The 55,153-nt window shown below is 67.3% G+C and carries 59 protein-coding genes, 1 tRNA gene and 2 pseudogenes; 44 read left to right on the forward strand and 18 right to left on the reverse strand.

Annotation, left to right across the window (positions count from 1 at the left end):
* The first annotated feature begins 37 nt into the window (after positions 1-37).
* From ACXKR8_RS16965 to ACXKR8_RS16975, 3 genes are all read left to right on the forward strand, one after another.
* Complete coding sequence (locus tag ACXKR8_RS16965; protein WP_458273747.1) at positions 38-1,711, forward strand: class I adenylate-forming enzyme family protein; 1,674 nt, start codon at positions 38-40, stop codon at positions 1,709-1,711.
* A gap of 132 nt (positions 1,712-1,843) precedes the next feature.
* Positions 1,844-2,770, forward strand: coding sequence for a TolB family protein (locus ACXKR8_RS16970; RefSeq protein ID WP_458273748.1), 927 nt, complete (start codon positions 1,844-1,846; stop codon positions 2,768-2,770).
* Between the two features lie 116 nt (positions 2,771-2,886).
* The gene (locus ACXKR8_RS16975) at positions 2,887-3,381 is read left to right on the forward strand and encodes an FBP domain-containing protein (RefSeq protein ID WP_458273749.1); all 495 of its coding nucleotides are present in this window, start codon (positions 2,887-2,889) and stop codon (positions 3,379-3,381) included.
* A gap of 78 nt (positions 3,382-3,459) precedes the next feature.
* Here ACXKR8_RS16975 and ACXKR8_RS16980 read toward each other — a convergent pair whose 3' ends face one another.
* Positions 3,460-3,762 (reverse strand): GlsB/YeaQ/YmgE family stress response membrane protein, encoded by a 303-nt coding sequence (locus ACXKR8_RS16980; protein WP_458273750.1) that lies wholly within the window; start codon positions 3,760-3,762, stop codon positions 3,460-3,462.
* Positions 3,763-3,879: 117 nt separating this feature from the next.
* Here ACXKR8_RS16980 and ACXKR8_RS16985 point away from each other — a divergent pair.
* A pseudogene (locus ACXKR8_RS16985) lies at positions 3,880-3,966 on the forward strand (hypothetical protein); the annotation flags it as partial.
* Positions 3,967-4,105: 139 nt separating this feature from the next.
* Here ACXKR8_RS16985 and ACXKR8_RS16990 read toward each other — a convergent pair.
* Positions 4,106-4,918, reverse strand: coding sequence for an alpha/beta fold hydrolase (locus ACXKR8_RS16990; protein ID WP_458273751.1), 813 nt, complete (start codon positions 4,916-4,918; stop codon positions 4,106-4,108).
* 170 nt (positions 4,919-5,088) lie between these two features.
* Here ACXKR8_RS16990 and ACXKR8_RS16995 point away from each other — a divergent pair, with 170 nt between their 5' ends.
* The 8 genes from ACXKR8_RS16995 (at position 5,089) to ACXKR8_RS17030 (ending at position 13,865) form a co-directional block, all read left to right on the forward strand.
* Positions 5,089-5,952 carry a helix-turn-helix transcriptional regulator gene (locus tag ACXKR8_RS16995; protein ID WP_458273752.1) on the forward strand — a complete coding sequence of 288 codons (864 nt, stop codon included), beginning with the start codon at positions 5,089-5,091 and terminating at the stop codon, positions 5,950-5,952.
* A gap of 134 nt (positions 5,953-6,086) precedes the next feature.
* Positions 6,087-7,580, forward strand: a complete 1,494-nt coding sequence (locus ACXKR8_RS17000) for a hypothetical protein (RefSeq protein WP_458273753.1) — start codon at positions 6,087-6,089, stop codon at positions 7,578-7,580.
* Between the two features lie 52 nt (positions 7,581-7,632).
* Positions 7,633-8,934 carry an AAA family ATPase gene (locus tag ACXKR8_RS17005; protein ID WP_458273754.1) on the forward strand — a complete coding sequence of 434 codons (1,302 nt, stop codon included), beginning with the start codon at positions 7,633-7,635 and terminating at the stop codon, positions 8,932-8,934.
* Complete coding sequence (locus tag ACXKR8_RS17010; RefSeq protein ID WP_458273755.1) at positions 8,931-10,241, forward strand: vWA domain-containing protein; 1,311 nt, start codon at positions 8,931-8,933, stop codon at positions 10,239-10,241. The genes ACXKR8_RS17005 and ACXKR8_RS17010 overlap by 4 nt, the downstream gene beginning before the upstream one ends.
* 128 nt (positions 10,242-10,369) lie before the next feature.
* Positions 10,370-11,785: an IS1380 family transposase gene (locus tag ACXKR8_RS17015; protein WP_458267506.1), complete on the forward strand. Its 1,416-nt coding sequence runs from the start codon at positions 10,370-10,372 to the stop codon at positions 11,783-11,785.
* Positions 11,786-12,163: 378 nt separating this feature from the next.
* A complete protein-coding gene (locus ACXKR8_RS17020; RefSeq protein ID WP_458273756.1) occupies positions 12,164-12,787 on the forward strand; it encodes a hypothetical protein in 624 nt (207 codons plus the stop codon).
* A gap of 151 nt (positions 12,788-12,938) precedes the next feature.
* The gene (locus ACXKR8_RS17025; RefSeq protein WP_458273757.1) at positions 12,939-13,127 is read left to right on the forward strand and encodes a hypothetical protein; all 189 of its coding nucleotides are present in this window, start codon (positions 12,939-12,941) and stop codon (positions 13,125-13,127) included.
* Between the two features lie 51 nt (positions 13,128-13,178).
* Positions 13,179-13,865 carry a hypothetical protein gene (locus ACXKR8_RS17030; protein WP_458273758.1) on the forward strand — a complete coding sequence of 229 codons (687 nt, stop codon included), beginning with the start codon at positions 13,179-13,181 and terminating at the stop codon, positions 13,863-13,865.
* 9 nt (positions 13,866-13,874) lie between these two features.
* Here ACXKR8_RS17030 and ACXKR8_RS17035 read toward each other — a convergent pair whose 3' ends face one another.
* From ACXKR8_RS17035 to ACXKR8_RS17045, 3 genes are all read right to left on the reverse strand, one after another.
* Positions 13,875-14,750 carry a hypothetical protein gene (locus ACXKR8_RS17035; RefSeq protein WP_458273759.1) on the reverse strand — a complete coding sequence of 292 codons (876 nt, stop codon included), beginning with the start codon at positions 14,748-14,750 and terminating at the stop codon, positions 13,875-13,877.
* A gap of 239 nt (positions 14,751-14,989) precedes the next feature.
* Positions 14,990-15,853, reverse strand: a complete 864-nt coding sequence (locus tag ACXKR8_RS17040; RefSeq protein WP_458273760.1) for a DUF485 domain-containing protein — start codon at positions 15,851-15,853, stop codon at positions 14,990-14,992.
* Between the two features lie 110 nt (positions 15,854-15,963).
* Positions 15,964-17,085, reverse strand: coding sequence for a hypothetical protein (locus ACXKR8_RS17045; RefSeq protein WP_458273761.1), 1,122 nt, complete (start codon positions 17,083-17,085; stop codon positions 15,964-15,966).
* 194 nt (positions 17,086-17,279) lie between these two features.
* Here ACXKR8_RS17045 and ACXKR8_RS17050 point away from each other — a divergent pair, with 194 nt between their 5' ends.
* The 6 genes from ACXKR8_RS17050 (at position 17,280) to ACXKR8_RS17075 (ending at position 21,339) form a co-directional block, all read left to right on the forward strand.
* Positions 17,280-17,990 carry a WXG100-like domain-containing protein gene (locus ACXKR8_RS17050; protein WP_462100548.1) on the forward strand — a complete coding sequence of 237 codons (711 nt, stop codon included), beginning with the start codon at positions 17,280-17,282 and terminating at the stop codon, positions 17,988-17,990.
* 16 nt (positions 17,991-18,006) lie between these two features.
* Complete coding sequence (locus ACXKR8_RS17055; protein WP_458273763.1) at positions 18,007-19,029, forward strand: hypothetical protein; 1,023 nt, start codon at positions 18,007-18,009, stop codon at positions 19,027-19,029.
* 79 nt (positions 19,030-19,108) lie between these two features.
* Complete coding sequence (locus ACXKR8_RS17060) at positions 19,109-19,453, forward strand: hypothetical protein (RefSeq protein WP_458273764.1); 345 nt, start codon at positions 19,109-19,111, stop codon at positions 19,451-19,453.
* Positions 19,450-20,478: a hypothetical protein gene (locus tag ACXKR8_RS17065; protein ID WP_458273765.1), complete on the forward strand. Its 1,029-nt coding sequence runs from the start codon at positions 19,450-19,452 to the stop codon at positions 20,476-20,478. Before ACXKR8_RS17060 ends, ACXKR8_RS17065 begins: the two co-directional genes overlap by 4 nt.
* A 78-nt stretch (positions 20,479-20,556) precedes the next feature.
* Positions 20,557-20,865 (forward strand): DUF6980 family protein, encoded by a 309-nt coding sequence (locus tag ACXKR8_RS17070; RefSeq protein ID WP_458273766.1) that lies wholly within the window; start codon positions 20,557-20,559, stop codon positions 20,863-20,865.
* 216 nt (positions 20,866-21,081) lie between these two features.
* On the forward strand, positions 21,082-21,339 hold the full coding sequence (locus ACXKR8_RS17075) for a hypothetical protein (protein WP_458273767.1): 258 nt from the start codon (positions 21,082-21,084) through the stop codon (positions 21,337-21,339).
* An 83-nt stretch (positions 21,340-21,422) separates the two neighbouring features.
* On the opposite strand, the gene ACXKR8_RS17080 is transcribed toward ACXKR8_RS17075, so the two are convergent.
* The 3 genes from ACXKR8_RS17080 to ACXKR8_RS17090 are packed head-to-tail and all read right to left on the reverse strand — an operon-like array spanning position 21,423 to position 23,557.
* Entirely contained in the window at positions 21,423-22,040 is a 618-nt protein-coding gene (locus tag ACXKR8_RS17080) for a hypothetical protein (RefSeq protein WP_458273768.1), read from the reverse strand.
* Positions 22,037-22,297 (reverse strand): hypothetical protein, encoded by a 261-nt coding sequence (locus ACXKR8_RS17085; RefSeq protein ID WP_458273769.1) that lies wholly within the window; start codon positions 22,295-22,297, stop codon positions 22,037-22,039. Before ACXKR8_RS17085 ends, ACXKR8_RS17080 begins: the two co-directional genes overlap by 4 nt.
* A 42-nt stretch (positions 22,298-22,339) precedes the next feature.
* Entirely contained in the window at positions 22,340-23,557 is a 1,218-nt protein-coding gene (locus ACXKR8_RS17090) for a hypothetical protein (RefSeq protein ID WP_458273770.1), read from the reverse strand.
* Between the two features lie 304 nt (positions 23,558-23,861).
* Here ACXKR8_RS17090 and ACXKR8_RS17095 point away from each other — a divergent pair, with 304 nt between their 5' ends.
* Complete coding sequence (locus tag ACXKR8_RS17095; protein WP_458273771.1) at positions 23,862-24,098, forward strand: transposase family protein; 237 nt, start codon at positions 23,862-23,864, stop codon at positions 24,096-24,098.
* 526 nt (positions 24,099-24,624) lie between these two features.
* Here the strand turns inward: ACXKR8_RS17095 and ACXKR8_RS17100 are convergent.
* Complete coding sequence (locus ACXKR8_RS17100) at positions 24,625-25,224, reverse strand: hypothetical protein (RefSeq protein WP_458273772.1); 600 nt, start codon at positions 25,222-25,224, stop codon at positions 24,625-24,627.
* Positions 25,225-25,365: 141 nt separating this feature from the next.
* On the opposite strand from ACXKR8_RS17100, the gene ACXKR8_RS17105 reads away from it, so the two are divergent.
* The 3 genes from ACXKR8_RS17105 to ACXKR8_RS17115 all read left to right on the forward strand — a co-directional run bounded on the left by ACXKR8_RS17105 (position 25,366) and on the right by ACXKR8_RS17115 (position 28,653).
* On the forward strand, positions 25,366-25,518 hold the full coding sequence (locus ACXKR8_RS17105) for a hypothetical protein (protein WP_458273773.1): 153 nt from the start codon (positions 25,366-25,368) through the stop codon (positions 25,516-25,518).
* 588 nt (positions 25,519-26,106) lie between these two features.
* Positions 26,107-27,507, forward strand: coding sequence for an IS1380 family transposase (locus tag ACXKR8_RS17110; RefSeq protein ID WP_458266600.1), 1,401 nt, complete (start codon positions 26,107-26,109; stop codon positions 27,505-27,507).
* A 267-nt stretch (positions 27,508-27,774) separates the two neighbouring features.
* On the forward strand, positions 27,775-28,653 hold the full coding sequence (locus tag ACXKR8_RS17115; protein WP_458273774.1) for a restriction endonuclease: 879 nt from the start codon (positions 27,775-27,777) through the stop codon (positions 28,651-28,653).
* Positions 28,654-28,710: 57 nt separating this feature from the next.
* On the opposite strand, the gene ACXKR8_RS17120 is transcribed toward ACXKR8_RS17115, so the two are convergent.
* Both ACXKR8_RS17120 and ACXKR8_RS17125 read right to left on the reverse strand, forming a co-directional pair.
* A complete protein-coding gene (locus ACXKR8_RS17120; RefSeq protein WP_458273775.1) occupies positions 28,711-30,675 on the reverse strand; it encodes an AAA family ATPase in 1,965 nt (654 codons plus the stop codon).
* A gap of 195 nt (positions 30,676-30,870) precedes the next feature.
* Entirely contained in the window at positions 30,871-31,977 is a 1,107-nt protein-coding gene (locus tag ACXKR8_RS17125) for a hypothetical protein (RefSeq protein WP_458273776.1), read from the reverse strand.
* A 420-nt stretch (positions 31,978-32,397) separates the two neighbouring features.
* On the opposite strand from ACXKR8_RS17125, the gene ACXKR8_RS17130 reads away from it, so the two are divergent.
* Positions 32,398-32,658: a helix-turn-helix domain-containing protein gene (locus tag ACXKR8_RS17130; RefSeq protein WP_458273777.1), complete on the forward strand. Its 261-nt coding sequence runs from the start codon at positions 32,398-32,400 to the stop codon at positions 32,656-32,658.
* Positions 32,659-32,931: 273 nt separating this feature from the next.
* Here the strand turns inward: ACXKR8_RS17130 and ACXKR8_RS17135 are convergent, their stop codons facing one another.
* Both ACXKR8_RS17135 and ACXKR8_RS17140 read right to left on the reverse strand, forming a co-directional pair.
* The gene (locus tag ACXKR8_RS17135) at positions 32,932-33,165 is read right to left on the reverse strand and encodes a DUF7848 domain-containing protein (protein ID WP_458273778.1); all 234 of its coding nucleotides are present in this window, start codon (positions 33,163-33,165) and stop codon (positions 32,932-32,934) included.
* Between the two features lie 354 nt (positions 33,166-33,519).
* Positions 33,520-34,029 carry an ATP-binding protein gene (locus ACXKR8_RS17140; RefSeq protein WP_458273779.1) on the reverse strand — a complete coding sequence of 170 codons (510 nt, stop codon included), beginning with the start codon at positions 34,027-34,029 and terminating at the stop codon, positions 33,520-33,522.
* Between the two features lie 285 nt (positions 34,030-34,314).
* On the opposite strand from ACXKR8_RS17140, the gene ACXKR8_RS17145 reads away from it, so the two are divergent.
* The 6 genes from ACXKR8_RS17145 (at position 34,315) to ACXKR8_RS17170 (ending at position 37,737) form a co-directional block, all read left to right on the forward strand.
* Positions 34,315-34,503, forward strand: coding sequence for a hypothetical protein (locus tag ACXKR8_RS17145; protein ID WP_462100020.1), 189 nt, complete (start codon positions 34,315-34,317; stop codon positions 34,501-34,503).
* Between the two features lie 295 nt (positions 34,504-34,798).
* Entirely contained in the window at positions 34,799-35,116 is a 318-nt protein-coding gene (locus ACXKR8_RS17150) for a DDE-type integrase/transposase/recombinase (protein WP_462100684.1), read from the forward strand.
* Complete coding sequence (locus ACXKR8_RS17155; RefSeq protein WP_462100549.1) at positions 35,113-35,535, forward strand: integrase core domain-containing protein; 423 nt, start codon at positions 35,113-35,115, stop codon at positions 35,533-35,535. Before ACXKR8_RS17150 ends, ACXKR8_RS17155 begins: the two co-directional genes overlap by 4 nt.
* A 311-nt stretch (positions 35,536-35,846) precedes the next feature.
* On the forward strand, positions 35,847-36,689 hold the full coding sequence (locus tag ACXKR8_RS17160; protein WP_458273780.1) for a helix-turn-helix domain-containing protein: 843 nt from the start codon (positions 35,847-35,849) through the stop codon (positions 36,687-36,689).
* A 23-nt stretch (positions 36,690-36,712) separates the two neighbouring features.
* Positions 36,713-36,916 (forward strand): DUF397 domain-containing protein, encoded by a 204-nt coding sequence (locus tag ACXKR8_RS17165; protein WP_458273781.1) that lies wholly within the window; start codon positions 36,713-36,715, stop codon positions 36,914-36,916.
* Between the two features lie 128 nt (positions 36,917-37,044).
* Positions 37,045-37,737 (forward strand): hypothetical protein, encoded by a 693-nt coding sequence (locus tag ACXKR8_RS17170; RefSeq protein ID WP_458273782.1) that lies wholly within the window; start codon positions 37,045-37,047, stop codon positions 37,735-37,737.
* Here the strand turns inward: ACXKR8_RS17170 and ACXKR8_RS17175 are convergent.
* Both ACXKR8_RS17175 and ACXKR8_RS17180 read right to left on the reverse strand, forming a co-directional pair.
* A complete protein-coding gene (locus tag ACXKR8_RS17175) occupies positions 37,734-38,195 on the reverse strand; it encodes a hypothetical protein (protein WP_458273783.1) in 462 nt (153 codons plus the stop codon). The genes ACXKR8_RS17170 and ACXKR8_RS17175 overlap by 4 nt on opposite strands.
* A gap of 123 nt (positions 38,196-38,318) precedes the next feature.
* On the reverse strand, positions 38,319-39,605 hold the full coding sequence (locus ACXKR8_RS17180) for an ISL3 family transposase (protein ID WP_458267408.1): 1,287 nt from the start codon (positions 39,603-39,605) through the stop codon (positions 38,319-38,321).
* Between the two features lie 321 nt (positions 39,606-39,926).
* On the opposite strand from ACXKR8_RS17180, the gene ACXKR8_RS17185 reads away from it, so the two are divergent.
* From ACXKR8_RS17185 to ACXKR8_RS17245, 13 genes and pseudogenes are all read left to right on the forward strand, one after another.
* A complete protein-coding gene (locus ACXKR8_RS17185) occupies positions 39,927-40,220 on the forward strand; it encodes a hypothetical protein (RefSeq protein ID WP_458273784.1) in 294 nt (97 codons plus the stop codon).
* Positions 40,221-40,418: 198 nt separating this feature from the next.
* Positions 40,419-40,577, forward strand: coding sequence for a hypothetical protein (locus tag ACXKR8_RS17190; RefSeq protein WP_458273785.1), 159 nt, complete (start codon positions 40,419-40,421; stop codon positions 40,575-40,577).
* Entirely contained in the window at positions 40,574-40,774 is a 201-nt protein-coding gene (locus tag ACXKR8_RS17195; RefSeq protein WP_458273786.1) for a hypothetical protein, read from the forward strand. Before ACXKR8_RS17190 ends, ACXKR8_RS17195 begins: the two co-directional genes overlap by 4 nt.
* 523 nt (positions 40,775-41,297) lie before the next feature.
* Positions 41,298-41,768 carry an MT-A70 family methyltransferase gene (locus ACXKR8_RS17200; RefSeq protein WP_462100550.1) on the forward strand — a complete coding sequence of 157 codons (471 nt, stop codon included), beginning with the start codon at positions 41,298-41,300 and terminating at the stop codon, positions 41,766-41,768.
* A gap of 15 nt (positions 41,769-41,783) precedes the next feature.
* Positions 41,784-41,957 (forward strand): hypothetical protein, encoded by a 174-nt coding sequence (locus tag ACXKR8_RS17205; RefSeq protein WP_458273788.1) that lies wholly within the window; start codon positions 41,784-41,786, stop codon positions 41,955-41,957.
* Positions 41,958-42,533: 576 nt separating this feature from the next.
* The gene (locus tag ACXKR8_RS17210; protein WP_458266979.1) at positions 42,534-42,932 is read left to right on the forward strand and encodes a transposase; all 399 of its coding nucleotides are present in this window, start codon (positions 42,534-42,536) and stop codon (positions 42,930-42,932) included.
* A complete protein-coding gene (locus tag ACXKR8_RS17215) occupies positions 42,929-43,963 on the forward strand; it encodes an IS3 family transposase (RefSeq protein ID WP_458274906.1) in 1,035 nt (344 codons plus the stop codon). The genes ACXKR8_RS17210 and ACXKR8_RS17215 overlap by 4 nt, the downstream gene beginning before the upstream one ends.
* 272 nt (positions 43,964-44,235) lie before the next feature.
* A complete protein-coding gene (locus tag ACXKR8_RS17220) occupies positions 44,236-45,678 on the forward strand; it encodes a type IV secretory system conjugative DNA transfer family protein (protein ID WP_458273789.1) in 1,443 nt (480 codons plus the stop codon).
* 281 nt (positions 45,679-45,959) lie between these two features.
* A complete protein-coding gene (locus tag ACXKR8_RS17225) occupies positions 45,960-46,697 on the forward strand; it encodes a replication-relaxation family protein (RefSeq protein WP_462100551.1) in 738 nt (245 codons plus the stop codon).
* A complete protein-coding gene (locus ACXKR8_RS17230; protein WP_458266979.1) occupies positions 46,591-46,989 on the forward strand; it encodes a transposase in 399 nt (132 codons plus the stop codon). Before ACXKR8_RS17225 ends, ACXKR8_RS17230 begins: the two co-directional genes overlap by 107 nt.
* Positions 46,986-48,020, forward strand: a complete 1,035-nt coding sequence (locus ACXKR8_RS17235) for an IS3 family transposase (RefSeq protein WP_458274906.1) — start codon at positions 46,986-46,988, stop codon at positions 48,018-48,020. Before ACXKR8_RS17230 ends, ACXKR8_RS17235 begins: the two co-directional genes overlap by 4 nt.
* A 62-nt stretch (positions 48,021-48,082) precedes the next feature.
* Complete coding sequence (locus tag ACXKR8_RS17240; RefSeq protein ID WP_458275005.1) at positions 48,083-48,361, forward strand: replication-relaxation family protein; 279 nt, start codon at positions 48,083-48,085, stop codon at positions 48,359-48,361.
* A 101-nt stretch (positions 48,362-48,462) separates the two neighbouring features.
* A pseudogene (locus ACXKR8_RS17245) lies at positions 48,463-49,272 on the forward strand (recombinase family protein); the annotation flags it as partial.
* Positions 49,273-50,215: 943 nt separating this feature from the next.
* On the opposite strand, the gene ACXKR8_RS17250 reads toward ACXKR8_RS17245, so the two are convergent.
* Positions 50,216-50,291 (reverse strand) — tRNA-Arg (locus ACXKR8_RS17250).
* Between the two features lie 478 nt (positions 50,292-50,769).
* Between ACXKR8_RS17250 and ACXKR8_RS17255 the strand changes: the two genes are divergently transcribed.
* Positions 50,770-51,012, forward strand: coding sequence for a single-stranded DNA-binding protein (locus ACXKR8_RS17255; RefSeq protein WP_458273791.1), 243 nt, complete (start codon positions 50,770-50,772; stop codon positions 51,010-51,012).
* Positions 50,976-52,691, forward strand: a complete 1,716-nt coding sequence (locus ACXKR8_RS17260; protein WP_458273792.1) for a recombinase family protein — start codon at positions 50,976-50,978, stop codon at positions 52,689-52,691. The genes ACXKR8_RS17255 and ACXKR8_RS17260 overlap by 37 nt, the downstream gene beginning before the upstream one ends.
* A gap of 3 nt (positions 52,692-52,694) precedes the next feature.
* Here the strand turns inward: ACXKR8_RS17260 and ACXKR8_RS17265 are convergent, their stop codons facing one another.
* Both ACXKR8_RS17265 and ACXKR8_RS17270 read right to left on the reverse strand, forming a co-directional pair.
* A complete protein-coding gene (locus tag ACXKR8_RS17265; protein ID WP_458273793.1) occupies positions 52,695-53,696 on the reverse strand; it encodes a tyrosine-type recombinase/integrase in 1,002 nt (333 codons plus the stop codon).
* Positions 53,697-54,235: 539 nt separating this feature from the next.
* Positions 54,236-55,120 carry a helix-turn-helix domain-containing protein gene (locus ACXKR8_RS17270; RefSeq protein ID WP_458273794.1) on the reverse strand — a complete coding sequence of 295 codons (885 nt, stop codon included), beginning with the start codon at positions 55,118-55,120 and terminating at the stop codon, positions 54,236-54,238.
* Positions 55,121-55,153 lie beyond the last annotated feature (33 nt).

Raw genomic sequence — 55,153 nt, forward strand, 5'->3', positions numbered from 1 at the left:
CTCGGGTGACGCCCCTTCAGCTGAAAGGTCGATCCACATGACGCTGCTGCCCCCGGGAATGCCCGCCACCCTGGACTACCCCGACTGCGCCGTCGGCGACATCCTCGCCGGCGCGGCCCGCCGCTACCCGGACCGGATCGCGATCCGGGACGGCGAGGAGTCCTTGACCTACGCGGAGCTCTACGACCAGGCGCTGCGCACCGCGCGGGGCCTGCGGGCCCGGGGCGTCCGGCCGGGCGAGGTGGTGGCGCTGCACCAGCCCAACTCGCTGCGCTACACCCTGACCTACTACGGCGTGCTGCTGGCCGGGGCGGTGGTCTCCCCGCTCAGCCCGATGCTGCCCGCCGAACTGCTGGCCGAACAGCTCACCGAGGTACGGGCGGTCGCCGCGATCACCCACCCCGCCGTGGCCCCGCTGCTGGTCGCCTCGGGTGCGGTGCTGCGCTTCACCGCCGAGGTACCGGCCACGCACGCGGCGCCGGGCGCGCCGACCGCCCTGCCGGGGCACGTCACCTTCGCCGAGCTGATCGACGCGGGCGAAGGGGCAGACCGGGCCTCCCTGACCCGCCCCGCGCCCACCGACCGGGCCCATCTCTCCTTCACCGGCGGCACCACCGGCCGTTCCAAGGCCGTCGGCGTCACCCACCGCAGCGTCGTCGTCAACGCGCTGCAGATGGGCTGCTGGCGGGCGGCCGCGCTGCCGCGGCTCGACGAGCTGGGCGGGCTGTACCTGGAGCAGGTCCCGGCGGCGATGGACCCGTCCACCGTCCCGCTCGGCGCGGCGGTGGTGCTGGCGATCGCCCCGATGTTCCACGCCATGGGCCTGATCAGCCAGAACATCTCTACCCAGTCCGGCGCGACCGTGGTGATCGCCGGGCGCTTCGACCCGGCCCGCTACCTCGGCGACCTCCAGCGCTGGGGGACGACCCACGTCGGCGGCTCCCCCGCGCTGTTCCACGCGCTGCTGGCCGCCCCCGAGATCCACAAGGCCGACCTTTCCTCGGTCCGGCAGGTCAGCTCCGGCGCGGCCCCGCTGGACTCGGCGACCATGTCCCGGCTGCGGGAACTGTTCCCGCAGGCGTCCATCAGCGAGGGATACGGCCTGACCGAGGCCACCATGGGCCTCACCGCCCACCCGCCGACCCCCGACGCCCCGGCCCCGATCGGCAGCGTGGGCGTCCCGGTCTACGACACCAGGATCGAGATCCGCGACCCGGTCACCCGCGCCCCGCTCCCGCAGGGGGAGGTCGGCGAGGTCTGGGCCAGTGGACCGCAGCTCGCCGAGGGCTATCCGAACCACCCCGAGCTGACCGCCGAGCAGTTCGTCGACGGCTGGCTGCGCACCGGCGACCTGGGCCGCACCGACCGCGACGGCTGGCTGTTCCTGGTCGGCCGGGTCAAGGACATGCTGATCCACAATGGCTACAACGTCTACCCGGGCCCGCTGGAGGACCTGCTGCACCAGCACCCGGCCGTGGCCGTCGCGGCGGTGGTCGGCGTGCCCGACGCCCTGGCCGGGGAGAACCCGGTGGCCTACGTGGTGCTCCGGGCCGGCTACGAGCCCACGCCGGAACTGGGCGACGAGCTGATCACCCATGTCGCCACCCGGGTCACCCCGTACCAGCGGGTCCGCGCGGTGCACTTCCGCGCCGCGCTGCCGCTCTCGGCGGCCGGGAAGGTGCTCAAGAGCGAGCTGCGCAGGACTCCTTGAGCCAGCTGGACCCACTGGTTCCGCTCGCTGTTGCGCGCCCGTGACAGGAGGCCGACAGATCCACGATCTTCGGCTGACAGTCTTCTCTCATCGCACAGCGCAGCAGTTGAGTCCCAGGGGGGAACCACCACCATGTCAGTCCGCATCCGCGCCACCCGCCGCACCGCCATCGCCGCCGCCATCGCCGTCACCGCCGCCGTCACCGCCCTGCTGCCGACAGCGGCCAACGCGGCCTCGCACGGCGTGCTGAACGGGACCAAGGGCAACGGGCTGACCATCAGCAACGGCACCAAGTACGTGGTGATGAACGGCACCCGGGTCAACTTCGGGGTCGTCGTCCGCGACCTGGCCTGGTCCCCGGACGGCAAGAAGGCCGCCTTCATCGACGGCAAGGGCAACCTGGAGGTCGCCAACGCCAACGCCACGGGCCGCCACATCGTCGCCGTCAACCCCGGCCACCAGACCTGGTCCCACCCGACCTGGCAGGTCTCCAAGGGCGACGTCCGCGACCAGATCGCAGCCAAGAACAACATCATCTTTGTGGCGAACAAGAGCGGGACGACCCGTCTGGAGGGCATCTCCGGCACCGCCTACCACGGCACCCCCCACGCCATCACGCTCGGCCGCTACTTCGACCCCAACGTCGCGTACAACCCCACCACCGGCAACAACTGGCCCAGCGCGGCCGGCGGCTACGGCAGCTCCGTCTACGACAACACCCGCACCGGCGAGATCTACATCCGTGACGACTACACCCGCCAGCAGGGCGGCCCGATCACCCGCGGCTCCGAGCCGGCGCTGTCGCCCAACGGCGAGGAGATCGTGTTCGTCCGCTCGGTCAAGGGCCACGACCACCTCTTCGTCAGCGACACCAACGGCAAGCACGTCAAGGACCTCACTCCGCACGCCACCACCAACTACACCGAGCCCACCTGGTCCGCGAACGGCAAGACCATCGCCTTCCGCACCCCCACCGGCACCGACATCATCCCGGCCAACGGCTCCAAGGGCCCGGTGAAGATCTCCTCCTACACCGGCCTCGCCGCCTACCGCGCCTGAACGCCGACCACCGCGGGCCGGGCCGGGTCTGACCCGGCCCGGCCCGGCCCGCGGATCGCATCCTAGGACCCCTAGGAATTTGCCTACTGTAACTAGGCACTGTTAGCGTCCAGAGCATGAAGGCAGCAACCGAACCGGACATCCGGGCATCATTCGTCAACTGCTCCAAGGGCGAGGCCAAACGCCTGCCGGTACCGCGCGACCTGGCCCAGCGGCCCTGGGCGGACCTGGACTTCCTGGGCTGGCACGACCTGTCGGCGCCGGACCGCAGCTACCTGGTCGCCGAACGTGACGGCGGGCTGGTCGGCGTGGCCCTCCGCTTCGCCTCGCAGCGGCGCGGCTCGTTCCGCCGCAGCATGTGCTCGCTCTGCCTGACCACGCACTCGGGGACCGGCGTCTCGCTGATGACGGCCCGCCGGGCGGGCCAGTCCGGACGGCAGGGCAACTCGGTCGGCGAGTACATGTGCACCGACCTCGCCTGCTCGCTCTACCTGCGCGGCCTGAAGAGCCCCGAGCCCGGCGGCCGGCTGAACGAGACCCTCGGCCTGGACGAACTGATCGCCCGCACCCGGGCCAATCTGTTCGCCTTCCTGGACAAGATCGCCGAGTAGTCCGCCTGGGCGGGAGCGGGGACGGGGGTCCTGGTCACCGTCGGTGGACGGTCGTGACCAGGGCCCCCGGCAGCAGGGTCAGGCTCGGGCGTGGCCGTGCGGCGTGGACCCGCCGCGATGCAGCGAGATCTGCCCCCACAGCGGGGCGACGAGCGCCACCAGCCCCACTGCACAGCCGATCTGCAGCAGGTGGCGGATCCAGTCGATCCCGGAGGTGTGCGAGACACCGATCCACCCGGCCGCGGCATTGCCCAGCAGGGCGCCGCCGATGCCCAGCAGGACGGTGAGCCAGATCGGAATCGCCTGCTTCCCGGGCAGGATGAACTTGGCCAGTACTCCGAGGATCACGCCGACGACCACGATCCACAGGATCTGAAACATGAAGGCCTCCTTCAGCTCGTCACGTACTACCTGTATGGTCCCCCCGCCAGGGCCGCGGCGCATTTTCCGACCCGGGCCCGGCGCCACGCTGTCCGCTCGCCGGTCTCGCCGAGACCGGTGACGAACTGCGCCGGCAGGGGCAACAGCTGGTGGAATCGCAGCGGACGCCAGGGCGAGGCCCTGGTCGGCTATGAACGGGTCCGGGCCCGGCTCCGTCAGGAGTTGGGGGGTCGACCCGGGCCCACAGCTCCGCGCCCTGCACGGGCAACTGCTCGCCGCGGACCCGGCGCTGCTGCGGACACCCGAGCCCACGCCCACGCCCACGATCCGGTGCCGTTGACCGTCACGCATGGGCGACCTGGGCGACGGTCCGGGGCCGGGGCGCTTCGCCGAGGAACTCCTCGACCAGCTCGGCCAGTTCGGCCGGTCGCTCGACCCGCGCCGCATGGCCGCTCTCCAGCTCGGCGTAGCGGCTGTGCGGGATGCCCGCCGCGAGCTCGCGCGAGTTCTGGACCGGGATCAGCGCGTCCAGCGTGCACCCGATGACCAGGGTCGGGGCCTGGATCCGCGGGAGCGCGGCGCGGATGTCCACCTTCAGGTCGGCGTCGATCTGACGGAACAGGTTCACACTCGGACGCATCCCGGTCGCCAGCACCTCCACGGTCTCGCGGTCGAGCGAGTTGAGGTAGGGGCGACCGAAAGCGGTCAGCATGGCGTAGCGCGCGAAGGCCGTCGGGTTGTCGGCCAGCGTGCGCCAGACGGCGAAGCCGTTCTGGATGTATGGGTCCTCCGGGCCGCACCAGCCGGAGAGCGTGATCAGCCGACGCACCAGCTCGGGCCGCTGCGCGGCGAGCAGGGCGGCGACAGGCGCGCCCAGCGAGTAGCCCAGGACGTCCACCGGGCCGCGCCCCAGGTCCGTCAGCACAGCGGCCAGTTGGTCGGCGAGCAGCTCGACGGTCAATTCGCCGCCGTCGTCCTCGGCCGCCTCGCTGCCGGACAGGTCCGGGAGCACGACGGTGTGCCGGCCGGTGAAGTAGCCGAGGGCCGACTCCCAGGTCACCGACCCGGCGCCGGTGCCGTGCACCAGTACGAGGACCGGCCCCGAGCCCTCCAGGCGGTAGGGGATGCGGGCGCCGTTGACGGTCACTGCAGGCATGGTTCCTCTTTCCGTGGCAGGTGGGGCAGGCGTGGAAGGTGGCACTGTCCGTGTTCCGCTGCCAACGATGCGGTGCGCCGACCCGGATGAGGAGCGGAGCGCTCTCCCTAGGACCAGCGGTCCCAGGGTCCGGCGTCCGAAACGGCCCGGCGATGCCGGACCATGGAGGCATGCGGACCCAACTGAACCGCCATGAACTCGCCGACTTCCTCCGCCGGTCGCGGGAGCGGCTGCGCCCGCACGACGTCGGGCTGGCCTCCGGGCCCCGGCGCCGGACGCCCGGGCTGCGCCGCGAGGAGGTGGCCCTGTTGGCCGGGATGTCCGCCGACTACCTGATGCGGCTGGAGCAGGCGCGCAGCCCGCAGCCGTCCACCCAGATGCTCGGCGCCCTGGCCCGTGCGCTGCGGCTCACCGAGGACGAGCGCGACCACCTGTTCGTGCTGGCCGGGCACCGCCCGCCGGAGGGCCGCCGGGCGGGCAGCCATGTGCGTCCCGGGCTGCTGTACCTGCTCGACCAACTGGCGCACACCCCGGCGCAGATCCTCGGCGACCTGGGCGACCTGCTGGCGCAGAACGCCGTGTCCGAGGCGTTGTTCGGCTGTGTCTGCACGGTGCAGGAGCCGGACCGCAATGTGGTGTGGCGATGGTTCACCGACCCGTTCGTCCGCGAGGCGTACCCGGAGGAGGAGCACGAGCGGCAGGGCCGGCTGGCCGTCGCCGACCTCCGTACGGCGGTGGCCCGCCGCGGTCCCGGCGACGCCGAGGCGGCGGCGCTGGTCACCCGGCTGCGGGAGGCCAGCGACGAGTTCGGTGCGATGTGGGACCGCCACGAGGCGGCCGTCCGGCGGCAGAACCGGCTGCGGGTGCGGCACCCGGAGGTCGGGCTGATCGAGTTCGACTGCGAGGCCCTGCTCAGCCCGGCCGAGGACCAGCGGCTGCTGGTCTTCACACCCCCGCCCGGCACCCCGAGCGCCGAGGCCCTCGACCTGCTGCGCGTGGTCGGCCCCGAAACGGCCCACCGCAGCCACCGGTAGCCGGGAGCCCGCGGGTTGACCGGCGCGGCCCGGGGCGGCTCTGGTCAGATCGTCGCGGAACGCGGTACGCTCCCGCCGATGACAACTCCTTCTGTTCACGGATCGGGGGTCCCATCCACGCAAGGTGAGTGCTGATGCTCACTCGGACCGTGCATGAGGATGCCCGTCTTTCCCTGTGGCTGCGCGTGCGTGAGTTCGCCGTGCCGCCCTCCATGATCGAGACTGCGACCGCTCGCCGTTCTGTCGGCGACTGGGGTGGGGCATGCGCCGCCGCAGGCATCGACATCGATCTCAACCTGCGTGCCGTGGCGCGCGTCCACGGTCGGGAAACCGCCGCCCGAATCCGGGCCGATCTCCGCCGACTGGCCCCTGACCTGCTGCGTTGGCACATGCCGAGGATCGCTCCCGACGGGCTGCTACGACCGGGCCTGACCATCACCCTGGCCCGCTACGACACGGCGGAGCGGGACGGCGCGGGGCAGCGGGACGGCGCGGGGCATGACGGCACAGGCCCGGTGCACCTCGTGGTCCGGACTCCGCCGGCCTGGGCGGACGCCGGTCAGCGGATCAGCCTCGCGCTGTGGGACGGATCCCTCGGTGCGCCCGACGCCCGCCGTCACCCACATCCCCACCCCCACCCACGGTTCCGCCTCGACCTGCACCGCCACCTGTGGGACGCGCGCAGGGCCGATGAGCTGCGGATCCGCTCCGGGGCCGACCGGCTGCCCGCCGACGGCCGTCCGGCGCACGACCCGGACCCGCTGGGGCCGGACCCGCTGGGGATGGTGCCGCTGGGGCCGGTGCCGCTGGGGATGGTGCCGCTGGGGATGGTGCCGCAGCAACTCCGTTGCGCCGTGGACCGGTGGGCGGCCGAGGCGGGGATCGTGCTCCAGGCCGAGGGGCGGCCCGCCAGCGGTGGCGTCACCGTCCGTCTGGGGGCCCGACATCGGCTGGTCCTGCACCCGGCCCCGGACGCGCACCCACACCCGTACCCGGCCACGGACGGCGGCGGCCGCCCGCTGCCGGTCCTGCCAGACGCCGCGACCTGGGTGCTGCCCGACCTGGACCTGCTCCGCGCCGGTGCGATCGAGGTCGACCGGCTGCACCCGCTGGTCGCCTCGGCCCTGGCGCCGGACCACTCGTCGCCCGGTTCGTCCCTGAGCCCGGACCGGGCCGGACAACCGCGGCTGGTGGAGTGCCGGGGAGCGCAGCACCGAATCGGCCTGGTCGACGGGGTCCTGGTCCCGCTGGACCACGACCCGGTGGAGATCCGCCGGGAGGAGTTGCTGGTCGCCTTGACCGGAACTCCCCTTCCCTGCCTGCAAGTCATCGATATGACACACCGTCACCCCGACGCCATCGATGGTGTCCGCGAACGCCTGGACCACGGCGACACCGCCGGTGCGCTGGCCGTCGTCGAGGGCCTGCTGGGCCCCGACACACTGCTGCGCAGCGGCGATCTGCGGGACGAGCTGGAGGCGGCCACACTGCGGCGGATCAGCTACGGACTGTTCCGGACCGGACTCCTCGGACCCGAACCGGACCCGGTTCGCCCGGATCGCCGCCGCTCCCGTGGCCACCGCTCGCGTGGCCACCGCTCCCGCCCACGCCCTGGAAGCCCCCGCTGACCTGCGGCTTCCGTCCCTTCCCCGCACCACCACACACCCAAGGTGATCAAACATGCCCGCATACACCCTGTCCGACCCGACCCACGTCACCCACGTCGACCATGTCGCCCCCGCCCACAACACCAACACCCACACCCACACCCACACCGCCGAACTCGACGTCGCCGGCGAACTGCTGGCCCTGCTGCGCGACACCACCACCGAACCGCGTCCCGACACCCAACTGGAGGCGCTGACCCTGGCCGTGGCGGCCGACCTGCCCGTGCTGCTGTGGGGTGAGCCGGGGATCGGCAAGACCGCGGCCCTGACCCAGCTCGCCGCGGCCCTGGACCTGCCGCTGACCACGGTGATCGCCAGTGTGCACGAGCCGTCCGACTTCTCGGGGCTGCCCATCGTCGGCGACGACCCCGCCGAACACGGTGTCCCGATGGCCCCGCCGGACTGGGCCGTGCGCCTGGTGCGGGCCGGCCGCGGGCTGCTGTTCCTGGACGAGCTGTCCACCGCGCCTCCGGCCGTGCAGGCCGCCCTGCTCCGCCTGGTGCTCGAGCGGCGGATCGGCTCGCTGCAACTGCCGCCCGGGGTAAGGATCGTGGCCGCCGCCAATCCACGGTCCTCGGCCGCCGACGGCTGGGAGCTGAGCCCGCCGCTGGCCAACCGGTTCGTCCATCTGCAGTGGGCCCACGACCACGAGGTCGTGGTCCGCGGCCTCGGCGGGACCTGGCCCCGGGCGACCCTGCCCCGGCTCGACCCGCGGAGGTTGTCGGAGGCCGTGGTCTTCGCCCGCCGCGCGGTGTGCGGGCTGCTCGCCGCGCGACCGGCGCTGGTGCACCGGCTGCCCAGCAGTGAGACGCGGCGGGGCGGGCCCTGGCCGTCCCCCCGGAGCTGGGAGATGAGCCTGTGCCTGATCGCCTTCGCGACTGCGGCCGGCGCCTCCCGTGACGTCCTGTCCATGCTGGTCAGGGGCACTGTCGGGGACGGTCCCGGGCTGGAACTGCTGGCGAGCATGGACCGGATGGACCTCCCGGACCCGGAGGCGCTGCTGGCCGACCCGGCGGGTGCCACACTGCCCGGGCGGGGGGATCTCCGCCAGGCCGTGCTCGACGGTGTGGTGGCCGCGGTCCGCAACCGCCCGGAGAAGTCCCGCTGGGACGCGGCCTGGACGCTGCTGATCCTGGCCATGGAGACCGGGGCGCCGGACCTGGTGGTCGTCCCGGCGACCACCCTCGCCTCACTGCGCCAACAGGACTGGGACGTCCCGGCGTCGATCGAGCGGCTGGCCGGGGCGGTGTCCCTGTCCCAGCGCGCGGACCGGGCGGCAGCCCGGGCCGCGACCGTGGCGAAGGCCGGTCGATGACGATTACCTCGAACCCACCCGACGTATCGGGGGCGCTGGACCTCGACAAACTCTTCGCCGCCCGCCTGCACGCCGCCCGGGCCCGGCCCTACCTGGCGACCGCGCTGTTCGCCCTGCACACCGTGGAGTCGCGGCAGGTGCCGACCATGGCCGTGGACCGGCACTGGCGCTGCTACGTCTCGCCGGTGTTCGTGGATCGCACACCGGAGGAGGAACTGGCCGCGGTATGGGTGCACGAGGTGTCGCACCTGCTGCGGGACCACCACGGCCGCAGCGACCGGTTCGCCCGGAAGCACGGGCTCACCGGCCCGGCGGAACGGCTGCGGATGAACATCGCCGCGGACTGCGAGATCAACGACGATGTGTTCGGCGACGGGCTGGTGCGCCCCGAGGGCGCCGTCCAACCGACGCTCCTGGGACTGCCCGAGGGGGAGCTCATGGAGGACTACCTGCGCCGGTTCCGGCTCGGGCCGCACACGCAGAGCCTGGCCTGGCTGGACTGCGGCAGCGGCGCCGACGGGCTGGAACGGGGGTGGGACCTGGGCGAGGAAGGCGCGTACGGCCTCAGCGAGCAGGAACGGGACGCGGTGCGGTTCCGGGTGGCGCAGGGCATCACCGGCCGTCCTGGCAACGCATCGAAGGGGTGGCAGCGGTGGGCCGAGGACGCGTTCCATCCGCCGCAGGCCTGGCGGGAGTTGCTGGGAGTGGCGGTCCGCTCGGCGGCGTCCGGCCCCGGCGTGGGCGAGGACTACACCTACGGCCGTCCGTCGCGGCGCTCGGCCGGGGTGCCCGGCGTGCTGCTGCCGAGCCTCCGACGCCGGCCGCCCCGGGTAGCCGTGGTCATCGACACCTCCGGGTCGGTCAGCGACAGCGAACTGGGCAGCGCGCTGCTCGAGGTCGCCGCCATCTCCCGTGCCGTGGGCGGCCGTCGGGACCTGATCACCGTGCTGCCGTGCGACGCCGCGGCCCGGATCGTGCACCCGCTGTGCCGGGGCGAGGGAATCCCCCTGCTCGGCGGCGGCGGTACGGACCTGCGCACCGGCTTCGCCGCAGCCCTCCGCATGCGCCCCCGCCCGGACGTCGTCGTGGTGCTGACCGACGGCCAGACCCCCTGGCCCGGCACGCGACCACCCTGCCGGACCGTGGTGGGCCTGTTCCCCCGCCAACGACCCGCCCGCTCATGGGACGAGAACGAGAACGAGGACGGCCCCGACTACGTCCCCGACTCACCCCCCGACTGGGCCCGCGTCGTCTCCATCGGCTCCGCCCCCGGCCTCGGTGATTCACGAGCCCTTGGCGTGTGGTGACTGAGCGTCACCTGGATGCAGAGACGGTGCCCCTACCTGCAATGATGCGAGTTATCTAGAAACGTATCGTCGCGAGGTGGGGCACCGAATCCGTGGGGAAGAATACTGGACGTCTGACCGATCTGGCCATGTCGGCTGACAGGAGGCGGCAGGTCGGGCATGCGGGTGGGGTGCATCTGCAGGTGCTGGCCGAGCGGGCGGGGCTGGCAGGGGCGCTGACGCAGGCGATGCGGCGCCCGGGTTTCCGGCCGGGGCACGAGCGGGGGCGGGTGCTGGTGGACCTGGCCTGCGCGATCGTGCTGGGGGCGGTGGCGATCGGCGACATCGCGGTGCTGGAGCATCAGCGCGAGGTGATGGCGGGCGGCCCGGCGGTGGCGTCGCCGCCCACGGTGTGGCGGGTCCTGGACGAGGTTGGCGAGCTGCAGGTGCGCCGGGTCGCCCGGGCCCGGGCGACGGTGCGCCGGCAGGTGTGGTCCTGGCTGGAGAACCGGCCGCAGGGGTTCCCGTGGATCGTGGTGGACGGTGCGGCGCTGACCGGTTGGACGGTGATCGACTCCGATGCCACGCCGGTGGCCTGCGCCTCGGAGAAGGAGGGCGCGGCCGGGACGTACAAGAAGGGCGTCTACGGCCTGTGCCCCATGATCGCTTTCTGTGACAACACCGGGGAGATGCTCGCGCAGGAGCTGCGTCCCGGCGACGCGGGCTGCAACAGCGCCGAGGACAACATCGCCTGCTTCGCCGCCGCGGTCGAGCAGCTGCCCGCCGCCTACCGCCGCAAGATCTTGTTCCGGATCGACGGGGCCGGGTTCTCCCACGGGCTCCTGACGTGGATCGCGAAGGCCGGTGGCCGTCGCCACCCCTCCTTCACCTGGCAGTACTCGACCGGCTGGGCGTTCACCGACCGTGAGATGACGGCCGTGACGGCGCTGGACGAACTGGAGAAGCAGGAGCGCAAGCAGGGCCGTTCGGTGTGGCAGGCCGCCCTCGACGCCGACGGTGCCGCGCGTGAGGACGCGCAGGTCGCCGACATCACCGGACTGCTCGGCGACCTCTCGCTCTGGCCGCCCGGGCACCGGGTGATCGTGCGCCGCGAACCGCTGCACCCGCGCTACGTCAAGGACGCCTCACCCTACGAGCTCGAACACGGCATGCGGCTGCAGACGTTCGCGACCAACACTCCCGACCGTCAGGCCTCATGGCTCGATGCCCGCCACAGGACTCACGCCCGGGTCGAGGCGAAGATCCGCGACAGCAAGGACGCGGGCCTGAACCGGTTCCCCTCGCGCCACATGAAGGTCAACCAGGCGTGGCTGCTGGCCACCGCGCTGGCCTGCGACCTCCGCAACTGGCTCCAACTCCTCGGCTGTGAGGGCGAGATGGCCAAAGCCACCCCAAAGACCCTGCGCTTCCGCTTCCTGCACGTGCCCGCCGTGATCGTGCGCGGCCAGCGCAAACGCACCCTCAAGATCCCCAGAACCTGGCCCTGGGCGAACGCGGTCGTCCAGGCCTTCCGCCGCCTCATGGCCCTGCCCTACCCAACCTGACCTGGGCAAACCGCCCAGCAGAGCATCGAGAGGAGGCCGACCCGCAGTCCCCGGGCCCGTGGAACCCGGCGCCACCGACGCGACAGTCGACGCGCAGCCCTACCCGGCGAAGCCCGCCAGGCAGAGCAAAAGCGACAACCCGGGCACACGATCAACGGGCCGCTGCGGTGAAAGATTCAGGCCGGGGTCCGGTGACAGTTCAACGAGGAATTCATCGTGAACTCGCAGCGCCGGGGTCACACCGTGCACACTGGCTTCAATCACCACTTCCATTCGACTACGCACCACTGGCACCTATCCGCCGCTCCCCCTACCGCCGGGGTGATTACCTCTGTCACACTCCGACTCGGATGCCCGGTGCTGCGGAGGGGGAATGGCATGGGGGTGGACGCGGGCAAGAATCCAGAGATCGTTCCAGCGAAGTGGCGGGCGACAGAGCCGGGACACCTGGGGCGGATACCCACGTCCGGAGTGGTCCACTTCATTACCGCACCACTTCTGGTGGCCGCGGCGCTGTCACTCGCCGGTGTCGTCGGCGCAGCTGTGGAGCGGTTCCGGTGGCCGGGTCCGACCCTGCTGCTGCTCGTCTTCACGGCGCTGACCCTGCTTGCCAGCATTCAACTGAGTTATCACGCGCGCCAGTTCCTTTACTCGTACCAGGACCTGAACGACTGGCTCTCACCGGAGTACGTGGAATACAGCAGAACCCACGACGAGGGGGACGACAACCTCCACACCCGCCAGCAGCAGGATTTCCAGCGCTGGGAGGACCTCAGCGACCCCGCCACCCACTGCTTCAATATCGGCACCATTCTGCTGGCCCTGGGGCTTGCCGCCGCCCTCGTGCCCCCGGACCACGCGACGCAGGCCGGCTGGCGTTGGGGCGCCGCCGCACTCGTCCTGGTCGCAGCGCTGGCGGACGCCGTCTGGATCGCGGGCCTGTACCGGCCCCCGGCTCTGCCCGGATCGGCCGAATCGGAAGGAGTACCCCCTCATGCATGAGCTCGTCCTACCAGGTTGGTCGCCGAATCGAGCGCTGCTCCGCGGATGCCTGCGCTGCGAGGCAAAGCTGCCGAGAGGCGATGCGCATCACACGTACGGAAAGCACGAATCAGAGGAATGGCAGACGGCACTCCGCCTCGGAGCGGCCGCCGTGAAGCAGTTCAGGGTGAAATACCAGGCCGCTGAACCGGTACCTCCGCACCGGCGCACCTGCGTCCTCCGTGAACTCCCGGCCGTCATCCTGGTCCTGGCCGTCGACGACGACGAGGCGGACACCCGGCTCGCAGAACTCCGCGACTCCCCCGGCTACCGGCCACCTACCGCGGACCCCGCCGGATAACATGTCGCCGCGCGCCGTTCCCGCGGCCCGCTGGACGGGAGTCGGCAGGCCATGGCGGACGGCGAGAGCGGAGGCCGGTCGCCCCGTGTCCGGATCTGGGTCGGCCTGATCACTCTCGCCACCGGGTGCTACTGCCTGGGGGACACAGCACACCGGGCCAGGACGGCCGCCGAGGTGGCGGGCCGATGGTGGCCGTGGGCGCTCCTTGCCCTGGCTCTGATCAACCTGCTGAGGTCGACGGTCGCCCGGGGCTCGGGCACAGCGCCGCTCCTGCTCGGCGGAATCGCCTTGAGCTGGCTGACCCTGTCCCACGGGTTCGCGCCACGCACACTCCAGGACCTGCTGCTGCCCGCCGCACTGGCCCTGGTCGGCACCGCGCTCCTACTCTCCGTCAGTCGCGCGGCCGGTGCGAACGGGTGGACGCGCATCCTCACCACCGGCCGGATCACCGTCCCCGCCGGGGCAGCGGATCTGCTGACGCTGCGGGCCGTCGCCGGAGAGTTACGCACCGACCTGACCGCAGTGCGGATCCACAGTCACCTCACCTTGCACGTCACCGCCATCGGCGGCCACGTCCATCTCACGCTTCCGGCCGCATGCCGGGTGACGATCCATTCGTCCGGAGCCTTCCTGACCCGGATAGCCGATCCGGGGCCGCGGGCGGACACCGGGAACGCGCCCGAGATCGTGCTCCACGTTCTGGGTGTCTGCGGAGCAGTCAGCATCGTTCGGGCCTGAGCCGCCCCCTCAGCGTCGATGATCGTACGGCAGGTCCTGGACCCACTCACCGGCAAGCTGTTCCGACACCTGTCCGAAGACGCTCCGCTCCTCCTCCTTGCTGGGCAGTCGGTGATGCAGCGCGTCCAGTAGGTCGAACCGGTGCAGGTCGTACACGACGCGCATCAGCCCGGAGTAGGCCTGGGCAGCGATGACGGCCCCTTGGTACGCGACTGCCGCCAGCACGAGTGCGAGCGCTGGGAGCCACCACGCCCCGGGCTCGTCCCACAGGGCGCCTGTCGAGACCGCCCCCACCGCGAGCAGGCTCCAGAACAGGTTCACCGCAGTGTCCAAAGCGTCTCGGGTCGAACGGAGCGCCCCAGCCACGGGATCGGAAACCTGAGGAAAGATCCGCGGCCACGACGCGAGCGTGCCGAGGCCGTACCGTTCACCCGCGCTCAATTCGCCGGCCCGCAGCGCGTTCCCGAGTGCGGTGGGGAGCAGTACGTCCACTGATGGCCTGGCCGCCAAGCGCCGGTAGGCGTCCGCCGCGACACGCATCTCGGCCGCTCGTCGGCTCGGTTCCTGGGACCGCCGGTGCAGGGCCTGCCATCGCCGGCGCTGGTGCTCCGCCAGCACGTCGGCAAGCCCCGCCGTGAATGACCAGCGGTCCCAGTAACCCTCCAGCACCCGCACCGCCCGCACCTGGAACGGGTACAGAAGCAGGCCGAGCACCGCTGCCCCGGCAGAGATCCCGAGCAGGTCGACTGCCAACACCATTAGTCCACGCGGCGGAACCTGACCCCAGTCGCTGCGCCCGGAGAAGCTCCCGGCCCGCGCCAGCGCCAGCACGCAGCCGATGAAGAGCGCGCTCGGCACGAAGTTGACCAACAACAGCCGTCGCAATGGCCCCACCTCCCCCGACCCTCGCAGAGGACACAAGTATGTCGGGAGGCCCGTCGGACCGGGGAGACAACCCTGATCCCCTCACCCGCACGTCGGGGCTTGTGACCGACCGCACGATGCTGCTGACGATCGGCGTCTGCCTGACCCTGGCACTGCTGTCGAGCGTCCTACCGGCCCGGACCGCACTGGGCAGCCACGGCACCCGGCAGGACCGTTTCTGACGAACCGTCTGTCGGACGTCACAAAAGCAGGACCACCCCGACAACGATGGCCGCCACTGCGACCAGAAGGACCAGGACGCTGCAGCCGATGTCCGTGCGCCGGGAACGGCGTTCGGCGGCGAGGTCCGGGGTGAACACGGCCGGGTCGTCGGGCGAGTAGTGGATCGTGACGTCCCGCCCGTACGAGCCGGCCGGGTCCGGCAGCCCTGAGTCGCAGTAGGCAGTGACGGCTGTGCCCTCGTGGGTGGTGAAGGCGACGACCGGCGTCTGACTGGTGCGGGTGTCGCCTTCCTCGTCGGTGTAGACGTACTTGACGACGGCGATGACGCGGCCCTGGACGGCGGGCTCGGAGGCCAGCAGGTCGATCCGGCGCCTCATCCGCCGTACGTCCTGGGGCAGATAGCAGGCGGCGAGGACGATGACCGGCGCGCCGGAGCCGACCAGGGCCCACGGCCAGCTCCAGTCGATCGCGGCCACGGCCACCAGCCCGGCGTAGATCAGAAAGACGGCGAAGTTCGGCCAGCCGAGTCCGCGCCGGCCGTCCCAGAGGTCGTCGCTGAACCGGAAGGCATGCGGCCGCCCCGGCGGGTAGCGGATGCCTATCTCCCGGCCGGTCCAGGCTGTGTCGACCCGGTCGCCGTGCTCACCGTCATTGGTCACGGTGAACTCCTCGCCGGTGGACGGGTCGTGGAAGGAGACGACCACCGGTATCCCGTCCTTCTCGGAGCCTCCGTGCCGGGGCTCCCGCACCCGCTCGATCCGTCCCATCACTCTGACCATCCGCTGGGCCCGGGTCACCCCGGCCAGCGAGCGCCTGTACCCGATCAGCGCCACCACGCCGAACACCCCGCACCACAGCACCAGATATCCGTTCCAGCCCATGCGTCCACCTCCTGTCCACAACCCCGGTGCCCTGATTCCTTGCTGCCTTGCTGCCTTGATGCCTTGATGCCTTGCTGCCTTGATGCCGACGGACGCCAACACCCCCGCGGTCAGCGGGCCGGAGTGCGCCGCACCACCTTGCCCTGTCCGTCCGCCTCCAGTGAGGCCGTGCCCCCGGGGCCGGTCACACCGACCCTGATGGTCAGGGAACCGGTGAGGCGGTCGACGGTGAGCTGCCAGGTCTGCGGGGAGTGCACACCGAGGGTCTTCCGGGCCTCGTCGACCAGCGCGGGGAGGCGCTCGTAGGGCAGCGAACGCGGGTCGAACTGCGGCGCCTGCACGCCGGCCGGGGAGAACACGACCGTCAGCAGGCGATCCTGCACGACCACGGTGAGTGCCTGGCGGGTGTCCTTGCCCTTGCCCTTGCCCTTGGTGAGCAGGTCGACGGCCCGGCGCAGTTCGCCCTGGTCGAGCAACGACCGGCCCGGACCGAGGGAGACCGTGCCGGACGCCGACGACACAGAGGTGCTGGACCAGGTCGAGGAGACCGACGGCTGCGCGGAGACCGACGGCTGCGCCGAGGCCGACTGCTGCGCGCTGGTCTCCGGCCCGAACAGGTCCACCCGGCACAGCAGGATCACGGCCGCCGCGCCGAGCAGCAGGCCGAGCAGTGCGGCGAAGCCGAAGGCGCAGCCCTCGGGAGGCTCGCTCACCGTGGCCGGCCCGGGCGCGGAGTCGAGGCGGGCCCCGGCCGCCCGCTCCTCCCATTCCGGTGTCGGCCGCTTCACGATCCGCACCCGCCACGGCCGGTCCGAGGGGTACTGGACCACCAGGATGCCGCGCGGCCGGTAGTCGGGGAGGTCGACCAGATTGATGTCCTGCGTGATCACGACGCGGTACGCCGAGGCGTCGTCCGGTGCGACGGTGAGATCGAACCGCACCGGTATGTCACTCGACTCGCCCCCCTCCGCGCGCAGGCTCTCGATCATCGCCAGCGCCGTGCGCGGCACGACGGCCGCCTCCCGGGCGCGCCGCGGCGCACCGCCGAGGTAGAAGAGCAGCCCGTAGACCGCGGGCAGGACCAGGCCGGTGACCAGCAGCGGCACACTCTCGATGACGCCGCTGACGACGAGAGCGGCCAACGACGTACCGATCACACCACCCGTCAGGAATCCACGGGCGAGGGCGACGGGGGTGTGGTGCGTCGACGGCGCGCTCGCAGTGATCGTCATACCGGTGATTGTGCCGGGCCCGGGAGATCGCCGATAGGAAACTGTCCCGCCGTGAAAGGTCGCCCCGCGCCGCTTCCGGGCGCCTGGGCCGGATAGGGTCTGGGTCGACCACGCACCAAACCACGCATCATCCACACGATACGCGGCACACGAGGGGGCGGATCTTGGCTGCCGACGATCTACCGGGCCCGGTCGTGACCTTGCTCAATGTCATCGGCGTCCCCTGGCCCTATCTGAACGAGGACGAGGTGCGCCGGTTCGCCGGCATGGTCCGGGACTTCGGCCAGGCCGTGGAGCGTACGCACCAGGACGCCACCACGGCGATGGCGAACTTCGCGCGGGCCTACCAGGGGGCGGCGACCCAGCGGATGCAGTCCGGCTGGGCCCGGATGTCCGAGCAGCACACCCGGGAGCTGGTGGAGGGCTGCCGCGTCCTCGCCGAAGCACTGGACGTCGCGGCGGACTACATAGTCGCCCAGAAGGTCGAGGCGCTGGCGGAGCTGATCGCCATGGCGGCGACGTTCGTGGCCGACCAGGCCGCGTCCGTGGCCACGCTCGGGCTGGCCGAGGCCGCCGTCCCGCTGATCGTCGCCACCGGGAAGAAGCTGCTGGAGACGCTGAAGCAGCTGATCATCCAGCACATCATGGGCGAGGTCATCGAGGCGGCCGCCAAGCCGCTCTTCGCCAAGGTAGAGAAGGCCATGTCGGGCCTGGACTGGTCGCAGACCGGCGTCGGTGACGGAGGCGGAGGCGGAGGCGGTGCCGACGGAAGCGGCGCCGGTGACGGCTTCTCCCTCGACCACGGCACCGCCGGCGCGCACCTCCAGGTGCTGAGCGGGCACGCGGAATCCCTCCGCGGCCACGCGGCGGTGCTGCGCAGCGGCATGGCCGGGCTGGCCTTCTGATGAGCGGGGACGACTGATGAGCGGGGGCGGCGAGGAGAGGGCGGTCTTCCACGCGCTGAAGGCGGACGCGGAGAAGTCCCTGCCGAAGATCGCGGAGAAGCACGCGGGGGTGGTCGACGACGCGGTGGAGAAGGGGACCAGGAACCTCGCCGAGCACGCGGCCAACGAGAACGAGCTCGCCGAGGGCTTCCGCTCCGCCATGCCGAAGGAGAAGCCGCTGACCGACCCGAAGCCGTCAGCCGGTGCTCCCGGCGAGTCGGCGGCCCAGGGCCCCTCGCGGATCGCCCGGGCGCTGGACACCGGCCCCACCCCCGCCGAGCTCGACGCCGCCGCACCCCGGCTGGGCCGTGACGCCCTGAACGACGGCCCCGACTTCAACACCCAGATCGACCAGGAGCTGAACGCCCGCGGCCTGGACCGTGCCGAGCACGACCGGCTCCGCACCTCCCCCACCAACGACCTGACAGACGAGCAGATCCAGCAGGTCGTGGACGTCCGCAACAGCATCAAGATCGCCGACGGACAGATCGTCACCAAGGTGCTCGGCCCGGACGTGGCCAAGTCCTACCTGGAGAACGCGGACCGCCTGCCCAATGGAGGCAAGTTCGACCCGAGCTTGTTCAGCGGTTCCATAGCCCGCGGCACCGACACGGCCGGCCTCACCACGCCCTCCGAGCTCCGTGATGCCCTCGCCCTCGACGACAAGGGTGCCGGCTGGACACCGATTCCCGACGGCGCCGGCGAGGCCTACCAACTGCGACTGCAGGCGCCGAAGGGCCTCGATGCCTCAACCACCTTCGGCGCGGTGAACGACCCCGCCGCCGCTCAGCACGTCGCCGAGCTGGCCGGGGCGAGCACCGGACGCCCCTGGCAGGACCCATTCACCGGAACCGGGTACACGGGCGGTGGTATCCCCGAGTGGGATGCCACACGTACCGCCCTCCCAACAGGGTCCGAGATCTGGAGAATGACCCCGGACGGCAAGGAGACCCTTGCGGCCCACTACGACGGCGACAGGTGGATCAAGACCAATGGCTAGGCAGTACCCATTCGGACCGGGGCGGTTCGTCGAGTATCAGGGGAACGTCCACCGGGCCCTGTCGGACGATCGCGCGCCGATGATCACTCTCTGCGTGGACGAGGGCGAGCAGGCACCGGAAGGCCTGGAACCCGATCCACGCGGCCCTGGCTTCTACCTCGTCAGCCCCGAGGACGTCACCGCCTGGTACTCCTCCAGCTGGACCTTTCGTTGGAAGGGCGAACTGTTCTCCAGCGGCGGAGTCCGCGACGGGGAGATCAACGGCTACTACCAGGGCACCCAGGGAGTGGTCTTCGCCAACGCCTACCTGACCCGGACCGGCGCCATCGAATACGAGGGCACCTTCCCCCTGGAGGAGGTCACCGACCTCACCGAGAAGCGCTACGACCTGCTCGCCGCCTGGAAGGAGAACCACCCCGCATGACCACCCCCGCCGCCGGCCTGTCCCCCCGCACTGTCATCCAGCTGCCGATCACCCGGCAGCTCGCCGCGCAGTACCTGGGCAACACCGTCGTCCCCGGCACCTTCGAACCGTCCCGGCTGTGGGGGCTGTGCTCGCGCCTGGTCGATCTGGACGGCGCCGAGTCGGGGGCGCAGGCCCGGGCCTACCACGGCCTGGCCGAGGACGAGTCGGACTTCCCCACCGGCGATGGTCTGTTCGTGCTGCGCTTCCAGGCGCACTGGCCGGCGCTGTTCCAGCCGTCCTTCGGCGGGCGAAGCACCGCCGCGGCGGCACGGCTCGGCTCCACGCTGGTCCTGCCCGAGCCGTTCCTCGGCACCGGCTACACCAGGTACACGCCGGTGGCCGTCCCCGAGTACTGGCTGGAACTGACCGAGGTACCGGTCGGCGCGGAGATCTGGCACCTCGCCGAGGCCGGTGCCGAGCCCGGTGCCGGTGCCGAGCCCGGTGCCGGCACCGGTGCCAGCGTCGCCGCCGAAGGCTGGGCGAAGCCGCTGGCCCGCTACCCCGGCCGTTACACCGGCTGGCACGCCTTCCCCGCCGCCGAACCCTTGGGCCTGCCCGCCGGCCCGGTCGCGCCCGTCCCGCCGGGCAGCATCGCGCGCGGCCCGGTCGTCACCTTCCAGGGCTCGCCCTACCTCGCCGACTTCGGCCCCAACCCCGGCGAGGCCACCGTCTACCGGGTCGCCGAAGACGGCACCACGATGTCCCGTGCCCTGGAGTTCGGCCAGGTCGACGACCTGACCTACCGCCGACTGCTCGGCACCTGGCGCGGCAGCAGATTCGAGGTACTGGCCAGCGCCGACGGGTTGGCCACCCTGGCCCTCACCAGCGGAAACTCCGAGGAGGCCGCGCAGCTGGGCCTCCCCTCCGCAGGCCGCCACGCCTGGCGCGCACAGGCGCCGGTAACCGAACTCAGCGAACTGACAGAGGAGACCCGCCAACTCGCCGCATCAGAGCCCCGCAGCCCCCGCAGCCCCCGCGGCTGACGGCCGGGCCGAGGGCAGTGATCATTCCGGGGCCTGATCCACTTCTGTGGAACAGGCCCACCGGGAGAAACTGAGCGCATGACCAAGCACTGTTGCGACGAGATGACCCGCCGGGCGAACCTTCGCTGTGACTCGCACGCCGACCCGTTCGACTGCCCCGACGCGCTGATCGGCTTCACTGCGAAGTTCCAGGAGTACGGCCTGATCATCCATGACGGCGGCACCTCGAGCATCGACATCGCCTTCTGCCCGTGGTGCGGCCAGCACCTGCCCCCATCCCAACGCGACTGCTGGTTCGAGGAGTTGGAGAGTCGTGACATCGACCCCTGGAACGACGACATCCCCGACGACTTCCAGGACGACCGCTGGCTGCGGGCAACCCCATAAGAGCAGCTCAGAGACCCTCCGCAGCCGTCCAAGAACAGGCTCCAGCCACCCTTGGCGTCAATACCGGCATTGCGGTGTGACGGGCAATCTCCGACCGTGCCGGCGTGGCTACGCGACTCTCACAACCCGTTCACCGCCGCCAAGATCTGGCGCGCCGCGGACCGCTGGCTGTCCGTCCTTGCTGCGACCATCGGAGCCGCAGCAGGTGTCTCTGCGGTGACCGACCTCATCGGCGCCCGTCTGGCAGGACTGGGCGCCCTCCTGGCAGCCGTCATTTCCGGGGCGGCAAACCTGCTCACGCCACAGCAGCACGCAGCCAAATGCGTTGATTCCGGCAATGCCTACCTCAGAGTTCGCGACAATGCTCGACAGATGCTCTGCGTTGATCTGGAGATCACTCCGTTTGACGAGTCCCGCCGTGCCCTGAGATCCGGGATTGCGAACGACTCCATCTGGTGGGCCCGGCAACGCTGAGCAGATCAAGTGGCCACCGACCCCGCAAGGCTTCGGCGTAGTCGAGCGGCGCTCAACTCGTGGCGTCCTGGGCCGCGGAGCCGTCAGCGGCGGAAGAGGCCGGTGATGGAGGGGACCAGCTTGCTCGCGTTGGCGTCGCCGTAGACGGAGTCGAAGTGGACGACGGTAGCGAGCACCAGCAGCCGGTTGACTCGGGAGTCGAGCACCTTGACGTCATAGTGGGAGCGGAGGCCGGCGCGGCGGCCGACCTCGAAGCCCTTGCTCTCCCCGCTGCTGAACCGTAGCCGGTGCCTGCTCACCAGATCGGCGACGTTCTCGGTGATTCCCCAGGTGAGCGGTGTATGCCGGGCCCGGCTGGCCAGGCCGACGGGCTTGGCGGAGAAGGCGCCCAGATCCGTCTGCTCGACGGCCCAGACGTCGTCCTGGAACATCGCGCCCGGCCTGTGGCTGAGGGTGCCGATCCGCGTGCCCGCCGCGTCCGCGGCAGAGGTGAGCCCGACGGCGCCCACCCGCTGGTCGAGGGCCGAACCGGCATCGACCAGGTAGGCACGGACGGACTCCGGGCCACCAGGCCGCACGCCCTTGAGCAGCGGCGGCCCACCGCTCTTGGGCTGGACCAGCCAACTGCTCTCCTTCACCCGAAAGGTGAAGACGACCTCGAACTCGGTGACCTGCTCCCACGCTGCCGTGCCGTCGCTCACCGGGCCACCCCGTCGCCGTTGCCGTCGTAGCCGATGCCGATGCCTTGGTGCTGCTTCTCGGCCGCCCGGTAGCGGCGCAGGTCCTCCGCGCCGGTCCGGCTGAGCTCCTCGATCAGGTCGCGTACGTCGTCCACTTCGGCGCCGGCCTTGAGCCGATCGTAGATGCGGGCGCTCAGGTTGCGCTGGCGGTCGGTCTGCGCGGCCAGCAGGTAGTCGCCGACACGGGCGGCCTTGGATGCGGACGGGTCGTCGGGCACAGGATCCTCCTCAGGAAGCGGGCAGCCGGGCGGGTTCGGGCATCAGGCCGAGGGCAGCATGGCCAACCGTGCCGCGCCCAGAGTGGGACTCCAGCCGCCGCCCTGCTCGAAGGTGAACCCCTTCTGCTCCACGTCGTCGATCAGGCTGCCCACGGTGGGCAGCGGCGCGTTCAGCGCGGCGAGCACCGCGTTGATCTCCTTGGGTATCGCATCGATCGCCTCGGTGATCGCGTGGTACACCTTCTCGATCTTGCTGATGATGCCCACGATGCTGCGGACGATCTTGTAGATCTTGTAGAGCTTCCAGACCGTGAACGCGCCGGCGGCCACGTCCGCCACCGGGTCCTCCGGTCCACCGCCTGCCACCTCGATGGTGGCGTCCACCGCCGCGGTCTCGGCTGCCTGCTTGGCCAGTTGGTCGAACTCGTGCATGGCCGAGTTGATCATCGCCAGCCCGGTGAAGACCAGGGCCACCACCGTGTCGTAGGCGTCCTTGTAGACCTTGGCGGTCAGCTGGGCCACGTCGCCCAGCCCGCCGACGCCCATGCTCCAGGAGAACAGGTACGAGTCGAAGGCGGTGCCCGCCGCGCCGGTCCACTCGGTCCCCAGCGCCCAGGAGCCCTTGCGCAGCGTGCCGGCCACCGTGTAGACGCCGTTGCCCAACTCGGCGTAGGCGTCATGCAGGTAGAGCAGCCGGGCGTAGTCGCCGACCAGCGGGTCCAGCAGCAGCGCGATCAGGCTCTGCCCAGTGCACCACTTGAACAGCTTTTCCGCGCCCGCCAGTTCACCGCCCTGGAACTGAAGCTTGAGCGCCTTGAGTTGGTGCTTGATGTTGGTGGCCTCGTCGGCCGCGGCGCTGGTCGGCTCCTTGGGGCTGACCCCCTCGTCCTGGAAATTGCCCACCAGATGCCCTCCCGGGATCTCACCCAGATCAGGGAATCCGCTGATCGCGGAAGGGTAGATGCGGCGCAGGTCGGCGGAGGCGGAGGCATCCGCGGCCCGGTAGTCGGCGGCGGTACGGTCCACCTTGCCCGCCACCAGCGTCATGCCGCGTCCGCACTGCGCCAGCTTGCCCTGGAAGAACTGCGAGATCTGGCCCACCACCGGGCGCAGCGGGTAGAGCAGGCCGTCCAGCCCGCCCGTCTGCGCGCACTGCCCGGTTGCGTACCCGGCGAGGGTGGCCAGGTGCTCGCCCTGGTGACCGAGCAGAGTCGAGTAGGTACGGAAGTCGCCCAGCGGCGGCGTCTTGAAACCGGTCATCAGCAGTCAATCCCCCATTGACGTGGACGCGTTCGCATTCGTGTGCGATTGACGTACGCCCAGACCCTAACGCACGCTCTCCGACACCCGCCCCAGGCCGCCCGGAACCCCGCTCCTGTCTCCCCCGGTCGGGTCAGAGCAGCTAAGCCCTGCTTGACCATCCGCGTCACCACAAACATCGTCCCAGCCAGCGCACCCCAGCGACCCCGCCCCCTGCCCCGGCAAGCTCGAGACTGCCGGCCGGGAATTACTTGGCCTGGTGGAGCGGCTGGCCCAAGTGCCGGACCCGCGCGATCCACGCGGTGTGCGAAACGCCCTGGTCGTCATCCTCGCCCTGACAGCGTGCGCGGTGCTGGCCGGGGCGACCTCCCTACTAGCGGTCGGCGAGTGGATTGCGGACGCCCCACCACACGTGCTGGATCAGCTCGGCGTGCGCCCCGACCCGGTGCTGCCACGGCGGCTCGTCCCTGCCGAGGCGACGGTCCGCAGACTGCTGACCGGCCTCGACGGTGACGCCCTGGACCGATCGGTAGGCGGCTAGCTCGCCGATCGACGACCCGCGAACTCCGGCCTCCGCGGACTGGCTGTGGACGGCAAGAGCCTGCGCGGCGCGGCCAAGGCCCGCGGACGGAAGATCCATCTGCTCGCCGCGCTGGAGCACACCACCGGTTCTGGCCCAGCTCGACGCCGGTCAGAAGACCGGTGAGCCCACCTGCTTCCAACTCCTGCTGAACGGTGTCGCAGACCTCGCCGGAATGGTCGCTACCAGTGACGGTCTGCACACCCAGCGCGAGCACGCCCGGTACCTCTCGGTCGCCAGGCCCACTACATCGCCATCGTCATGGGCAACCAGAAGAAGCTGCGCAAACAACTGCAAGTCTCTTCCTTCGAAGGACATCCCGCTCCAGGGACGCACCCGCAGCACCCGCCACGGCCGCTCCGAGATCTGCCGGATCAAGGTCGCCACCGTCAGTAGCCTGCTCTTCCCCCCACCAAGCCGTCCAGATCAAGCGCGGCCGCACCGACCGAAAGACCGGCAAAACCGTCGAGCTGATGCCCGTGTCGGGCTACAGTCCGCTCACTCCACGAGCCAACTGGTACGAAAGCTCCCAGTAGACCTCGAGATTGGACCGTCTGAGGCTGCCCACCGTCTCTTCTCCGCCCAGGAAGAGAGGAACCCCCAGCCCTACACATTCGTCGAACCCGATGGCTCGCGGGTCCTGTGCGCGCCATTCCCGGTAGAGCTCCCACGAGAGCGCTTCGCCCTCCTCGCTGTCTTCCGAGATCAGGTCGTGGAACTCGAGAAAAGGCAGATCACTCTCGTAGGCCTTGCCGGCCGCCGGATCGAACTGGATGACGGGCAGGTTCTCCGGATCCCTGACGTCGACGGCGAGGTGTCGCCCCATCCAGTCGAAGGCGAACGGGAACGTGACGCGCCCGGCCTCGGAAACCAGCTGAAGGCAGCAGTCACGCGCCTTCTGGGCGGTCTCCACACCGTGAATCCGGTACAAGCCACCCGCGAACGTAGTCCCAGCGTAGTGCCGGAAGACCTCGGCCAGTTGCCGGTAGGCGGAGGTCGCGTTATCACGGAGCGGAAGCTCGTACTGCCCGGGCTCCAACTGCTCCCTGCCCGTCTCGGGCCACTTCGCCGTGAAGATCTCCAACATGCGCGCGCCTTTTCCCAAGTCGAAAGAGGTCGACGGCTTGCCCAGCGCAGACCCGACCCACTGTCCCCACGTATTCGGATGCCGTGCCCGATGTCACCTGAAACTCGGGCCGAGCTGGCCCCCACGAGGACACGCGCACCCATGAATGCCCTGATCAGACATCTGCGCGCCCCCGGCGAACGCGCCGCCGGGCTGAAGGAACGGTGGCGCGCAGCCAAGCGTCTCACGCTCACTCCGAACCGGATCGACGACATCGCCCGCACCGCCCTCGTCCTCAACTGGCAATGGGAGTGATCTTCATTGAGAGAGCATCAGTGCGACCTGGACATCCAGCGACAATGCCGAAGCCCTGGGACCTCCACGGTTGCTCTCCAGCAGCAGTTGTTTCGACGCCTTCGAGCTCCCACATTGACCAGCCCTTTGATGGGTGCACCCCAAGGGCCACCCCTGGAACCCTAGGGCACAGCTGACGGCCATTAAGTCCCTTATGGGTAAATTGCCCGATGAGGCGGTACCTGCACCACCACGTGAGCCCCGCCCTGTCCCGCGTACGGCGAAACAGCTCAAGGGGGAACAAGTCGAGGAGCTCATCTTGGCGTATGCAGCTGGGGCCACAGTCTACGAGCTCGGAGACCGCTTCCGGATCAATCGCAACACTGTCGGGTTGATTCTCAAGCGCAATGGCGTAGATACAGGCCGCCATCCACTCACGGAGGAATCATTTCAAGAGGCGGCACGGATGTATGAGGAGGGTCTATCACCCCGAATCCACCGATGAATGACCTGTCCGAGGCCTGGACATAACGACGCGGATGCCCTCTGACCTGGGACGATGGGACTTCCTACAGAACCAAGTCGCCAGAACGAGAGAACATCCGCGAGATGCAATCCTGCCATGCCGCCACAGCGGTTTCCGCCGTCTTCGACGAGCCGAACCTGATCGCCGATGCCGGGCTGCTGTCGCTGGTCCGGCTGGCCGAGCGGGCCGGCCTGCGGCAACTGGCCGCGTCCGCGCTCCGCATCGAGGGCGCCGACAACAGCGGCGGAGCCAACCCGGCCGCCAAAGTGATGTCGCTGATCAGCGCGATGTGCGCGGGCGCGGACAGCATCGACGACGCGGCGCGGCTGCGGCACGGCGCGATGGACCGCGCCTTCACCTCGGTCCGCGCGCCCTCCACCCTGGGCACCTTCCTGCGCTCCTTCACCCACGGCCACAACCGCCAGCTCCACCGCGTTCACCGCGACTTCCTGGCCCGACTGGCCCGCAGCACCCCACTGCTGCCCGGCGCCGACACACTGATGTTCATCGACATCGACCCCACCCACCGCCGCGTGTACGGCCACGCCAAGCAGGGCGCGCAGGTCGGCCGCCTCAAGGGCCAGCGCACCCTGCACCCGATCCTGGCCACCCTGTCCACCCCGATCGCCCGGCCCGTGATCGGCGCGGTCCGCCTGCGCCGCGGCAAGGCCGCCGACGTCCGCGGAGCCGAGAGCTTCGTGAGCGAGGCCCTGGCCATAGCGAAGGAGACCGGCGGCACCGGGATCCGCCTGGTCCGCGCGGACAGCAAGTTCTACACCGCCGACGTGGTCGCCGCCTGCCGCCGGGCCGGCGCCCGATTCTCCCTGACCACCGGCATGAACCCCTCCATCGCGGGCGCGATCTCCCGCATCCCGCAGGAGTCCTGGACGGCGATCCGCTACCCGGACGCCTTCGTCGACCCCGACACCGGCGAGATGGTCTCCGACGCCGAGGTCGCCGAGATCCCCTACACCGCCTTCACCGGCCGAAGGAAGTCCGAGCACGTCACCGCCCGGCTGATCGTGCGCCGGGTCCGCCGATTGAACGCCGAAGTGGCCCAGGGTCAGGGCGAGTTGTTCACCGCCTGGCGTTACCACCCCGTCTTCACCGACAGCTCCTTCGCGGTGCTGCAGGCGGAACTGCACCACCGGCAGCACGCCGTGGTGGAGCAGGTGATCGCGGACGGGAAGTCCGGGCCTCTGGCCCACCTGCCGTCCGGGAACTTCCAGGCCAACGCCGCGTGGCTGACCCTGTGGGCGATGTCGCACAACCTGCTGCGGGCCGCCGGTGCGCTGACCTCGGTCTTCCACGCCAAGGCCACCACAGCGACCCTGCGCGCCCACCTGGTCCACGTCCCGGCCCGGCTCGCGCGCACCGCGCGCACCAAATTGACGGTGCATCTGCCCGAGCACTGGCCCTGGCGCGACGCCTTCACCGCCCTGTTCGAGGCCGTCCACTCCCCACCGCCGCGCCCGGCGGCCTGACCGCCACAAGATCCCGCACCGCGACGGCCCGACGGCCACCGGCGACAGCGCCACCAACCGCTCCCGACCCCGCACAACCCCTCGGACAGGCCGCGACCCGCGCACGGCGGCTACCGCACACCCTCAACCTGTTGCCCCCAGCGGCCGACCGTCCACGGGCAGGAGAGCAACCCCGAAATGATCAGCCGGTGGATTCGGGCTGAATATCATCGGGGCATGCATCTAACTCACGAGCTAAAGCGCTTGGAAGCCCTGGCGGACGGGTCAATGACGAAGCAGCAGCGAGGAGTAGCCTTCGAGCACTTCCTCAAAGAGATGCTCGACCAGGCCGGTGCCCAACCTCGTACTGCCTACAGGCCGACAGGCGAGGAGATTGACGGTTCCTTTATATTCAGGGGCCAAATATTCCTCCTGGAGGCGAAATGGCATGCAAATACTCTACCTGCCTCAACTATCTATGCATTCAAGGGCAAGGTCGATGGAAAGCTCATCGGAACGATCGGCGTGTTCATATCCATGTCGGGATACAGTAAAGACACCGTCGAAGCGCTCAGAGCTGGGAAGACACTCAATGTAATTTTGATGGACCGAGGTGATATTGAGGCCGCAGTACGCCATGGATTCAACTCAATTATGAGTTTCAAGCTCCGCGCGGCAGCCGAAGAAGGAGAGCTCTTCGTTCCTTATGTTTCGGCGGTAGAGTTCAGCCAACCTCGACATCTTGCCATTATTGTCGAGGGCTACCGGGATGTAGTAGTCCTCAAGATCCTTACCCAACGCCTGCTTGACGGCGGAGAAATCCTGAGACCCCTGTCGATCTATCCAGCTAGCGGACGTATGGGGATCCCAAAGATCGCAAGGGTGTTGTCGGGAATGGAAAGCGGTGATGTTCTAGCCATTTTGGACGGCGATGAAAATTCCAGAACCGTCGAAGATTGGTTCAAACGCGAGACAGATGGCTATAGCGTGAATGCGATTGTTGTGCAGGAAGACATGCAATCCTGGGCAACCGGAAAAATCCCCGGAGCACACCGGTTGCCAGTTTCAGACATCACACGGCTGGCGAGCACGGTAGATATCCAAGAGTTGATCCGTAGCGACGCTGCCTTTAGACGCCTGCATTCACTGCTTACAGAGACAGCCTAGTCCCACTCGGCTCGATGAAACTCCGCTAGGAACAGGTTCCGCGTTCGGCTCGATGATCTAAAGAGACTTGTTGATGGATTCAAAGAGCCGCTCGAAACGGTCCAATGTATCAGCGTCGGCGGTCCCAATGATTTCCGGGTTTGAGGCAAGGTACGTTGCAGGGAGATAGTGGTTGTAGCCACCGGTGGGACGAAGCTTGGTCTGCTGACTCTTCAGATAGCGCTCGATACGCTGAACGATCCGATCTCCACGAGGAAGATCAGCGCTAGTAATAATCGCGCCAGCGAGCTGCTTAGCATAGGCCGCATTGAAGATCGCAAGGTACGTGTCCTCCGAAATTAGATCTTCAACGTCTGTGGCAGGCAGGATAGCTTGCGGCTTCCCATCTCTGACCTGGGCGTAGTGCAACACCTGCTTCTCTTTGATGATCTTGTCGCGAATGAGAGACTCCAGGCGCGGCTCGGACTTCCCAGCGAAGTCATGCACAACCACCATCTGGAGCTGATTCCCCTGGAGGAGGGCAACAAAGGTAGCAAGCTTGTCCAGCCCTCCGACGGGCACCAAAACCGCATCGTCACGCAGATGCGTTCGTCCCTCCATCTCAAGAAGCGAGGAAAAGAATCGCAAGTAGACCAGGTCGGCCGGCCCCTCAATCAGGACGTTTTTCTTGGCAATGAAGAGATTCTGGGCAATCGTATAACCCAGAGCGGCTTGCAACGGAAAGACGGTCCGCGGGTCTGAGCTAGTCAGATTTCCCGAGACTACGGTTCCTTTTCCATCTCGATCTTCAACTGTACGCACTTGGTGGAGCTTCTCCCCATCAACCATAAATGGCGAGTGTGTAGTATAAATCACCTGATGCTTCTCGGAGAGGTCACGGATATACCTAAGGAAGTCTTCCTGAGCCAACCCATGAAGACTGAGCCCAGGCTCATCCAGGAGAATGATGAGCTCCTTCGAGTTGCCAATCAATTCCTGAACACTACTAAACCACACAATGAAACTAAAGGACCAAATAAAACCTTTGCTGCGCTGCTCAAATGGAACAGTTACCCTGTGACGACGATTCTTGACTCGGACATACAGATTGCTTCCAGAATTGAAGGGGGCTGCATCATTTGAATCTGATCTGATATCAAACTCGACGTCCAGTTCCGGGTTCTGCTGCCAGTACTGGAATACCTTGTCCGTGACAAGGTTTGAGATTGCCTCCAGTTGTGCCTTGATATCCTCGTAACTTTCCGGGTTCGACAACTCATCCATGTCGATGTCGGCCATCTTGAAGAGGCTCATTGCGCCTTGCTGCTCCTCAGTCAGCACGACTCCGCTCTGCACAGCTGCCGCCAGGGATGGAAGGTTAATCTTTCCCGGGAGAATGTGGTAGTCACTGAAGTACAGGAAGTTTGGAATAAGCGGGCGTACGTACGTGTTCCAAACATAAAGAGAGAGCAGCGAGTGCCACTTCGCATCATTTCCGAATCGATCCTTGACTCCTTGAAGAAACTCGGATCCCTCCTCATTCAAGTCTTCGCCATCCAGGGCGGAGATCAAGTCTTTGACGGTCAGAATCGAATTCATCTTGGACTTGACTTCACCGGGAAGCGTAGATCCAGAAATAAGCGAGGCGACAAATTCTCCCTCGGGGATGCTCAATGTAACCGTGAAGCTATTCTTGTAGTGATAATTCAAGGAAAACTCAAGGCTCTCCAGGAGCGAGAAGTCAAGGTCTTCGTTGATCTCAGCGATTTCTTCCTCGCTAAGTCGATACGTGAGCTTGACAACCTCGGCAGGACTATTCCCATGCTTGCGTTGATACGAAATTAGGTCCTTACGTGGGTAATCGTAGGTGTGGTTAAATTTCTTGCCGGGGATTACGGGTCTGGCCTTGTTGAGAGATTCGAGAAATGCAGACTTACCGGCCTCATTGATCCCGACAAGAACCGTTGTGCTGGGATCGATCTCAACGGGCGAACTGTCTTCGATAGACTTGTACTTTGTAACTCTTACGCCAACGAGAAGCACTTCACTCGCCCCAATCTATCCCTAGCTCGTAGCCCACGCCCCACACCTTTGTTCCCAGGGGTAGCACGGACAGGCTAGCGGGATGCACCGACAACGGCATAATCACCATTAAGCGATCAAGTAATGGTCTAAAACGATCACCTTCTACCGTCTTCTGATCAGCCTGTCTTTTGATCCGGAGCATCCGCTTCCGATCTACCGGCTAGTACGATCCATTTCCTCCTCTAGAACCCACACGAAAGCCACCCCGCCCTTCGGGAAGACCCAACCGTCGTAGGCCACCTCGACGGAGGGCGTCGGATCCGACGCCTCCAACCGCGTAACACGCGGTTGCTCCGGCCCGGCGATGTAGGCCAAGACGTTGACGTAGCGGATGCCGCAGTCGCCATAAGCCAAGCTGACCTTGAAGGACTTGGTCGGACGGGCAAGGTCGAGATGAATCAGGTGGCCGTGCTGCTGGACGAGGGTCCGGTAGGTGTAGGAGACGTGCACTTCCTGCTGGGGCGGCACAGCGTCGATGCCAAGGTTCACCGTGTAGAACTGGCTGCCCCTGCGCGTACTTCGTCGTGCTCGTTGTGCCACTCCGTCTACGGCGCACTGCACCAGCTCGAAGGCTTCCGGCGAAGCACCGGTCAGGCCGGCGACCGGCTCGAAGTACCACGCGTCCGTGGCTGTCTGGTCTTGGCGCAGTTCTCGGTATTCGTCAGGGTCGGATACGCAGGCGAAGCGCAACGTGCTACTGGTTGGTGTCACGCGGTACTGCCATCGGATGGTGGCGACGAACATCGCTGCACCGGCTGGACTGGCCTTCCAGGGAGCGAGCGCCACAGAGACCTCGGCGTCATGGAGCCGCTCTGGAGAGCGGACCACCTGATCGCGGAGGTCGGTGTAGGCATCGTGGGCGAGTTCGGCATCACCCAGACGGATGCCCAGCGAGTTCTCAATTACCTTGTCGAGCGTCTCGGGCGAGGCGACCGCGGTGAGGTTGTCCGGCGCGAAGGCAAAGCCGTCGATCACGGCGTCACGGATGGCAGGCGCCTCTTCCCGGAGCACCTGGCGGAGCCGCTGGTTGGCTCGAGTCTCAGCGTCCACCTGGTCGATGTAGGTGAAGAAGACGGCGATCAGACCGGTTGTAAGCAGCGCGGAGCCGATGTCGGAGATCGGGATGTTCGCAACCCATGAGCCGGGCAGGTGCCTGCTGGTCCAGTGCGCCAGCACCAAGAGCGCCACTCCGACGACCGTGGAGATGGTGGCCAGGAGCGCAAGTTTGGTCTTGTAAAGGCGTTGTAGCGGGCTGAGCATTACAAGATCAAGTATAACAAATCTGCTGGTCAGAGCAATATGTGGAACACGGCCAACAGCCCCGGAGGGCTTTTGCGACTCCGGGGCTGTTGGCACTCAGGCGATCACTTCCAGGGCTTGGTCGCCGGTCGCGACTTGCTCTGGGAGGTGCCGCCTCCGCCTGTCCCGCCGCCACCACCACCGGTGCCAGCCAGGGGTGCGATCTCGTGAGCCTCGCTCATGTCATTCGCCTTTCTCTGCCTCTTCGGACACCAGCCGCGTCGGCCGGTGCGTACGTGTTGGGAGATGCCGTCCGTGAGGACAGCCGACTATTGAGGGACCTCGCACTGACGCTAGCAGGACGCATAGTCACTAGATGTAAACAGTTGGGATTTATAGTCTCTGGATTCAAGAGCATGAGACGTATTCAGTTGGGCTCCTATGGCAACGCAGCCCATCTCACCCGCAACGCAGACCTTTGGTGCACGCGTCCGAGCCAAGCGTCACGAACTCGGCAAGAGCCAAGAACAGCTCGCCGAGGTCGTTGGCCTGCACTGGACGTTCGTGGGGCAAGTGGAGCGTGGTCAGCGCAACATCTCGCTGCACAACATCCTCAAGCTGGCCGAGGGGCTGGGCGTTGATCCCGGAGAGCTGGTGCGCGGGATCAGCGCCCCGAAGGGTGCGACCAACGACCTGGAGTAGGCCGGTGGGGTTAGACCGGGTAAAACCGCTGCGCTCGAGCCATACGGTGCGGCTCCCTCGGCAGACTGCCATCCCGCCGCATGTTGGTCAGCCAAACGCGTTCCCCAAGCTGGCGGATGCAGGGGTCGCAGGCGTACATCGGGGCGGAGAGACCAGCGACGGTGGCGGGACCAATCCACATCACCATGACGCCCGTACGTTGGCACCACAGCCAGCAGTCGCCTTGCTCCCAGACTTGGCCGGGTGGTGCGTTCGGTGGCCGAGCCTGCTGGCTCATTGGATCTCCTCCAGCGGTGTCACCAGCAGGAGGGTGCTCAGCACGCTCTTGAACCCGAAATGGTGGGTTCGGCCGGCGTGGTGGAGGCACCACAGTTCTGGGGCTTCGGGATCGTCAGCCTCACCGGATAACTCACCGCAGACAGTGCACTGGGTCTCGTAGGTCGGCGGGCCGCTGTGTGGGTCGGGCGTGAGCTTCATCTGCACGAAGCGGAAGCGGCGGCGGCTCATGCGTGCTCACGCACCCACGCCGCCAACCGGCGCACCGTGTCGGCAGGTGCGCCACCTAGCTGCACCAGGGGCCTCCCCGCCACAGAGAAGTCACCGCGGAGCGAGGGCAGCGAGATTCCCGCCAACTTCAGAGCCTCGTCCAACTCTTGGGCGGCGCCGACGGCATCTTGGAGTGAATCGGTACCTCGGAATTCGGACATGGCTGTTGTACTCCTCTGGTGTGGCGGGCTTCTTGGTGGAGCCGGTGTTGCACGACCCTTAACCCGAATCGGTCGCCATGGGTTGGTGCAGGACACAGTCGTCTACGACATGCGTGGTGGAGCGGAGAGGGCCAAGCCCAACTCGCGGGCGGCTTCAACGACCAGCGTCATGAGCTGGGCGGTCGTGATGACTTCGGGGCGCTCTCCATCCCGACCGAAGTCCAGACGGTACATGCCGGAGTCCATGGGGCAGATCGGGATACGCAACCCCGGAGTCGTGCCGGGCCGTGCACCCATGCTGGGGCTCCTCTACTACCGACTCAGCCGTGGGCACCTTCAGGACGAAGAACGTTGCCTTACCGTGCAGCACGCCGCGCGTGCCCCAGTCGTCTGCTAGCTGCTCCACGAGAAGCAGCCCGCGACCGGAGGTGGCATCGTCGGAGCTGCTGCGGCGCTTCGGCACCCCACTCCCGTGGTCGATGACCGTCACGGTCAGCAGCTCCTGGCTTCGCTCGCAGACGACGCGCAGGTTGCGGCTGCCGTGGGCATGGAGCACGACGTTGGTCACCAGCTCACTGGTGAGGAGCTCGGCGGTATCGGCGGTGTCGTTAGAGAGGCCCCACCGTAAAACGAGGTCTCGTACGGCTTTGCGAGCGTCCGCCACCCCTCTCTGACAGTCTCGACTGAGACGTCCGGTTCGTCCGGGTTAGTCTGGATGGGCGAGACAGGAGATTCCCGGCATGGCTTCCAATACCACCACCTCACGCACAGCCCCCGAGCCCGACCCGGCCCCGCGGCCGAAGCGGCGCACGTTCACGGCGGAATACAAGCTGCGGATCGTCGCTGAGTACGATGCCGCCCCAGCGGGGAGAAGGGCGCGGTCCTGCGCCGCGAGCGGTTGTACCACTCGCACATCATCGAGTGGCGGGCCGCGCGAGACGCCGGAGCGATGGCCACGCTCGCCGACCGGCGGACCTCGCCCGCACGCCCCAAGAGGCCCGCCGAAGCAGCCGAGGCCGAGCGGCTGCGCAAGAGGCTGGCCGTCGTGGAACGGGAGCTGGCGCAGAAGGACGCCGCCCTGGAGCTGCTGGGAAAAGCTTCCGCACTCTTGGAACTGCTCTCCAAGAGTGCGGGCTGAAAGCCGAGGCCGAGCAGGTCGCCGACGAGCTCTTCCAGTCGCTGGAGCGGGAGTTGAACACCACTGCGGCCTGCCGGCTGACCGGTCGCTCACGGGCCACGCACTACCGTCGGCTCAACCCGCCCCCGCCGCGCGAGCGCGCTCCGCGCCCCTCGCCGCCCTCAGCTCTGGCTCCGGCGGAGCGCGCGCGGATCCTGGCACTGATGAACAGCCCGGCCTATGCCGAACTGGCACCTGCCCAGATCTGGGCGCGCGCGAACTGGACGAGGGCCGCTACTACTGCTCAGTGCGCACGATGTACCGGATCCTGGAGGCCCAGGGCCAGACCGGCGAGCGCCGCCGCCAGGCCACCCACGCCGCCAAGTCCATCCCCGAACTCGTGGCCACCGCCCCCTCGCAGGTCTTCAGTTGGGACATCACCAAACTGGCCGGACCAGACAAGGGCATCTGGTACCACGCCTACGTCATCATCGACATCTTCAGCCGCTACGTCGTCGGCTACACCGTGGAGATGGCCGAATCGGCCGAGCGCGCCGAGGAGTTGATCAGCGAGACCGTCGAACGCAACGGCATCGCCCCGAGCACCTGCACGCGGACCGCGGCACCTCGATGACCAGCAAGAAAGTCTCGCAGTTGCTCATCGATCTGGGCGTGACGCGCTCGCACTCGCGCCCCAAGGTCTCGAATGACAACCCGTACAGCGAAAGCCAGTTCAAAACCACGAAGTACATGGCCGACTACCCGGCGCGGTTCGACTCCCTGAACCACGCACGCGAGTGGTTCGACTCATTCATTGCCTATTACAACCATGAGCATCGCCATTCGGGCATCGGGCTGCACACGCCTGCGTCCGTGCACTTCGGCACCGCCGGCCAAGTCCAGGACCAGCGCGCCGTCACGCTCAACGAGGCATACGCCCGCCACCCCGAACGCTTCGCCCGCCGCCCCCGCCCGCCCAAGATCCCCGATCAGGCGTGGATCAACGACCCCGCCAAACGCAGAGAACCCGAATCAGCACAACAGAGCGCATAACCGTACGAACGTCTCATTTGACTTGACACGTTCCGCACCGATGCAGCGGTACATGGATATCCGAAGAATTGCTTGATGTTCGTCACCAGAGATCACCTCAAGGTGCATGAACGCGGGCAAGCGAGAGTGCGCCCGCACCACAGTTGCCGGTAAGGCCCCTCCAGCCAGGCGGCCAGCACCTACCAACGGCCCCAACGGTAGCCATGCAACTAGACTTCTTGCAAGTACCTATATGCAAGTATGCAGATTTACTTGCTGGCGTTATGCATGGCCTACCGGGCAGACTGGGGGCCACACCTATGAGGAGAGCGATGGGCCCGACGATCAGGAGCCGCCGTCTGGGGTCCGACCTGCGGCAACTCCGACGCAAGGCGAATCTGACGGCTGAAAGCGTGGCCGAGGAGCTGGGCTTCTCGCAGGCCAAGATCAGCCGCATCGAGTCTGGTGCTGTGCGCGTTGCCCGGACTGACCTCAAGGCCATGCTGGCGCTCTACGGCATCACCGATGCCACGGAGGTCGAGAACTACGTCCAGGCCGCCAAAGACGCCAAGACGCAGGGCTGGTGGCTGGCCTACGAGGATGCGTTGCCGCGTGAGTACCGCGACTTCATCGCGCTGGAGGCAGGGGCCAGCAACATCCGTACCTTCGAGGGCATGATCGTGCCGGGCCTGGTGCAGACACCGGAGTACATCCGACACATCATCATGGCCGGTCCCGCGGTGCTCCCACCCGGCCACGTCGACTCCCTGATCAAGGTGCGGGTCGAGCGACAGAGCATTCTGGAGAACGAGCACCCGCCGAAGCTGTGGATCATCGTGACCGAGGGCGCACTCAGGCAACTGGTCGGTGGCGCGGCCGTGATGGTGGAGCAACTTCGCTACCTGGCCCGGCTCACCGAGCAGAGCAACATCACGCTCCAGGTACTCCCGTTCGCTGCGGGTGCACACGCCGGTGTTCAGAGTTCGTTCGTGCTGTTCGACTTCCCGAGCACTGACCCCAGCATCGCCTGTGTCGCCAACCTGACCGGCACCCTGTTCATGGACCAGCCGGGGCAGCTCGAAGCGTTCTCGGGTGCGTTCGACAACCTGCGGGCCGGCGCGCTCAGCCCGGCCGACTCCTTGGCGCTCATCCAGCAGATTGCTGATGAGCTGTGACCCCGATGACCAGAGGAAGCACCATGACCACGCCCGCCATAGTCGGTCCGTTCGTCAAGTCCACCTTCAGCGGCCAGCAGGACAACTGCGTTGAGGTCGCACCGCTGGCGGATGGTGGCCGGGCCATCCGCGACAGCAAGGACCAGGGCGGGCCCGTGCTGCGGTTCGCACCTGGCGCGTGGGCGGCGTTCGTGGCGGGGGTTGCGGCTGGGGAATTCCGGCAGTAGGAGAAGCGTGAAGGGAGCCTCCGCAGTCGCGGAGGCTCCCTTTTCCATTTCCCGGAAATGCCAGAGATTACAAAAAGGGATATCTGTATTGACTCGCAGGTCTCAATGTTTTATAACTTACGGGACATATGAGTTTTCCAGATTTTCCACCAGCAGAAGAGTTTCGAGTTGTCCGCCATCTTGCCCTGGAGGGAGCCATTCCACCAGAACGCCAGGAAGAGTTAGCGCTGCTGCTGGGCGGCTATGGCCTGCGACTCGTGCAGCGCGATAGCGTCGAGAGCCCTATAGAAATCCCCGGTCATCCCGTTATTGACATCTTTGAGGTCAATGAGAGTCGACCAGCGGGATTGCAAAGCATCGCGCAGGCAGTTGAGTCTTTGCGGGCGTTGGATGTCGTGAGGAAGGGCGTTCAGTCTGGATGGGAGGCGGATGATGAATCCGCAGAGGGCGAGCAGAGAACTCTTTATAAGGGATTCTGGCATGGCATCGAAGAGCTTCAGCTGACTGATCCAAGGTTCGTCGATGACTTCGCCAGCACTCTTGCGGGAAGCCCATGGACGGAAGACCGTGTGCGCGCACCCGCAGCATTACAAATTAGTCAGATGCCGAAACAATGGTACGCACAGGACGAGATTATGGCCGATCCACGATGGGAGCGCCTACTTCAAGATGACGATCCTAAATGTCGGCAGATGGCACGCGAGCATTTAGAAGAGTGGGCTGAACTCATGGTTCTCGACGATCACCACGGGCAAACTGCTCGATTTATCGAGCTTATCGACTATATTGAGCGCATGGTCAACAGAAATGTTCGTGACTAGCTAGCCGCTCCGCCGTCCGTTACGACCCAGCCGATCAGGAAGCGAGCAAAATCCTCGAATGTTATGCTTCGATAGGAGTCGAAGCTGCGGGGGTCATAGTGCTTGCTCTCCAGAAATCCGATGTTCTGGTGCGCTTCCTTGGCCTCTTTGAGCAAAACCGTGGCTTGCCGTGAATTCATTCGGACGCCTTCTGCGAAGAAGAGGCTACGAATAAACTGAGCGTCCCTTGAGTTGCCGGACAACTCATACTCCGCAAGACCATCCGTCAAGAGTCGCGCGATCTGCGGGCGGCGCCCACTCAGGCGCAAAGAATTTGTCCGACAGTAGTCGGATGCAAGTTTAGTGAGTTCCTCGATCTCGACCACCGTTTTGTTACCCGCATTGATCTCAAGATCATCAATTCCGCGACGTCGGACCCTAGTGAGCTGCCCGCCGATCAGCGTCGCCTCTTGCGCCATCCCGCCCTCGCCCTGACGTGCCCTACAGGTGTTCGTCTGATGCTCAGGTGTGCGAACGCCCGTGTCAAGTCGGCCGTTTGGGATCTTCAGCTCTCCGTTCGAACTTCTCAGTATCGCGGGTCATCAAAGTTGATGGGTCGTCAGCTTTCCGCGTGCCCTTCGGGTGGTTGCGCAGTGTGATCGCAGGCGTTGGCTCCGGCGGTTTCGGAAGCCGTAGGCCTTGCGGGCTTCGAGCTTGATCACGCGGTTGTTGCCTTCGGATGCGGCGTTCGTTATGCCGGTTTTGATGTAGTTCTCGATGCCGTGCCACCACTGGTCGACGGTTTCGGCGAGGGTGACCAGTTCGACCAGGTAGGGGCGGTCGGCACAGAAGGCCTGGAAGCGGTAGCGGGCGGCGGAGACCGCGGAGCGGTCGGGAAGGACGTGGGCGTGCTTGGCGGTGAGCCGCAGCAGGTCGCGCAGGAGCTCCTTGGCACGCCAGCCGTCGAGGATCTGCTTGCCGTAGGTACCCATATCGGTCAACTCGTCGGCAAGCGTGGCCAGTTCTGTGGTGGTGAGGTCTTCCTTGTTGCGGCGCAGGAGCTTGCGGACGCTCCAGACGGGGTCGCCCTTGCGGGCGCGGCGGCCGTGGTGCCTCCAGGTGAGGCGGCGGCGCAGGTCGGCCAGGTGGCGCTGGGCGAGCTGGACGACGTGGAAGCAGTCCACGACGATTCGGGCGTGGGGCAGGGCGGTGCGCACGGCGGCGCGGAAGGTGGCGCACAGGTCGATGGCCACGTACCTGACCCGCTGTTTCCAGGTCTCGGGCTGGAGGGTGAGCCAGGCGGCGACGGAGGCGGCGTTGCGGCCCTCGACCTGCCCGAGCAGGCCCTGGCCGCCGACCGCGTCGACGAAGCCGATATGCCAGGCGTCGGCGACCAGTTCCCATGTGCCCGTTTCGGGGTTCTCCCGCCAGACCGGCTTGCCCCTGCGGGTCTCGTCGATGCCGACGGCCTCGGTCACGGGCGGCTGATCAGGCAGGACGAGCTCGGCGTACTGTTCGAAGGCAGCTTGGGCAGTGGGCCAGGAGATGCCCAGGTCACGGCCGGCCTGTACGACCGTGCGGCCGTCGTCGGCCACCACGCGTCCGGCCTCGCGCCGCAGCGCGCGGGTCAGCCGGGCCCCCGCTGGCACCTCGCGGACCTGCTCGGTGAACGAGCCGCGCGGGCACAGCGGTTCCGCGCAGAACCAACGGGACTTGTGCCAGTGCAGATCCACACGTCGTCCACCGTAAGGAAGTTGGCGGGGGCGGGTGAGACGTGGGCCCTTCCTCGTCGTGGAGAGCACTCCGCACTCCGGGCATGCCCGCGCACCCTCGTCCACCGTCGCCACGTGCACGACGAGAGCCGGCCCGACCTCCTCCACCTTGATCACCCCCAGCCCCTCCAGGCCCAGCAGCAGTGTCGCGTCCGTATCGGCACAGGTATCGTTGATGTTCGAGCCCGCAGGTGTTCGTGATCGGTTTCTCTAGACAAGAACCATGATCACCAATCCCTGCGGGCTCCTTGCATCCGGGGCACACCACACCCGGCATCGTCACCCAACGTGACAGTCAATTGGCTCAAGCCGCTGACGGCCCATCAAGTTTGAAGACCCAGTATCGCGTGATCTATTTTGTTGGGCCGCCCAGCAGCCACGCTGCTCCTGTCAGTTGCTCCAACAGCGGAGCGACGACACGGATGGAAGGAGCCTGGAATGTCAGGCGGCATCATGAGGCGGGAGGCAGGCCCCGGAGGTCTGCTCATCCCCCGAGCGGTCGGACGCGACATGGAGCGCGTGGCCGGGGCAACTCGGTTGCAGCAGACCGTCATTCGCGCCAAGTCGGCCGTTGGAGAGCACGCGCTCTCTGAGGTGAGCTACCTCAAGGCGATCCAGCGAACGGCTGAGCAGGGCAACCCGGACGCGGCCGACGCCATCGCCCTCATCGTGAACATCACGGTCCAGGGCATCGCCAGGAGCTGCGCCCAGTTCAACGCGGAGATCGACTGATATGCGCGGTCTCCTGGACCTAGCCGTGATGGCCGGGTGCGTTGGGGGCGGGCGTGTGTGGCAGTGGCGTCGTGACCGCCGAGCAACGCAGGTCGGTAGGCACCTCACCAACGCGTACAACGCCGTGAGCGACATTGCCGACCGGCGTCAGCGTGCCGAGGAACAGATCAGTCACCTCATGCACGACCGGAGGCGACCGTGAAGGACATCCTCCTCATGGCCGCCACGGCGGCCGGCTACTACGTCGGTCGTGTTCGCCAGTTCCTCCGTGACCGCGCGGCCAATCGCGTCGGTCACCACCTCCGCAAGGTGTTTGACGCCATGCCCAACGACGACAAGAACGGACAGAACCAGTGAGCGAGGCAACGGACTTGCGTGAGCTGCGCGGGTGGATTGAGTCGGCTCGTTGGGGCCTGCTCGACGCGCTTGTGACCATCAAGCTCAGCGAGGAGAACCGAGAAGACCGCGCCAAGCGCAAGCTCGCAGCTGAGCTGCGGGCGTTGGATGAGTTCGGCCTCCGCAACACCGCATACGAGGAGTACCAGCCGTCGTGAACGGTGGCAGTCCCGAGGGGTGGGGACGGCAGGTACTGCAAGCCGCCCTCCTCCTCCTGGTCATCGCGTTCACAGCCCACTGGGCATTTGAGCTACTTCGTCCGCTGGTGCCGGTTGTGGTGTCAGCCGTTGTGGTTCTGCTCGTCGTCGTGGCCGTGCTTCGCCGGCGGCGCTGGTAGATCAGGACGGGTGCCGAGGGTCGTTGTAGATAACACATGGGACATTCTCGCTGCCCGTCCCGGCTCCAAAACCCGCAGCTCAACAGGGATCAGCAACCGTTTGCTCGCCTGTATGTCCACTCGAATGTTCGAGCGAGCAAACGGTTTCCAAGATCCCCAACGTGATCTACACCTATACGTAGGCCCGGCGCATCCATCAGTTGCTGGGCCGTAACAGAAAGGAGATGCATGACAAGAGAGCTACCGGAGCGGGTGGTTCCCACCCGCTTCCGCACCATCCTGGCCGATCCTCCGTGGGATCACCAGCAAAGAGGACACAAGGGGCAGAGCAGCATTATCCGCTCATGTCGCTCGACCGGATAAAGAAGATGCCTGTCAGCGATCTGGCGGAACAAAACGCCCATCTCTGGCTGTGGTGTACCAATGCCTCACTGCGCGATGGGTACGACGTCGCTGAGGCATGGGGCTTCGCACCAAAGTCGATCTTGACCTGGGTCAAGTTCCGTCTGGGGCTGGGATCCACGCTCAGGACAGCGAGCGAGCACCTGTTGTTCGCGACGCGCGGCGCTGCTCCCGTTCGCTTCAGGAGCCAACCAACATGGTTCAACGCGCCGGTGCAGGAGCATTCTCGCAAGCCCGACGAGCAGTACCCGATCATCGAGCGCATCTCGGACGGGCCTCACTTGGAGATCTTTGCCCGCCGACGACCCCCGAGCACTGGGGACTGGTGGATCTGGGGCAACGAGGTGGACGCCGACATCCGTATCCCCAACTACCCCGTGCCCAGCGACCAGCGCCATGGGCAAAACCCCTAACCAGAGAGGAGATGTATGGCTACACGCAAGACAAGCACCAAGCGCCCGGAACGCCGCTTCTACGCGGAGGGCGTCCGACGGGAACCCGTCGACCTCCAGAAGCTTGGCAAGGTGTTGCTGGCCGTGGTGCTGGCCGAACAGCAGCGCCAGGCGGCAGCCGCCGAGCCCCTGGATGAGAGTCCGAGGTGAACACGACCTCGGGCCTCCAGTTCGCCGAACTGCATCTGCCCCGACCTCTCGACGCCGACGCGGTGCTCGCCTTCCTGGGCCGGCTGGCCGCAGATCGGCAAACGGCCCGGCTCGTCTTTGAGCTTCGTTCCGAGGGCGGGCTCACACGACACCTACTCGGCGCCCGGCCAGTAGACATGGCGCGGCTGCGACGGCTGCTCGGGCACTTCTTGCCGGGATGTCTCCTGGAAGATGATTCGGAGCACGGTGCGACGCGTCCGCTGGTGAGAAGCGCAGGACGGCTACGAATACGTCCCACGTACTTGCCGCTCAGCATGGAGACGCCCGAAGCGGTCTCCAAGGCCGTGTTGTCAGCACTGGCTATGCCGCTGGCCGAAGCCGAAGCGCTCGTCGTCCAAGTGGTCCTTGGGCCGCGCATCTTGCCCAGCGTGCTGCCCGCGGAGTTCCCCGATCCCAGCCTGCCAATCCTGCACCGCCTATTGGTCGGCAACAGGCCGGCACCCTCTCTGACAGTCTCGACTGAGACGTCCGGTTCGTCCGGGTTAGTCTGGATGGGCGAGACAGGAGATTCCCGGCATGGCTTCCAATACCACCACCTCACGCACAGCCCCCGAGCCCGACCCGGCCCCGCGGCCGAAGCGGCGCACGTTCACGGCGGAATACAAGCTGCGGATCGTCGCTGAGTACGATGCCGCCCCCAGCGGGGAGAAGGGCGCGGTCCTGCGCCGCGAGCGGTTGTACCACTCGCACATCATCGAGTGGCGGGCCGCGCGAGACGCCGGAGCGATGGCCACGCTCGCCGACCGGCGGACCTCGCCCGCACGCCCCAAGAGGCCCGCCGAAGCAGCCGAGGCCGAGCGGCTGCGCAAGAGGCTGGCCGTCGTGGAACGGGAGCTGGCGCAGAAGGACGCCGCCCTGGAGCTGCTGGGAAAAGCTTCCGCACTCTTGGAACTGCTCTCCAAGAGTGCGGGCTGAAAGCCGAGGCCGAGCAGGTCGCCGACGAGCTCTTCCAGTCGCTGGAGCGGGAGTTGAACACCACTGCGGCCTGCCGGCTGACCGGTCGCTCACGGGCCACGCACTACCGTCGGCTCAACCCGCCCCCGCCGCGCGAGCGCGCTCCGCGCCCCTCGCCGCCCTCAGCTCTGGCTCCGGCGGAGCGCGCGCGGATCCTGGCACTGATGAACAGCCCGGCCTATGCCGAACTGGCACCTGCCCAGATCTGGGCGCGCGAACTGGACGAGGGCCGCTACTACTGCTCAGTGCGCACGATGTACCGGATCCTGGAGGCCCAGGGCCAGACCGGCGAGCGCCGCCGCCAGGCCACCCACGCCGCCAAGTCCATCCCCGAACTCGTGGCCACCGCCCCCTCGCAGGTCTTCAGTTGGGACATCACCAAACTGGCCGGACCAGACAAGGGCATCTGGTACCACGCCTACGTCATCATCGACATCTTCAGCCGCTACGTCGTCGGCTACACCGTGGAGATGGCCGAATCGGCCGAGCGCGCCGAGGAGTTGATCAGCGAGACCGTCGAACGCAACGGCATCGCCCCCGAGCACCTGCACGCGGACCGCGGCACCTCGATGACCAGCAAGAAAGTCTCGCAGTTGCTCATCGATCTGGGCGTGACGCGCTCGCACTCGCGCCCCAAGGTCTCGAATGACAACCCGTACAGCGAAAGCCAGTTCAAAACCACGAAGTACATGGCCGACTACCCGGCGCGGTTCGACTCCCTGAACCACGCACGCGAGTGGTTCGACTCATTCATTGCCTATTACAACCATGAGCATCGCCATTCGGGCATCGGGCTGCACACGCCTGCGTCCGTGCACTTCGGCACCGCCGGCCAAGTCCAGGACCAGCGCGCCGTCACGCTCAACGAGGCATACGCCCGCCACCCCGAACGCTTCGCCCGCCGCCCCCGCCCGCCCAAGATCCCCGATCAGGCGTGGATCAACGACCCCGCCAAACGCAGAGAACCCGAATCAGCACAACAGAGCGCATAACCGTACGAACGTCTCATTTGACTTGACACGTTCCGGCAGGGGCAGAGCTTCGGGCACGCCTCCGCAGACGAGTGGAGCACTGTGGCTTCCAGATCACCATCCGCGTGGGTGTAGCAGCGTCATCGCGGGAGCGCCGTACCGGCCTGCTCCTCGGCGCTCTGTCTGGGCTGACAGTGGCACAGGGGCCAGGTACGCGCATCCGACTGGTAAGTGATCGGGCAGCGGCCATCAACAAGGGTCAGCGCCCGTGGATCTGGCCACTCAAGCTCTCCGTGCCGGAGCTGGCTGGCCCGCTGGGCTGGCCGCTCGGCGAGGACGAACTACCGGGGATGCCACCACTGCACCCAAGGCCGCTGCGGGCAGCAGCGCATGTGCACCAGGGCGAGCGCGTCTTTGCCCAAAGCGCAGCACCAGGCGACAAACGGCTGATCGGGATCTCGGCCACCGACCAGACGTTCCACGGGGTGGCCTACGGGCCGAGCGGTAGTGGCAAGTCAAATGTCTTTTTGCACCTGATTTTGGCAGATATAGCAGCTGGGCGGCCGGTGGTCGTCCTTGACCCAAAACGCCAGCTCATTGACGACATTCTGGCCCGGGTACCAGCGGACCAGGTCGACCGCATCGTGGAACTGAACGCCGCAGACGCTGCGCCTGTTTCGTTCAATCCGCTGGATACATCTGGGCGAGACCCGGATGTAGTGGTGGATGGCATCCTGGCGGTCTTCGAGTCGCTCTTTGCTGACGGCTACGGTCCCAGGAGTGCCGACATTTTCTCAGCGGGCCTCCGAACACTGGCCCGAGGGAGCGTCCTTGGCCAACCTACTGGCCTCGTAGATCTGCCTCGCCTGTTCACCGACCCAGCCTTCCGCCGGCCGTTCGTCGGCCGCGTGCAGGGCGACGTCGCACTGGCGCAGTTCTGGAGCTGGTACGAGGGGCAGTCACCAGCGGGTCAAGCGGCAGCTATCGCCCCACCCATGAACAAGCTGCGGCAGTTTCTGCTACGGCCCGCCGTAGTGCGGATGCTCGACCCGCGCGGCGGTCGGTTCCGGCTGCGCGACACCTTCCGCACCAACAAGGTCGTACTTGTACCGCTCAATGAGGGGCTCATCGGGCCAGGAGTGGCGAGCCTGCTCGGTAGGCTGGTCATCGCTGAGATCTGGCAGGCCGTTCAGGAGCGTGCCAGCGAGCACGGTGCCGAGCAGCGCCCCGGCATGATCTACGTAGACGAGGCGCCGAGGTTCGTTCACCTGCCGACGTCCTTGGCAGATGCTCTCGCCATCTCTCGTTCGCTGTCAGTGGGCTGGCTCCTCGCGGCACAGTTCCGTAGTCAGTTTCCACAGGATCTACGCACAGCTGTGGATATCAACGCTAGGAGCAAGATCGCCTTCGCCACCGAAGCCGACGACGCCCGCGACCTTGCCAAGCTGGCACCGGGCTTGGAGGCGGAGGACTTCTTGGCGCTGCCCAGATTCCACGCCTACGCCAACCTCGTCGCCAGCGGCGCACCGTCCGGGTGGGCACTGGTGCGGACACTACCGCCAACCCCGATCACCGGGGACGTGGAGGAGGTTCGGAGGACCATCCGTGCCAACTGGAGCCCATCACCGGAAGCACCGGTGGATGAGCCTCCGGCCGCCGTCCAAGTAGGCGTCGAGCCAGCGCAGATCGGCCGGAAGCGCCGGAAGAAACCTGGGGATGCAGCGGCTGGGGAGTGACTGGTGCTCGAGGCGCGCGGCCTGTCGTCGCCCCTCTGTTCGGGCCTCTCTCCACGTTGCTCTCTTGGGCCGCATCTGTGCAGCTCAGCCCCTACAGCAGCAGGCGCGCGGGACGGGACTGACTGCGCTTTGAGCCGCTTCATCCGCGACCCCGGCCCCGCCCTCCGGCTCCGCACCTCTCGAACAGCCTCAAGAACCGACATACCGATCCGATCACCTGGCGACGGCCCTTTGCGCATTCGCCGAGCTCAAATATTTACGTTTCAACAGAAGGGAGATCTATGAAGAACAATGACACTGCGAGCCTGCTGGAGATGCTTTCCGAGCGTGACCTGGCCATCTTGGACTCGCTGCGCACGCACCGCGTGCTGCTGACCACCATCCTCATCCGACGCCTGCACTTCCCGATCGCCGGGGAGCGCCAAGAAGCGCCGCACGACAAGACTCACGCCTCGGAGATGGCCGCCGCCGTCGCCACCATCCGGGTGCTCAGCCGTTTGGAGTTGCGTCGCTTCATCGCCCGACTGCCCCGGCGAATTGGTGGCGTTCGGGCCGGGAGCAGCGGCATCACCTGGCAGCTCGGCTTCAGCGGCGAGCGGGTGTTGCGCGCCCGGTACGGCGACAGCGCGCGCCGACGTTACAGCCCGCCGTCTACCGCGTTCATCGCCCACACCTTGGCGGCGGCGGATCTGGCGATCTGCCTCTACGAGCTGGATCGCAGAGGTGCTCTGGAGCTGCTGACCCTCGAAGCGGAGCCGGAGTGCTGGCGGACATTCCTGTCGGCACACGGCGCTCGCCAGTGGCTCAAGCCGGACCTGTTCGCCATCACGGCCGGCCCCTCTCTGACAGTCTCGACTGAGACGTCCGGTTCGTCCGGGTTAGTCTGGATGGGCGAGACAGGAGATTCCCGGCATGGCTTCCAATACCACCACCTCACGCACAGCCCCCGAGCCCGACCCGGCCCCGCGGCCGAAGCGGCGCACGTTCACGGCGGAATACAAGCTGCGGATCGTCGCTGAGTACGATGCCGCCCCCAGCGGGGAGAAGGGCGCGGTCCTGCGCCGCGAGCGGTTGTACCACTCGCACATCATCGAGTGGCGGGCCGCGCGAGACGCCGGAGCGATGGCCACGCTCGCCGACCGGCGGACCTCGCCCGCACGCCCCAAGAGGCCCGCCGAAGCAGCCGAGGCCGAGCGGCTGCGCAAGAGGCTGGCCGTCGTGGAACGGGAGCTGGCGCAGAAGGACGCCGCCCTGGAGCTGCTGGGAAAAGCTTCCGCACTCTTGGAACTGCTCTCCAAGAGTGCGGGCTGAAAGCCGAGGCCGAGCAGGTCGCCGACGAGCTCTTCCAGTCGCTGGAGCGGGAGTTGAACACCACTGCGGCCTGCCGGCTGACCGGTCGCTCACGGGCCACGCACTACCGTCGGCTCAACCCGCCCCCGCCGCGCGAGCGCGCTCCGCGCCCCTCGCCGCCCTCAGCTCTGGCTCCGGCGGAGCGCGCGCGGATCCTGGCACTGATGAACAGCCCGGCCTATGCCGAACTGGCACCTGCCCAGATCTGGGCGCGCGAACTGGACGAGGGCCGCTACTACTGCTCAGTGCGCACGATGTACCGGATCCTGGAGGCCCAGGGCCAGACCGGCGAGCGCCGCCGCCAGGCCACCCACGCCGCCAAGTCCATCCCCGAACTCGTGGCCACCGCCCCCTCGCAGGTCTTCAGTTGGGACATCACCAAACTGGCCGGACCAGACAAGGGCATCTGGTACCACGCCTACGTCATCATCGACATCTTCAGCCGCTACGTCGTCGGCTACACCGTGGAGATGGCCGAATCGGCCGAGCGCGCCGAGGAGTTGATCAGCGAGACCGTCGAACGCAACGGCATCGCCCCCGAGCACCTGCACGCGGACCGCGGCACCTCGATGACCAGCAAGAAAGTCTCGCAGTTGCTCATCGATCTGGGCGTGACGCGCTCGCACTCGCGCCCCAAGGTCTCGAATGACAACCCGTACAGCGAAAGCCAGTTCAAAACCACGAAGTACATGGCCGACTACCCGGCGCGGTTCGACTCCCTGAACCACGCACGCGAGTGGTTCGACTCATTCATTGCCTATTACAACCATGAGCATCGCCATTCGGGCATCGGGCTGCACACGCCTGCGTCCGTGCACTTCGGCACCGCCGGCCAAGTCCAGGACCAGCGCGCCGTCACGCTCAACGAGGCATACGCCCGCCACCCCGAACGCTTCGCCCGCCGCCCCCGCCCGCCCAAGATCCCCGATCAGGCGTGGATCAACGACCCCGCCAAACGCAGAGAACCCGAATCAGCACAACAGAGCGCATAACCGTACGAACGTCTCATTTGACTTGACACGTTCCGGGCGGCGACTTTGAGCACCACTGGTTCCTGGAGGCAGACCGGGCCAGTGAGCACGCTCCGGTGATCGTCCGGAAGGCGCTCGCCTATCAGCAGTACGCCAGCAGCGGCATCCATCAGCAGGAGCACGGGCTGTTCCCAGCTGTGGTGTGGGTGGTGCCGAACGCCAAGCGCCAAGTGGTCATCGAGGCGGCTCTGGCGAACGAACCTCGCCTGCGCGAGCTTCTGGCCGCCAATGCATTCCACGTCATAACGGCCGATGATTTCGCGGCCTTTATGACCAATGGTGGCAACCGGGGCCAGCCATAAAGGGGCTTACCAGCCAAAACAGCAGTCGGTAATTTACCAATTCGGAGTTACTATGGGACTGCCAAAAAGCCAGAGTAGCAGGAAAGGAAAAAAGATTGAGCATGAAGCAGAAGCAGAAAATTGCCCAGCGAGTTATTGGCAACGACTACGTTGCCTACCTGCGAGTTTCCACCAAAGATCAAGTCAATACCGATCGTGATCCGGAAGGCGTCTCGATCCCGGCCCAGCGGCTGAAGATCGAAGAACGAGGCCGAGAGCTGGCGTCCCCGAAAGCCGCCGAGTTCGTTGATCCGGGACGCAGTGCCCGCACCATCGACCAGCGGCCAGAGTTCCAGGCCATGATCGCCTACCTGCGGGAGCACCCGAATGTGCGGTACGTCATCGTCTACATGCTGAGCCGCTTCGCCCGGAACCGACTGGACGACGCGATGATGGTCGCCACGCTGGAGAAGTTGGGCGTCAAGCTGATCTCGGCCGTCGAGAAGAACATTGACGACACTCCGACAGGACGGATGCTCCACGGCATGCTGGCCGTGATCAACGAGTACTCCTCAGCGCAGAGCGGTGCGGACATCTCCTACAAGATGGGGCAGAAAGCCATAAATGGTGGCACGGTCGGCAGAGCCCCGGTTGGCTACCTCAACGTCGCTGAGCGAATCGATGACCGCGAGTTCCGGACGGTGACCATCGACCCGGAGCGTGGCCCGTTCATCAAGTTGGCCTTCGAGCTGTACGCCACTGGCGAGTACACACTGGCCGATTTGTCAGAGGAACTGTACGAACGCGGGCTGCGGATGCAGCGCTACGGCAGACACCCCACCGAACGCCAGATCTCGATCAACAAGTTGTCCGTCATGCTGCGGGACACCTACTACATCGGGTGGGTCTCGTGGGATGGACAGCGCTACAAGGGACGCCACGAGCCTCTCATTACCGTCGATCTCTTCGACAGGGTTCAGGACATCGCCAACTCCCGCTCGCAGGCACAGGAGTTGCGGCGCATCCACCATCACTACCTCAAAGGTTCGTTGGCCTGTGGATCTTGTTGGCGACGCCACAGCGAGCGTCGCCGCCTGATCATGCAGCACGCCACCAACCGGCACGGCAGCACTTACCAGTACTTCTTCTGTATGGGGCGCTACGAGCACACATGCGAGCTGCCGTACGCCCAACTCGCTCGGGTCGAGATTGCCGTCGAAGCGCACTACGCCACCATCCGGTTCAGCCCGGAGTTCATCGCTGCGATGCAGTCCGATCTGACGGCCATCGTGGAACACGAACAGGCCGCGGCTACTCAACTGCACCAGCAGCTCACCAAGCAGCTTCGAGCTCTGGACACCAAGGAAGCCAACCTCATCGACCTGGCCGCCGACGGCAGCCTGCCGCAGGCCAGGATCCGATCCAAGCTGCACGACCTGGAGCGGGAACGGGAACGCTTGAACGCCCGGCTGGAAGCCACTGGCCAGGATCTCAGCAGTGCCGTCCTCCTGATCGGGACATGCTTGGAGCTGCTGCAAGATCCCCATGCGCTCTACCAGCGCTGCGATGACCAGCAGCGCCGCATGCTGAATCAGGCTCTCTTCGAGACGCTCTACATCCATGAGGGAGTAGACGGCGAGCTGCAAGTCACGCACCAGCTCAGGGAGCCGTTCGCCGCACTGCACAACTTGCAGTGGCAACATGCACTTGGCGCACAGGCCGCCGCTCCCTCCGAGGGAGTTCCACAGCACGGCGGCACAGCCGTACATAAAAATAGCGCCGCCCCCCAAGAGGGGGACGGCGCTGCCTGGGACCAGGCCCTTACCGCCCTACTGGGCGGCAGTCAGGGGGCCATGGGTTCCAACGATGCTTCTATGGTGCCCCCGGCAGGACTCGAACCTGCGGCCAAGTGCTTAGAAGGCACCTGCTCTATCCGCTGAGCTACGGGGGCGGGACAGGGTGCCGGGTGGTGCCCGTGGCTGGTTCCTGTTCGTGGGACAGGATAAGCGTGGGCTGGCTCTGTGCCGGGCGCGCCAGCGGAGGTGCTGCAGAACAATCCCCCCGATGGAGCGGTCTGATAATCGCAGGTAGGGTCCATGTGCGCAGCGCTGCGGGGGTTACCGGGGCGGGCTGTTGTCCACTCGTTACGGCGCTGCTGCCTCAGCCGTTATGGATTCAGCCAGGTTGCTGCGGATGTCCGAGAGCAGTCAATTGATCAAGGCCAACCAACCATTACAGAACGGACTCTACGCCCGAAGTACACCCGATCGAGTGGCGGCGTTGTCCACAGGGGCGGGTTTATCCACAGCTGGGGCCTCTGCGTCGTACGGGATGCCCGCGCGGCTCCAGGCTGGTCATCGGGCACCGGCGGCACTCGCCGGGAGCCGACCGGACGTTCCCGGACGGGAACGGGATGTGGGGGCTGGGCTATGAACGGCACGATGGTGACGCTGGTCGGCCATGTGATCTCCGAGGTGCGGTACGCCACCACCGCGGGCGGGGTACCCGTGGCGAGCTTTCGCCTGGCGGCGACCGACCGGCGGTTCGACCGGCAGCGGCAGATGTGGGTGGAGGGGGACACCAGCTTCTTCACCGTCTGGTCCTGGCGCTGTACGTCGGAACCTATACTACCCCCATGGCCACCACTCCAGGCAGAGTCCTCCGCGTCCTAGGCGTCATCCGGCTGTCGGACGAGACAGACGAGACCACATCTCCGGCCCGCCAGCGCGCGATCATCGCCAACTGGGCCGCCGCCAACGGCCACGTGATGGCTGGGTGGGCGGAAGACCTGGACGTCAGCGGCAAGGTCCGGCCGTTCGAGCGCCCGGAGCTGGGTCCCTGGCTGGTCGCCCCGGAGCGGTTCGACGTGATCGCCTGCTGGAAACTGGATCGGCTGTCGCGCAACGTCGTGCACTTCGCCGGGCTGGTGGAGTGGGCCGACGGCCACCGGAAGACCATCGTTTCCGTCACCGAGGGGTTCGACCTGTCCACGGCCATGGGCCGGATGTTCGCCACGATCCTGTCCGTCTTCGCGCAGGCGGAGCTGGAGACGATCACGGAACGGGTGCTGGCCTCGCATGCCAAGCTGCGCCAGGACGGCCGCTACGCGGGCGCTCCGCTGCCTTTCGGCTACGTGGCGGCCCCACGGCCCGGCGGAGGCAAGACGTTGGTTCAGGACCCCGTCTACGCCGCGCACCTGCGCCGGATCGTCGCAGACGTCTCCGGGGGCGTGTCCACGGCGGAGATCGCCCGCAAGCTGAACGAGCGGGGCATCATGACCTGGGGCGACCGGCGGGCGGAGATGCGCCGGGAGAAGGCCCGGGCGGAGGGGCGCACGGTCCCGGAGCCGGAGGAACCGCCGCAGCGCTGGACGCCGGACGTGATCCAGCAGGTGGTGAAGTCTCCGAGCTGCGCCGGCTTCAAGGTCCAGAAGACCAAGACGGAGGACGGCAGGTACCTGCGCAGCAATGAGCTGGTCCGGGACGCCGACGACAACCCAATCATGGCCACGGCGGAGCCGATCGTCACGGCCGCGCAGTGGCGGAGCGCCGTGGCCGCCCTGGCGTCCCGAGCCAGCAGCGGCGAGCGGACGGCGCGGACAGATTCCCTGCTCCAAGGCGTGATCGTCTGCCAGTCCTGCCGGGGCAACCTGTACCACCACCAGATGACCAAGCAGGTTCGAGGCGAGACCAAGATCTACGCCTACTATCGCTGCCAGGCCCAGCGGAAGGGCCGCGACTGCGCGGACCCGGTGTCCATCGCCGTGGGGTTGGCGGACGCGCAGGTGCAGGACGACCTGATGAGACTTCTGGAGAGCACGGAGATCACGCGCACCGAGTACGACCCCGGGGAGGACTACGCGCACCAGATCGCGGAGGCCAGGCAGCGGCTGGACGAACTGGAGGACGACTATTTGGCGGGCAAATACAGCGGCCAGGAGGCCAAGGCGCGGTACGAGCGGCTGCACGCCCGCCAGTGCGACAAGGTGGACGCCCTGCTGGCGCTCCCCCAGCGCCCGGCCGCAGCCCGGACCGTCGGCACCGGGGAGACGTACGGGTCGCGCTGGGCGCGCTGCGACCGACTGGAGCGGCGCGCGTTCCTGCTTGAGCAGGGGTTCAAGGTCACGGCCGCCAAGCCGGGCCACGTGCAGGACTGCTTCCAGTGCACGGATCCGGCGGCCTACCCGGACCACGATCACGTGGACGACTTCTGCGACACGCAAGAACCAGGCTGGGCCGGCATGCACGTCCACATCGACTTCCCGCCGACGGTCTGGACGGAGCAGACGGACGGGTCCATGGCCGCCTACACGTCCGCCGTCCCGGCCGGGGCGCGGCTGGGCAGCAACTAGGCGCTACATGCGGACTCGGGACAGCGGGTTGTCCCGCCAGCCGTCGGCGACGCGGATGTATCCGTTCGACTGCGTAGAGCGTGGGGTCCACCGCAGCGTCTCGTTGATCCTGGCCGGGTGCACGCCGGCCTCCGCCAGCTCGGTGGTGAGCCCGGCTCGCAGACCGTGCGCGGTGACGTCGGCTGCATTGGGCAGCGCTGCCGCAGCGGCGAGACGCTTCACCACCTCGTTGACCGCGCCGCCGGACATCCCGGCGGGAAGCAGCGCCCCGCTGCGGTGCACCTGGCGCAGCAGCGGACCCGACGTCACACCCAGCGCCTCCAGGGCCGCCAGGTAGGCGCGGACCACGCGGACGGGGTCGGTGTCGGGATTCGGCTGCGGCGGGATCAGCGCCTGCACGCCAGCCGCCTCTTTGTCCGTCTTGGACTTGCGGATCAGGACTGTGACCCCGTTGTCCGAGAACGTCAGTTCTTCGATCCGCAGGGCGGCCAGCTCACTGCGGCGCGCACCCATGGCGAAGCCCAGTACCACGATGACGCGGTCCCGCAGGCCCGCCAGGGTGGCCGGGTCGGTGGCGCCCACCAGCGCGTGCAACGGCGTGACCGTGACCGCCGGGGCCTGCCGTGCCCGCTTGCCGCGCTCTGCCCGGTCCAGCTTGTGCGCCTTGAGGACCAGCAGCGCGGCGCGGTTGCGCGGCTGCTCATCGTGACCGTGGTCCCGGTGGTGGATGCGGATGGCGGACATGGCCTGTCCGATCGTGGACGGTGCCTGGTCCAGCGTCGCCAGGTGCGAGACGTAGAGCGCGAAAGTGTGCGCGTCGGCGGGGAGCGCGGTCAGGCTGCGCTCAGCACACCAGGCCTCGAACGCGGCCCACTGGCGGCCGTAGGCGCGCTGAGTGTTCTGCGGTGTGGCCGCCGCGATGCGTTCCATCATGCGGTCATTGTCCGCCGTCATGTCGATGACTGCGGCGGGCGCTTCGCGGAGAACGATTTCAGTGGTGGCCATGCCCCAATTCTAGCGATCCTGGCCCATGATATATAGAGATATCACGGGCCAGGATCGATTCTAGGGCAGGTCATCCGCGCTGCGTTGTCCCGTGCCAGCGATGGTGGAGTGTTGCCCCCGAATCTTGGCGGCCGATAGGTTCCTGCCATCGAACTTGAGCGGCGGCAGGCAGGCAGGCAGGCAGGCAGCCCTGCTGGCCTCTGCACTTTGCGAAGCGGTGCCATCAGTGGCCTGGCAACGGGGGATAAATCGTGATCGGGAAGTTTCTGCGTACGCTCATCAGAGCTGCTTCGCAGCCTGACGCCACGTCCGACGTTCCCCCCAGTTGGCCGCGCTATCACTGGCGATGCGAGTGCGGCGCTCACTCTCGCGGTGGCTGGGACATTGAGATCGAAGCGAAATGGGCCGGCGAGAGGCACACGTGGCGCAAGGGCGTGGGCCATGCGACGCCGGAGATCTACTCCACCGACGAGGTGTAAGCCAGCAGTCTCCGCCGCACGTGTATCGACATCGGTGATCTCTTCGCACGGCCCAGGCCGTCAACCGATAATCTTGCTCATCGGGCTCATCCGGCGGCGAAGCTCCGGCGGCCATCCCGACGTGTCGTCCTTCGACGCGGGCGGATCGATCTTCGGTGGGGCTGGATCATCCTTCGGCACGCGGTCCGGGCGAGGCTGCTCCGCGTCGGCCAGCGCGTCGTCCAGGACAGCCCGTTCAGCGGGCGTCAGCCCCTCCGGCGGGCCGGCGGTCGGCTCCGGCTCCGGCGGTGCCGCAGGCGGGGGCGCAGACGCCCCGGCCGTGATGGCCAGGCGCTGGCGCGGTGCCTCTGGCACGGGTGTGCTGGGGTCCAGCACCCGCAGTGCGCTGGCCATCGCGTAGCCGTGCGCCTCGCGCTCCCACTGCGCGTCCCAGCCGGCCAGCTTGAACACGGCCGCTAGTCCAGCGGACAGCGCGTCCGCCACCAGGTTCGCATCAAGATCGTTGCGCTGCTCGAGCTGCACGACCGTCACAGCCGGGGCGTCCACCCCGTGCAGCCGGCGCAGGCTTTCGCCGATCCTCCGGGACTCGCTGATCGCCGGGACGTCGCCCGCCTTCACGCCCTTCGCCAGCGCCTTGGTCAGCGCCCCCAGCCGGGCCGTCTCGGAGACGCGCAGCTCCTCCACCTCCGGGGACACGGTGGCCTCTATGCCGGCGTCCAGCCGCCGCTGCACGGTGGTCGGGGACAGTCCCAGCTCAGCCGCGATCTGACGGACCGTCATCCCTCCCCGCTTGAGCCGGAGCACGGCCGCGATCTCCTCCGCTGTCTTCACGGGGTTTGGGTTCAACTGCGGTGGCCTGGTCATCGTCGTGCCGCCTCCTGTGTTCCGGGTGTTCCGCAGGACGCCGGAACAGGCAGTCCCAGCGGCTCCGCGTAGGCGCTCCATGCCTCGCGCAAGTTGGATTCGTACGATCCGTAG

The sequence above is a fragment of the Streptacidiphilus sp. PAMC 29251 genome (assembly GCF_054208735.2).

Excerpts from the sequence above, each read along its gene's own strand:
- ACXKR8_RS16965 (WP_458273747.1), top strand. The coding sequence starts at position 38 with ATGACGCTGCTGCCCCCGGGAATGCCCGCCACCCTGGACTACCCCGAC.
- ACXKR8_RS16970 (WP_458273748.1), top strand. The coding sequence starts at position 1,844 with ATGTCAGTCCGCATCCGCGCCACCCGCCGCACCGCCATCGCCGCCGCC.
- ACXKR8_RS16975 (WP_458273749.1), top strand. The coding sequence starts at position 2,887 with ATGAAGGCAGCAACCGAACCGGACATCCGGGCATCATTCGTCAACTGC.
- ACXKR8_RS16980 (WP_458273750.1), bottom strand. The coding sequence starts at position 3,762 with ATGTTTCAGATCCTGTGGATCGTGGTCGTCGGCGTGATCCTCGGAGTA.
- ACXKR8_RS16990 (WP_458273751.1), bottom strand. The coding sequence starts at position 4,918 with ATGCCTGCAGTGACCGTCAACGGCGCCCGCATCCCCTACCGCCTGGAG.
- ACXKR8_RS16995 (WP_458273752.1), top strand. The coding sequence starts at position 5,089 with ATGCGGACCCAACTGAACCGCCATGAACTCGCCGACTTCCTCCGCCGG.
- ACXKR8_RS17000 (WP_458273753.1), top strand. The coding sequence starts at position 6,087 with ATGCTCACTCGGACCGTGCATGAGGATGCCCGTCTTTCCCTGTGGCTG.
- ACXKR8_RS17005 (WP_458273754.1), top strand. The coding sequence starts at position 7,633 with ATGCCCGCATACACCCTGTCCGACCCGACCCACGTCACCCACGTCGAC.
- ACXKR8_RS17010 (WP_458273755.1), top strand. The coding sequence starts at position 8,931 with ATGACGATTACCTCGAACCCACCCGACGTATCGGGGGCGCTGGACCTC.
- ACXKR8_RS17015 (WP_458267506.1), top strand. The coding sequence starts at position 10,370 with ATGTCGGCTGACAGGAGGCGGCAGGTCGGGCATGCGGGTGGGGTGCAT.
- ACXKR8_RS17020 (WP_458273756.1), top strand. The coding sequence starts at position 12,164 with ATGGGGGTGGACGCGGGCAAGAATCCAGAGATCGTTCCAGCGAAGTGG.
- ACXKR8_RS17030 (WP_458273758.1), top strand. The coding sequence starts at position 13,179 with ATGGCGGACGGCGAGAGCGGAGGCCGGTCGCCCCGTGTCCGGATCTGG.
- ACXKR8_RS17040 (WP_458273760.1), bottom strand. The coding sequence starts at position 15,853 with ATGGGCTGGAACGGATATCTGGTGCTGTGGTGCGGGGTGTTCGGCGTG.
- ACXKR8_RS17045 (WP_458273761.1), bottom strand. The coding sequence starts at position 17,085 with ATGACGATCACTGCGAGCGCGCCGTCGACGCACCACACCCCCGTCGCC.
- ACXKR8_RS17055 (WP_458273763.1), top strand. The coding sequence starts at position 18,007 with ATGAGCGGGGGCGGCGAGGAGAGGGCGGTCTTCCACGCGCTGAAGGCG.
- ACXKR8_RS17060 (WP_458273764.1), top strand. The coding sequence starts at position 19,109 with ATGATCACTCTCTGCGTGGACGAGGGCGAGCAGGCACCGGAAGGCCTG.
- ACXKR8_RS17065 (WP_458273765.1), top strand. The coding sequence starts at position 19,450 with ATGACCACCCCCGCCGCCGGCCTGTCCCCCCGCACTGTCATCCAGCTG.
- ACXKR8_RS17070 (WP_458273766.1), top strand. The coding sequence starts at position 20,557 with ATGACCAAGCACTGTTGCGACGAGATGACCCGCCGGGCGAACCTTCGC.
- ACXKR8_RS17090 (WP_458273770.1), bottom strand. The coding sequence starts at position 23,557 with ATGACCGGTTTCAAGACGCCGCCGCTGGGCGACTTCCGTACCTACTCG.
- ACXKR8_RS17100 (WP_458273772.1), bottom strand. The coding sequence starts at position 25,224 with ATGTTGGAGATCTTCACGGCGAAGTGGCCCGAGACGGGCAGGGAGCAG.
- ACXKR8_RS17105 (WP_458273773.1), top strand. The coding sequence starts at position 25,366 with ATGAATGCCCTGATCAGACATCTGCGCGCCCCCGGCGAACGCGCCGCC.
- ACXKR8_RS17110 (WP_458266600.1), top strand. The coding sequence starts at position 26,107 with ATGCAATCCTGCCATGCCGCCACAGCGGTTTCCGCCGTCTTCGACGAG.
- ACXKR8_RS17115 (WP_458273774.1), top strand. The coding sequence starts at position 27,775 with ATGACGAAGCAGCAGCGAGGAGTAGCCTTCGAGCACTTCCTCAAAGAG.
- ACXKR8_RS17125 (WP_458273776.1), bottom strand. The coding sequence starts at position 31,977 with ATGCTCAGCCCGCTACAACGCCTTTACAAGACCAAACTTGCGCTCCTG.
- ACXKR8_RS17130 (WP_458273777.1), top strand. The coding sequence starts at position 32,398 with ATGGCAACGCAGCCCATCTCACCCGCAACGCAGACCTTTGGTGCACGC.
- ACXKR8_RS17135 (WP_458273778.1), bottom strand. The coding sequence starts at position 33,165 with ATGAGCCGCCGCCGCTTCCGCTTCGTGCAGATGAAGCTCACGCCCGAC.
- ACXKR8_RS17145 (WP_462100020.1), top strand. The coding sequence starts at position 34,315 with ATGGCCACGCTCGCCGACCGGCGGACCTCGCCCGCACGCCCCAAGAGG.
- ACXKR8_RS17150 (WP_462100684.1), top strand. The coding sequence starts at position 34,799 with ATGTACCGGATCCTGGAGGCCCAGGGCCAGACCGGCGAGCGCCGCCGC.
- ACXKR8_RS17155 (WP_462100549.1), top strand. The coding sequence starts at position 35,113 with ATGACCAGCAAGAAAGTCTCGCAGTTGCTCATCGATCTGGGCGTGACG.
- ACXKR8_RS17160 (WP_458273780.1), top strand. The coding sequence starts at position 35,847 with ATGGGCCCGACGATCAGGAGCCGCCGTCTGGGGTCCGACCTGCGGCAA.
- ACXKR8_RS17165 (WP_458273781.1), top strand. The coding sequence starts at position 36,713 with ATGACCACGCCCGCCATAGTCGGTCCGTTCGTCAAGTCCACCTTCAGC.
- ACXKR8_RS17170 (WP_458273782.1), top strand. The coding sequence starts at position 37,045 with ATGAGTTTTCCAGATTTTCCACCAGCAGAAGAGTTTCGAGTTGTCCGC.
- ACXKR8_RS17175 (WP_458273783.1), bottom strand. The coding sequence starts at position 38,195 with ATGGCGCAAGAGGCGACGCTGATCGGCGGGCAGCTCACTAGGGTCCGA.
- ACXKR8_RS17185 (WP_458273784.1), top strand. The coding sequence starts at position 39,927 with ATGTCAGGCGGCATCATGAGGCGGGAGGCAGGCCCCGGAGGTCTGCTC.
- ACXKR8_RS17200 (WP_462100550.1), top strand. The coding sequence starts at position 41,298 with ATGTCGCTCGACCGGATAAAGAAGATGCCTGTCAGCGATCTGGCGGAA.
- ACXKR8_RS17205 (WP_458273788.1), top strand. The coding sequence starts at position 41,784 with ATGGCTACACGCAAGACAAGCACCAAGCGCCCGGAACGCCGCTTCTAC.
- ACXKR8_RS17210 (WP_458266979.1), top strand. The coding sequence starts at position 42,534 with ATGGCTTCCAATACCACCACCTCACGCACAGCCCCCGAGCCCGACCCG.
- ACXKR8_RS17225 (WP_462100551.1), top strand. The coding sequence starts at position 45,960 with ATGAAGAACAATGACACTGCGAGCCTGCTGGAGATGCTTTCCGAGCGT.
- ACXKR8_RS17230 (WP_458266979.1), top strand. The coding sequence starts at position 46,591 with ATGGCTTCCAATACCACCACCTCACGCACAGCCCCCGAGCCCGACCCG.
- ACXKR8_RS17255 (WP_458273791.1), top strand. The coding sequence starts at position 50,770 with ATGAACGGCACGATGGTGACGCTGGTCGGCCATGTGATCTCCGAGGTG.
- ACXKR8_RS17260 (WP_458273792.1), top strand. The coding sequence starts at position 50,976 with ATGGCCACCACTCCAGGCAGAGTCCTCCGCGTCCTAGGCGTCATCCGG.
- ACXKR8_RS17265 (WP_458273793.1), bottom strand. The coding sequence starts at position 53,696 with ATGGCCACCACTGAAATCGTTCTCCGCGAAGCGCCCGCCGCAGTCATC.
- ACXKR8_RS17270 (WP_458273794.1), bottom strand. The coding sequence starts at position 55,120 with ATGGAGCGCCTACGCGGAGCCGCTGGGACTGCCTGTTCCGGCGTCCTG.